This is a genomic window from Martinezella sp. CNPSo 3732, from assembly GCF_057784515.1.
In genome coordinates, this window is sequence record NZ_JBXSOO010000006.1 from 114,107 (window position 1) to 169,707 (window position 55,601).

The 55,601-nt window shown below is 59.4% G+C and carries 57 protein-coding genes and 1 tRNA gene (2 of these 58 running past the window's edge); 24 read left to right on the top strand and 34 right to left on the bottom strand.

Features of this window, described 5'->3' with window-relative positions; genetic code table 11:
* A protein-coding gene (gene uvrA, locus AC13RM_RS14095; protein ID WP_488555202.1) for an excinuclease ABC subunit UvrA crosses the window boundary here: on the bottom strand, positions 1-2,887 show its 5' portion. Its footprint begins 35 nt before the window's first position; the window shows 2,887 of its 2,922 coding nt (coding positions 1-2,887); its start codon is at positions 2,885-2,887; its stop codon lies beyond the left edge, outside the window.
* 271 nt (positions 2,888-3,158) lie between these two features.
* Between uvrA and AC13RM_RS14100 the strand changes: the two genes are divergently transcribed.
* Entirely contained in the window at positions 3,159-3,728 is a 570-nt protein-coding gene (locus tag AC13RM_RS14100; RefSeq protein ID WP_113229926.1) for a single-stranded DNA-binding protein, read from the top strand.
* A gap of 51 nt (positions 3,729-3,779) precedes the next feature.
* Here the strand turns inward: AC13RM_RS14100 and AC13RM_RS14105 are convergent, their stop codons facing one another.
* Entirely contained in the window at positions 3,780-4,412 is a 633-nt protein-coding gene (locus tag AC13RM_RS14105; RefSeq protein WP_113229925.1) for a MarC family protein, read from the bottom strand.
* 224 nt (positions 4,413-4,636) lie between these two features.
* On the opposite strand from AC13RM_RS14105, the gene gyrA reads away from it, so the two are divergent.
* Entirely contained in the window at positions 4,637-7,432 is a 2,796-nt protein-coding gene (gene gyrA / locus AC13RM_RS14110; RefSeq protein WP_374822142.1) for a DNA gyrase subunit A, read from the top strand.
* 154 nt (positions 7,433-7,586) lie between these two features.
* Here gyrA and AC13RM_RS14115 read toward each other — a convergent pair whose 3' ends face one another.
* The 4 genes from AC13RM_RS14115 to AC13RM_RS14130 all read right to left on the bottom strand — a co-directional run bounded on the left by AC13RM_RS14115 (position 7,587) and on the right by AC13RM_RS14130 (position 9,338).
* Positions 7,587-8,477: an NAD-dependent epimerase/dehydratase family protein gene (locus AC13RM_RS14115; protein WP_488555203.1), complete on the bottom strand. Its 891-nt coding sequence runs from the start codon at positions 8,475-8,477 to the stop codon at positions 7,587-7,589.
* A gap of 212 nt (positions 8,478-8,689) precedes the next feature.
* A complete protein-coding gene (locus AC13RM_RS14120) occupies positions 8,690-8,824 on the bottom strand; it encodes a hypothetical protein (protein WP_257713997.1) in 135 nt (44 codons plus the stop codon).
* A gap of 39 nt (positions 8,825-8,863) precedes the next feature.
* Positions 8,864-9,022, bottom strand: a complete 159-nt coding sequence (locus AC13RM_RS14125) for a hypothetical protein (RefSeq protein WP_167078361.1) — start codon at positions 9,020-9,022, stop codon at positions 8,864-8,866.
* 91 nt (positions 9,023-9,113) lie between these two features.
* Positions 9,114-9,338 (bottom strand): hypothetical protein, encoded by a 225-nt coding sequence (locus tag AC13RM_RS14130; protein ID WP_285172684.1) that lies wholly within the window; start codon positions 9,336-9,338, stop codon positions 9,114-9,116.
* Between the two features lie 201 nt (positions 9,339-9,539).
* On the opposite strand from AC13RM_RS14130, the gene coaD reads away from it, so the two are divergent.
* From coaD to AC13RM_RS14165, 7 genes are all read left to right on the top strand, one after another.
* A complete protein-coding gene (gene coaD, locus AC13RM_RS14135; protein WP_374822135.1) occupies positions 9,540-10,052 on the top strand; it encodes a pantetheine-phosphate adenylyltransferase in 513 nt (170 codons plus the stop codon).
* A 29-nt stretch (positions 10,053-10,081) separates the two neighbouring features.
* Positions 10,082-10,654, top strand: a complete 573-nt coding sequence (locus tag AC13RM_RS14140) for a peptidylprolyl isomerase (protein ID WP_374822132.1) — start codon at positions 10,082-10,084, stop codon at positions 10,652-10,654.
* A gap of 115 nt (positions 10,655-10,769) precedes the next feature.
* Positions 10,770-11,279 carry a peptidylprolyl isomerase gene (locus tag AC13RM_RS14145; protein ID WP_092715425.1) on the top strand — a complete coding sequence of 170 codons (510 nt, stop codon included), beginning with the start codon at positions 10,770-10,772 and terminating at the stop codon, positions 11,277-11,279.
* 88 nt (positions 11,280-11,367) lie between these two features.
* Complete coding sequence (gene queA / locus AC13RM_RS14150) at positions 11,368-12,453, top strand: tRNA preQ1(34) S-adenosylmethionine ribosyltransferase-isomerase QueA (RefSeq protein WP_488555204.1); 1,086 nt, start codon at positions 11,368-11,370, stop codon at positions 12,451-12,453.
* Positions 12,454-12,459: 6 nt separating this feature from the next.
* The gene (gene tgt, locus AC13RM_RS14155) at positions 12,460-13,590 is read left to right on the top strand and encodes a tRNA guanosine(34) transglycosylase Tgt (protein ID WP_488555205.1); all 1,131 of its coding nucleotides are present in this window, start codon (positions 12,460-12,462) and stop codon (positions 13,588-13,590) included.
* 245 nt (positions 13,591-13,835) lie between these two features.
* Entirely contained in the window at positions 13,836-14,261 is a 426-nt protein-coding gene (locus tag AC13RM_RS14160) for a VOC family protein (RefSeq protein WP_488555220.1), read from the top strand.
* A gap of 253 nt (positions 14,262-14,514) precedes the next feature.
* Positions 14,515-15,405 (top strand): cell wall hydrolase, encoded by an 891-nt coding sequence (locus AC13RM_RS14165; protein ID WP_285172680.1) that lies wholly within the window; start codon positions 14,515-14,517, stop codon positions 15,403-15,405.
* A 78-nt stretch (positions 15,406-15,483) separates the two neighbouring features.
* Here the strand turns inward: AC13RM_RS14165 and AC13RM_RS14170 are convergent, their stop codons facing one another.
* From AC13RM_RS14170 to AC13RM_RS14195, 6 genes are all read right to left on the bottom strand, one after another.
* A complete protein-coding gene (locus AC13RM_RS14170; RefSeq protein WP_488555206.1) occupies positions 15,484-15,906 on the bottom strand; it encodes a DUF4864 domain-containing protein in 423 nt (140 codons plus the stop codon).
* 57 nt (positions 15,907-15,963) lie between these two features.
* Positions 15,964-17,229, bottom strand: coding sequence for a beta-ketoacyl-ACP synthase II (fabF, locus tag AC13RM_RS14175; RefSeq protein WP_440480005.1), 1,266 nt, complete (start codon positions 17,227-17,229; stop codon positions 15,964-15,966).
* Positions 17,230-17,246: 17 nt separating this feature from the next.
* The gene (locus AC13RM_RS14180; RefSeq protein WP_488555221.1) at positions 17,247-17,753 is read right to left on the bottom strand and encodes a winged helix-turn-helix transcriptional regulator; all 507 of its coding nucleotides are present in this window, start codon (positions 17,751-17,753) and stop codon (positions 17,247-17,249) included.
* 146 nt (positions 17,754-17,899) lie between these two features.
* A complete protein-coding gene (locus AC13RM_RS14185; RefSeq protein WP_488555207.1) occupies positions 17,900-18,490 on the bottom strand; it encodes an NADPH-dependent FMN reductase in 591 nt (196 codons plus the stop codon).
* A 35-nt stretch (positions 18,491-18,525) separates the two neighbouring features.
* The gene (locus AC13RM_RS14190; protein WP_113229885.1) at positions 18,526-20,427 is read right to left on the bottom strand and encodes an ABC transporter ATP-binding protein; all 1,902 of its coding nucleotides are present in this window, start codon (positions 20,425-20,427) and stop codon (positions 18,526-18,528) included.
* A gap of 2 nt (positions 20,428-20,429) precedes the next feature.
* Positions 20,430-22,319, bottom strand: a complete 1,890-nt coding sequence (locus tag AC13RM_RS14195; RefSeq protein ID WP_488555208.1) for an ABC transporter ATP-binding protein — start codon at positions 22,317-22,319, stop codon at positions 20,430-20,432.
* A 227-nt stretch (positions 22,320-22,546) separates the two neighbouring features.
* On the opposite strand from AC13RM_RS14195, the gene AC13RM_RS14200 reads away from it, so the two are divergent.
* Positions 22,547-23,203: a dihydrofolate reductase family protein gene (locus AC13RM_RS14200; RefSeq protein WP_374822112.1), complete on the top strand. Its 657-nt coding sequence runs from the start codon at positions 22,547-22,549 to the stop codon at positions 23,201-23,203.
* 153 nt (positions 23,204-23,356) lie between these two features.
* Here the strand turns inward: AC13RM_RS14200 and AC13RM_RS14205 are convergent, their stop codons facing one another.
* Entirely contained in the window at positions 23,357-23,566 is a 210-nt protein-coding gene (locus AC13RM_RS14205) for a hypothetical protein (RefSeq protein WP_113229883.1), read from the bottom strand.
* The gene (gene rpsU / locus AC13RM_RS14210) at positions 23,563-23,853 is read right to left on the bottom strand and encodes a 30S ribosomal protein S21 (RefSeq protein WP_113229882.1); all 291 of its coding nucleotides are present in this window, start codon (positions 23,851-23,853) and stop codon (positions 23,563-23,565) included. The genes AC13RM_RS14205 and rpsU overlap by 4 nt, the downstream gene beginning before the upstream one ends.
* Positions 23,854-23,888: 35 nt before the next feature.
* Between rpsU and AC13RM_RS14215 the strand changes: the two genes are divergently transcribed.
* The gene (locus tag AC13RM_RS14215; RefSeq protein WP_488555209.1) at positions 23,889-24,062 is read left to right on the top strand and encodes a hypothetical protein; all 174 of its coding nucleotides are present in this window, start codon (positions 23,889-23,891) and stop codon (positions 24,060-24,062) included.
* Between the two features lie 211 nt (positions 24,063-24,273).
* Here the strand turns inward: AC13RM_RS14215 and AC13RM_RS14220 are convergent, their stop codons facing one another.
* Together AC13RM_RS14220 and AC13RM_RS14225 are read right to left on the bottom strand one after the other, a co-directional pair.
* Positions 24,274-24,483: a cold-shock protein gene (locus tag AC13RM_RS14220; RefSeq protein WP_075852595.1), complete on the bottom strand. Its 210-nt coding sequence runs from the start codon at positions 24,481-24,483 to the stop codon at positions 24,274-24,276.
* Between the two features lie 365 nt (positions 24,484-24,848).
* Complete coding sequence (locus AC13RM_RS14225) at positions 24,849-25,739, bottom strand: LysR family transcriptional regulator (protein WP_374822106.1); 891 nt, start codon at positions 25,737-25,739, stop codon at positions 24,849-24,851.
* Positions 25,740-25,842: 103 nt separating this feature from the next.
* On the opposite strand from AC13RM_RS14225, the gene AC13RM_RS14230 reads away from it, so the two are divergent.
* The 3 genes from AC13RM_RS14230 (at position 25,843) to AC13RM_RS14240 (ending at position 28,536) form a co-directional block, all read left to right on the top strand.
* A complete protein-coding gene (locus AC13RM_RS14230; protein ID WP_374822103.1) occupies positions 25,843-26,067 on the top strand; it encodes a DUF1127 domain-containing protein in 225 nt (74 codons plus the stop codon).
* Between the two features lie 434 nt (positions 26,068-26,501).
* Complete coding sequence (locus tag AC13RM_RS14235; protein ID WP_374822100.1) at positions 26,502-27,356, top strand: D-alanyl-D-alanine carboxypeptidase family protein; 855 nt, start codon at positions 26,502-26,504, stop codon at positions 27,354-27,356.
* Between the two features lie 439 nt (positions 27,357-27,795).
* A complete protein-coding gene (locus AC13RM_RS14240) occupies positions 27,796-28,536 on the top strand; it encodes a class I SAM-dependent methyltransferase (RefSeq protein WP_374822097.1) in 741 nt (246 codons plus the stop codon).
* 290 nt (positions 28,537-28,826) lie between these two features.
* Here AC13RM_RS14240 and AC13RM_RS14245 read toward each other — a convergent pair whose 3' ends face one another.
* The 5 genes from AC13RM_RS14245 to metG all read right to left on the bottom strand — a co-directional run bounded on the left by AC13RM_RS14245 (position 28,827) and on the right by metG (position 33,038).
* Positions 28,827-29,306 (bottom strand): SRPBCC family protein, encoded by a 480-nt coding sequence (locus AC13RM_RS14245; protein WP_285172669.1) that lies wholly within the window; start codon positions 29,304-29,306, stop codon positions 28,827-28,829.
* Between the two features lie 61 nt (positions 29,307-29,367).
* Entirely contained in the window at positions 29,368-29,865 is a 498-nt protein-coding gene (locus AC13RM_RS14250; protein ID WP_285172668.1) for a YbaK/EbsC family protein, read from the bottom strand.
* The gene (locus tag AC13RM_RS14255) at positions 29,862-30,689 is read right to left on the bottom strand and encodes an MBL fold metallo-hydrolase (protein ID WP_374822093.1); all 828 of its coding nucleotides are present in this window, start codon (positions 30,687-30,689) and stop codon (positions 29,862-29,864) included. The genes AC13RM_RS14250 and AC13RM_RS14255 overlap by 4 nt, the downstream gene beginning before the upstream one ends.
* Positions 30,690-30,693: 4 nt before the next feature.
* Entirely contained in the window at positions 30,694-31,476 is a 783-nt protein-coding gene (locus AC13RM_RS14260; RefSeq protein ID WP_374822090.1) for a TatD family hydrolase, read from the bottom strand.
* An 8-nt stretch (positions 31,477-31,484) separates the two neighbouring features.
* On the bottom strand, positions 31,485-33,038 hold the full coding sequence (gene metG / locus AC13RM_RS14265; protein ID WP_113229871.1) for a methionine--tRNA ligase: 1,554 nt from the start codon (positions 33,036-33,038) through the stop codon (positions 31,485-31,487).
* Positions 33,039-33,345: 307 nt separating this feature from the next.
* On the opposite strand from metG, the gene AC13RM_RS14270 reads away from it, so the two are divergent.
* Positions 33,346-34,089, top strand: coding sequence for a sulfite exporter TauE/SafE family protein (locus tag AC13RM_RS14270; RefSeq protein WP_374822157.1), 744 nt, complete (start codon positions 33,346-33,348; stop codon positions 34,087-34,089).
* A gap of 51 nt (positions 34,090-34,140) precedes the next feature.
* Here AC13RM_RS14270 and AC13RM_RS14275 read toward each other — a convergent pair whose 3' ends face one another.
* The 7 genes from AC13RM_RS14275 to AC13RM_RS14305 all read right to left on the bottom strand — a co-directional run bounded on the left by AC13RM_RS14275 (position 34,141) and on the right by AC13RM_RS14305 (position 40,517).
* Positions 34,141-35,172, bottom strand: coding sequence for a DNA polymerase III subunit delta' (locus AC13RM_RS14275; protein WP_374822087.1), 1,032 nt, complete (start codon positions 35,170-35,172; stop codon positions 34,141-34,143).
* Entirely contained in the window at positions 35,169-35,846 is a 678-nt protein-coding gene (gene tmk / locus AC13RM_RS14280) for a dTMP kinase (RefSeq protein ID WP_374822084.1), read from the bottom strand. The genes AC13RM_RS14275 and tmk overlap by 4 nt, the downstream gene beginning before the upstream one ends.
* Before the next feature lie 152 nt (positions 35,847-35,998).
* Positions 35,999-37,210: a D-alanyl-D-alanine carboxypeptidase family protein gene (locus tag AC13RM_RS14285; protein WP_374822082.1), complete on the bottom strand. Its 1,212-nt coding sequence runs from the start codon at positions 37,208-37,210 to the stop codon at positions 35,999-36,001.
* 70 nt (positions 37,211-37,280) lie between these two features.
* A complete protein-coding gene (locus AC13RM_RS14290; RefSeq protein WP_374822079.1) occupies positions 37,281-38,453 on the bottom strand; it encodes a septal ring lytic transglycosylase RlpA family protein in 1,173 nt (390 codons plus the stop codon).
* A 344-nt stretch (positions 38,454-38,797) separates the two neighbouring features.
* Positions 38,798-39,706 carry a sigma-70 family RNA polymerase sigma factor gene (locus AC13RM_RS14295; protein ID WP_374822076.1) on the bottom strand — a complete coding sequence of 303 codons (909 nt, stop codon included), beginning with the start codon at positions 39,704-39,706 and terminating at the stop codon, positions 38,798-38,800.
* Complete coding sequence (locus tag AC13RM_RS14300; RefSeq protein ID WP_162738105.1) at positions 39,699-40,322, bottom strand: flavodoxin family protein; 624 nt, start codon at positions 40,320-40,322, stop codon at positions 39,699-39,701. Before AC13RM_RS14300 ends, AC13RM_RS14295 begins: the two co-directional genes overlap by 8 nt.
* A gap of 105 nt (positions 40,323-40,427) precedes the next feature.
* A tRNA-Ser gene (locus tag AC13RM_RS14305) sits at positions 40,428-40,517 on the bottom strand.
* A gap of 417 nt (positions 40,518-40,934) precedes the next feature.
* Here AC13RM_RS14305 and AC13RM_RS14310 point away from each other — a divergent pair.
* Positions 40,935-41,531, top strand: coding sequence for a DNA-3-methyladenine glycosylase (locus tag AC13RM_RS14310; protein ID WP_488555210.1), 597 nt, complete (start codon positions 40,935-40,937; stop codon positions 41,529-41,531).
* A 79-nt stretch (positions 41,532-41,610) separates the two neighbouring features.
* On the opposite strand, the gene AC13RM_RS14315 is transcribed toward AC13RM_RS14310, so the two are convergent.
* The 4 genes from AC13RM_RS14315 to AC13RM_RS14330 all read right to left on the bottom strand — a co-directional run bounded on the left by AC13RM_RS14315 (position 41,611) and on the right by AC13RM_RS14330 (position 45,417).
* The gene (locus AC13RM_RS14315; protein ID WP_374822072.1) at positions 41,611-43,155 is read right to left on the bottom strand and encodes a DHA2 family efflux MFS transporter permease subunit; all 1,545 of its coding nucleotides are present in this window, start codon (positions 43,153-43,155) and stop codon (positions 41,611-41,613) included.
* Positions 43,148-44,374, bottom strand: a complete 1,227-nt coding sequence (locus AC13RM_RS14320; protein WP_374822069.1) for an HlyD family secretion protein — start codon at positions 44,372-44,374, stop codon at positions 43,148-43,150. Before AC13RM_RS14320 ends, AC13RM_RS14315 begins: the two co-directional genes overlap by 8 nt.
* The gene (locus tag AC13RM_RS14325; RefSeq protein WP_095434908.1) at positions 44,367-44,831 is read right to left on the bottom strand and encodes a MarR family winged helix-turn-helix transcriptional regulator; all 465 of its coding nucleotides are present in this window, start codon (positions 44,829-44,831) and stop codon (positions 44,367-44,369) included. Before AC13RM_RS14325 ends, AC13RM_RS14320 begins: the two co-directional genes overlap by 8 nt.
* A 304-nt stretch (positions 44,832-45,135) precedes the next feature.
* Positions 45,136-45,417, bottom strand: coding sequence for a hypothetical protein (locus tag AC13RM_RS14330; protein ID WP_095434909.1), 282 nt, complete (start codon positions 45,415-45,417; stop codon positions 45,136-45,138).
* Positions 45,418-45,597: 180 nt separating this feature from the next.
* Here AC13RM_RS14330 and AC13RM_RS14335 point away from each other — a divergent pair, with 180 nt between their 5' ends.
* Genes AC13RM_RS14335 through AC13RM_RS14355 form a run of 5 tightly spaced genes read left to right on the top strand, consistent with a single transcriptional unit; the run spans position 45,598 to position 51,086 of the window.
* Positions 45,598-47,490 carry a peptidylprolyl isomerase gene (locus AC13RM_RS14335; RefSeq protein ID WP_374822065.1) on the top strand — a complete coding sequence of 631 codons (1,893 nt, stop codon included), beginning with the start codon at positions 45,598-45,600 and terminating at the stop codon, positions 47,488-47,490.
* Positions 47,491-47,515: 25 nt separating this feature from the next.
* On the top strand, positions 47,516-48,538 hold the full coding sequence (trpD, locus tag AC13RM_RS14340; protein WP_374822062.1) for an anthranilate phosphoribosyltransferase: 1,023 nt from the start codon (positions 47,516-47,518) through the stop codon (positions 48,536-48,538).
* Positions 48,539-48,544: 6 nt separating this feature from the next.
* Positions 48,545-49,360 (top strand): indole-3-glycerol phosphate synthase TrpC, encoded by an 816-nt coding sequence (gene trpC, locus AC13RM_RS14345; RefSeq protein ID WP_374822059.1) that lies wholly within the window; start codon positions 48,545-48,547, stop codon positions 49,358-49,360.
* 1 nt (position 49,361) lies between these two features.
* A complete protein-coding gene (moaC, locus tag AC13RM_RS14350; RefSeq protein WP_374822056.1) occupies positions 49,362-49,856 on the top strand; it encodes a cyclic pyranopterin monophosphate synthase MoaC in 495 nt (164 codons plus the stop codon).
* A gap of 3 nt (positions 49,857-49,859) precedes the next feature.
* Complete coding sequence (locus AC13RM_RS14355; protein WP_374822053.1) at positions 49,860-51,086, top strand: molybdopterin molybdotransferase MoeA; 1,227 nt, start codon at positions 49,860-49,862, stop codon at positions 51,084-51,086.
* 128 nt (positions 51,087-51,214) lie between these two features.
* On the opposite strand, the gene gnd is transcribed toward AC13RM_RS14355, so the two are convergent.
* A complete protein-coding gene (gene gnd, locus AC13RM_RS14360) occupies positions 51,215-52,240 on the bottom strand; it encodes a phosphogluconate dehydrogenase (NAD(+)-dependent, decarboxylating) (RefSeq protein WP_015339934.1) in 1,026 nt (341 codons plus the stop codon).
* A gap of 304 nt (positions 52,241-52,544) precedes the next feature.
* Between gnd and tehA the strand changes: the two genes are divergently transcribed.
* Complete coding sequence (gene tehA / locus AC13RM_RS14365) at positions 52,545-53,546, top strand: dicarboxylate transporter/tellurite-resistance protein TehA (RefSeq protein WP_374822048.1); 1,002 nt, start codon at positions 52,545-52,547, stop codon at positions 53,544-53,546.
* A gap of 30 nt (positions 53,547-53,576) precedes the next feature.
* Positions 53,577-53,948, top strand: a complete 372-nt coding sequence (locus AC13RM_RS14370; RefSeq protein WP_285177147.1) for a VOC family protein — start codon at positions 53,577-53,579, stop codon at positions 53,946-53,948.
* Positions 53,949-53,980: 32 nt separating this feature from the next.
* Here AC13RM_RS14370 and AC13RM_RS14375 read toward each other — a convergent pair whose 3' ends face one another.
* Positions 53,981-55,114, bottom strand: coding sequence for a citrate synthase (locus AC13RM_RS14375; RefSeq protein WP_374822043.1), 1,134 nt, complete (start codon positions 55,112-55,114; stop codon positions 53,981-53,983).
* Between the two features lie 84 nt (positions 55,115-55,198).
* On the opposite strand from AC13RM_RS14375, the gene AC13RM_RS14380 reads away from it, so the two are divergent.
* On the top strand, positions 55,199-55,601 hold the beginning of the coding sequence (locus AC13RM_RS14380; protein WP_374822040.1) for a citrate synthase/methylcitrate synthase. 686 nt of this gene lie beyond the right edge of the window; 403 of the gene's 1,089 nt are visible here — the first part of the coding sequence; it begins with the start codon at positions 55,199-55,201; its stop codon lies off the right edge, out of view.

The following is a 55,601-nucleotide window of genomic DNA, read 5'->3' on the forward strand; positions in this document are numbered from 1 at the left end:
GCTCCAGCAATTCTTTCAGGAATTGCCCCGTATAGGAGCGCTTCTCCTTCACGATCGCCTCCGGCGTGCCGACAGCCACGATCTCGCCACCGCCATCGCCGCCCTCCGGACCGAAATCGAGGATCCAGTCGGCAGTCTTGATGACTTCGAGATTGTGCTCGATGACCACGACGGAATTGCCTTGATTGACCAGCTCATGCAGCATTTCCAGAAGTTTGGCGACATCGTGGAAGTGCAGCCCGGTTGTGGGTTCGTCGAGGATGTAGAGCGTGCGGCCCGTCGATCGCTTCGACAGTTCCTTGGCTAGCTTGACGCGCTGCGCCTCGCCACCCGAAAGCGTGTTTGCCTGTTGTCCCACCTTGATATAGCCGAGGCCGACATCCTTCAGGCTCTGCAGCTTGTCGCGCACGGCGGGAACGGCCGCAAAGAAATCGACGCCTTCCTCGACCGTCATGTCGAGCACGTCGGCGATCGACTTGGTCTTGAAGGTGACGTCGAGGGTTTCGCGGTTATAGCGCTTGCCGTGACAGACGTCGCAGGTAACGTAGACATCGGGCAGGAAGTGCATCTCGATCTTGATGACACCATCGCCCTGGCAGGCCTCGCAGCGGCCGCCCTTGACGTTGAAGGAGAAGCGGCCCGGCTGATAGCCGCGTGCCTTGGCTTCCGGCAGGCCGGCAAACCAGTCGCGGATCGGCGTGAATGCGCCGGTATAGGTCGCCGGATTTGAGCGCGGCGTGCGGCCGATCGGCGACTGATCGATGTCGATCACCTTGTCGATATGTTCGAAACCGTCGATGCGGTCATGATCGGCCGGGATTTCGCGGGCGCCCATGACGCGCCGCGCAGCCGACTTGTAAAGCGTCTCGATCAGGAATGTCGACTTGCCGCCGCCGGAAACGCCCGTAACGGCCGTGAAAACGCCGAGCGGGATGGACGCCGTAACGTTCTTGAGGTTATTGCCCCGTGCGCCGACGACCTTGATTTCCTTGCCCTTCTTGGGCTTGCGGCGTTCGTTCGGAACCGGCACGCCAAGCTCGCCGGAGAGATATTTACCGGTCAGTGACTTCGGGTTCGCCATAATGTCCTGCGGCGTCCCATGCGCCACCACCTGGCCGCCATGGACGCCGGCCGCTGGGCCGATATCGACGACATCATCGGCCGTCAGGATCGCATCCTCGTCATGCTCGACGACGATGACGGTGTTGCCGATATCCCGCAGGTGCTTCAACGTCTCCAGCAGGCGGGCATTGTCGCGCTGATGCAGGCCGATCGACGGCTCGTCGAGCACATAAAGAACGCCGGTAAGGCCCGAGCCGATCTGTGACGCCAGCCGAATGCGCTGGCTCTCGCCGCCGGACAGCGTGCCGGAATTGCGCGACAGGCTCAGATATTCGAGGCCGACATCGTTGAGGAAGCGCAGGCGATCGCGGATTTCCTTGAGAATGCGGACCGCAATCTCGTTCTGCTTGTCAGTGAAAGTACCCGGCAATGCATCGAACCAGTCACGAGCAACGCGGATCGACATCTCCGATACCTGGCTGATGTGCAGCTTGTCGATCTTGACCGCCAGGGCTTCCGGCTTCAGGCGATAGCCGTTGCAGGCCGGGCAGGGTGCTGCCGACATGAAGCGTTCGATCTCCTCGCGCGCCCAGGCTGAATCTGTTTCCTTCCAGCGGCGTTCGAGGTTCGGCACGATGCCTTCGAAATTCTTGTGCGTCGTGTAGGAGCGGGCACCGTCGGCATAATGGAATTCAATCTTGTCTTCCGTGCCGTTGAGGATGACATCCTTGGCCTTGTCGGACAGCTCATTCCAGCGGTTGCCGAGCTTGAAGCCATAATGCTTGCCGAGCGCCTCCAGCGTCTGATTGTAATAGGGCGAGGTCGACTTGGCCCAAGGCGCGATCGCGCCATCGCGTAATGTTCGTTCCGGCTCCGGCACGATCAGTTCCGGATCGATCTTCTGCTGCGAACCCAGGCCGTCACAGGACGGGCAGGCGCCGAAGGGGTTGTTGAAGGAGAATAGGCGGGGTTCGATCTCCGGAATGGTGAAGCCCGAAACGGGGCAGGCGAATTTCTCCGAGAACAGCACGCGCTCATGCGTTTCATTCAGCGACTTGTTGGCGGAACCACCGGCAGCGGTCTCCTCCGGCGGCAGCGGTTTGTCGGCGAATTCCGCGACCGCAAGACCGTCGGCAAGGCGCAATGACGTCTCGAAGCTGTCGGCAAGACGCGCCGCCATGTCGGGACGCACGACGATGCGGTCGACCACGACATCGATGTCGTGCTTGTACTTCTTGTCGAGCGCCGGCACATCGGCGATCTCGTAGAACTGGCCGTCGACCTTGACGCGCTGGAAGCCCTTTTTCATGAGCTCCGCCAGTTCCTTCTTGTATTCACCCTTACGCCCGCGCACGAGCGGCGCGAGAATATAAAGCCTTGTGCCTTCCTCGTAGGCGAGAACGCGGTCGACCATCTGGCTAACCGTCTGGCTCTCGATCGGCAGGCCGGTGACCGGCGAATAAGGCACGCCGACGCGGGCAAACAGCAGACGCATATAGTCGTAGATTTCGGTGACCGTGCCGACCGTCGAGCGCGGATTGCGCGAGGTCGTCTTCTGCTCGATCGAAATCGCCGGTGACAGACCGTCGATCTGGTCGACATCAGGCTTCTGCATCATTTCGAGGAACTGGCGCGCATAGGCCGAAAGGCTTTCGACATAGCGGCGCTGTCCCTCGGCGTAGATCGTGTCGAAAGCAAGAGACGACTTGCCGGAGCCCGAAAGGCCGGTCATGACGATCAGCTTGTTGCGTGGCAGGTCAAGATCGATGCCCTTGAGATTGTGCTCGCGCGCACCACGTATGGAAATAGTCTTCAATTCGCTCATCGTCGTATGCAGGTCCTTTGGGGTCTGCCTTTATTTAGTGATGTCAGCCCGCGAGTCGAGGCTGAAATGAAGGGTGAAGCCGGGTTTTCGATTCCGTTGACATCATCATAGGGATAAATTAGAACAAATAAAGAACAAAATTATCGCGGCGATTTCTTTGTGGATGAACGGAACTGGGAAGGCCGCATAAATAGCACCTGACGCCCGCAATGGGTTAAGGTGCTCGGATAGAATTTCAAAGCCGTCGATGGGCGGCAAGCAGGGTGGTATCATGGCCGGTAGTGTGAACAAGGTAATTCTGATTGGAAATCTCGGGGCGGACCCCGAAATCCGCCGCACGCAGGACGGCCGCCCGATCGCCAACCTCAATATTGCCACCTCGGAAACCTGGCGCGATCGTAATTCCGGCGAGCGCAAGGAAAAGACCGAATGGCACCGCGTCGTCATCTTCAATGAGGGCCTCTGCAAGGTCGCCGAGCAATATTTGAAGAAGGGCGCCAAGGTCTATATCGAAGGCGCGCTGCAGACGCGCAAATGGCAGGACCAGAACGGTCAGGATAAGTATTCGACCGAAATCGTGCTGCAAGGCTTTAATTCGACGCTGACCATGCTCGATGGCCGTGGCGAAGGCGGCGGTGCCGTCGAAGGCGGAAGCCGTGGGGGCCGCGGCGGCGGTGACTTCGGTGGTGGCTACGGCGGCGGTGGCGATTACGGTGGCGACGATTACGGCCAGTCCTCGTCGCAGAGCTCGTCCCGCAGCGGTGGTGGCAATCGTGGCGGTGGCAGCCAGGGCGGCGGCGGTAACTTCTCGCGCGATCTGGATGATGACATTCCGTTTTGAGATCGGCGCAGCTGCTTGATCTTTAAAAGCCCGCCGACTTGGCGGGTTTTTTCATGAAAGGGCGAGCGCCGCTTTTGCCCCATCCACGACGAACTGCGCGGCAAGCGCCGCAAGGATGACCCCGAGCAGCCGGGTGAGAATGGCGCGGCCGGTGGCGCCGAGCATTCGGTCGAGCCTGTCTGAAATGGCAAGGGCCGCAAAGACCAGGGCCAGATTGACAGCGATGACGCCGATCAGCTGCGCGCGGTCGAGCGTCGTCTGTAGCGAGCCGGCCAACAGAATGGTGGCCGAAATGGCGCCGGGACCGGCGATCAATGGCAAGGCGAGGGGAAAGACTGCGATATTGCGGATGTGATCCTTGGTAATGGCGACTTCCGTCGTCTTCTCTTTTCTGTCCTGCCGCCGCTCGAACACCATTTCGAAGGCGATCCAGAACAGCAGCAAGCCGCCGGCAATGCGGAACGCACCGATGGAGATGCCGAGCACACCAAGCACGCTCGCGCCGAACAAGGCGAAGGCCGCAAGGATGAAGAAGGCGATCAGCGATCCGCGTAGCGCCACCTGCTTGCGTTCCGCCCGGTTCATGCCGGCCGTAAGTCCGATGAAAAGCGGCGCGAGCCCCGGCGGATCGACAGTTACGAGCAGAGTCGTGAAGGCATTGATCAGCGTATCTGCGCTCGCCATATAGTCCCCGAAGCTTGTTTCATCGCTGTTATCAAGCATTGTTATGCGAGGAACGGGCTTTCGCAAAGGGTCATGAATCGGCGTCGATGGATTTCGCCATGGAAATGTTCGATTCCATGGCTTAAAGGGGCAAAACCTGTTCAAAAACACCGGCCCAAATTGGCGCTCGCCAGGCCTTTCGGCTATAAATTTCGCAGTGATTCTAAAAGAGATCGTGATCTGTTTTGACTGAGCAAACACCACCCGGCGGCGGGAAGCTCCCGCCAGGCATCGAGCCGATTTCCATCATGGAGGAAATGCAGCGGTCGTATCTCGATTACGCCATGAGCGTGATCGTCAGCCGCGCGCTTCCCGACGTTCGTGATGGTCTGAAGCCCGTTCATCGGCGCATACTCTATGCGGCGCATCAGAGCGGCTATCACTGGAACCGTAAATATGTGAAGTCGGCCCGTCCCGTCGCCGACGTCATGGGTAGCTACCACCCGCATGGCGACGCTTCGATCTATGACGCCTTGGTACGCATGGCGCAGGATTGGTCGATGCGCGTGCCGCTTATCGACGGGCAGGGCAATTTCGGCTCGATCGACGGTGATCCGCCAGCGGCGATGCGTTATACGGAATCGCGCCTGACGAAGGTTGCCCACGAGCTTCTCGAGGACATCGACAAGGAAACCGTCGATTTCCAGGAAAACTATGATGCGACGACGGAAGAACCAAAGGTTCTGCCGGCGCGCTTCCCGAACCTACTCGTCAACGGCTCCGGCGGCATCGCTGTAGGCATGGCGACCAACATTCCGCCGCATAACCTCTCCGAAGTCATCAACGGCTGTATTGCGCTGATCGATAATCCGGCGATCGAGCTGCCTGAGATGATGGAGATCATCCCTGGTCCGGATTTCCCGACCGGTGCGAAGATCCTCGGCCGCGCCGGCATCCGTTCCGCTTATGAGACGGGCCGCGGCTCCGTCGTCATGCGCGGTGTCGCGACGATCGAGCCGATGCGCGGTGATCGCGAGCAGATCATCATCACCGAGGTTCCCTATCAGGTGAACAAGGCGTCGATGATCGAGAAGATGGCCGAACTCGTACGCGAGAAGCGCATCGAGGGCATCTCGGACCTGCGCGACGAGTCCGACCGCCAGGGCTATCGCGTCGTCGTCGAACTCAAGCGCGATGCCAATGCCGACGTCATCCTGAACCAGCTTTATCGCTATACGCCGCTGCAGACCTCCTTCGGCTGCAACATGGTGGCGCTGAACGGCGGCAAGCCCGAGCTAATGAACCTGATGGACATGCTGCGCGCTTTCGTGGCATTCCGCGAGGAAGTCATCAGCCGCCGCACCAAGTATCTGCTGCGCAAGGCGCGCGATCGTGCCCACGTCTTGGTCGGTCTGGCGATTGCTGTCGCCAATATCGACGAAGTCATCCGCGTCATTCGCCAGGCGCCGGATCCGCAATCAGCCCGCGAAGAGCTGATGACGCGCCGCTGGAATGCTGCAGATGTCGAATCGCTTATCCGGCTAATCGACGATCCCAGGCATCGTATCAACGAAGACGGAACCTACAACCTCTCGGAAGAGCAGGCGCGCGCCATTCTCGAATTGCGTCTGGCACGCCTGACGGCTCTCGGCCGTGATGAAATCGACGAGGAGCTCAACCAGATCGGCGCGGAAATCAAGGACTACCTTGATATTCTCTCGTCGCGTGCCCGCATCCAAACCATTGTAAAAGAAGAGCTTGCCGCGGTTCGCGACGAGTTCGGAACGCCGCGCCGCACCGAGATTGTCGATGGCGGTCTCGAGATGGACGACGAGGATCTGATTGCCCGCGAGGACATGGTCGTCACGGTTTCCCATCTTGGCTATATCAAGCGTGTGCCGCTGACCACTTATCGTGCGCAGCGCCGCGGCGGTAAGGGCCGCTCGGGAATGACCACCCGCGACGAGGATTTTGTTACCCGGCTATTCGTTCTCAATACGCATACGCCGGTTCTGTTCTTCTCGTCCCGCGGTATCGTCTACAAGGAAAAGGTCTGGCGGCTGCCGATCGGCACACCGACATCGCGCGGCAAGGCGCTGATCAACATGCTGCCGCTGGAGCCTGGCGAGCGCATCACTACGATCATGCCTCTGCCGGAAGACGAAAGCACCTGGGATAATCTCGACGTGATGTTCACGACGACGCGCGGCACCGTGCGCCGCAACAAGCTGTCGGATTTCGTCCAGGTCAATCGCAACGGCAAGATCGCCATGAAGCTCGAGGAGGAGGGTGATGAAATCCTCTCCGTCGAGACCTGTACGGAACATGACGACGTACTGATGACGACGGCGCTCGGCCAGTGCATCCGCTTCTCGGTATCGGATGTGCGTGTCTTTGCTGGCCGCAATTCGATCGGCGTGCGCGGCATCACACTTGCACCGGGCGATCGCATCATCTCGATGACCATCGTCCGGCATGTGGATGCCGAGCCATGGGAGCGTGCCGCCTATCTCAAGCGCTCCGTCAGCGAACGTCGCTCCGCCACGGGCGACGACGAGGAAATCGCACTGGTTGGCGAAGAAGTCACTGAAGAGGGACAGCTCGGTGACGAGCGCTACGAAGAACTCAAGGCGCTCGAGCAGTTCATCCTGACGGTTTCGGAAAAGGGCTTCGGCAAGCGGTCGTCTTCTTACGATTTCCGCATCTCCGGCCGCGGCGGCAAGGGCATCCGCGCCACCGACACGTCGAAGACGGGCGAGATCGGCGAACTCGTCGCCGCCTTCCCGGTCGAAGACGGTGATCAGATCATGCTCGTCTCGGATGGCGGGCAGCTGATCCGTGTCCCCGTCGGCGGCATCCGCGTCGCCAGCCGCGCCACCAAGGGCGTCACCATCTTCTCCACTGCGAAGGATGAAAAGGTTGTGTCCGTCGAGCGCATCAGCGAACCGGAAGGCGACGAGGATGATGCCTCGGCAGCCGAGGACGATGCTGTCGCCGGTGACGCGGGAGAGGCTGGTGAAGAGGGCGGCAGCGAAGAGTAAAATTCGCTGAACCGAGCCGCACAAACCGCCAGCTGATCAGCTGACCCACGAAACTGAAGGATTTCAATCGCATGAGCTTGATAACAGGCTCATGCGATTGCTTTTGGGAACGTTGCTCGATCTTGAGTTCATCGCCGATTATCCGGCCGTTCTATTATTCCGCTTGTCCGTTGTCCTGCGAAAAGGGCGGCAAAACCTCCAGGCTCTCCCGATCCAGCTGCGCAAAAACCTCGTCGTACCCGAAGCGGAAATGCCAGCCGAGGACCGTGCCCGCGGATTTCGATGCGTAGACGCGATCGATACTTTGAGGCAGCGGCCAATTTTGCTGGGCGAATTTCGCGGCAAGGCCCGGCGCGCGCAACTGGATGACGGAGGCGGCGTCGACCGCGAGTGCCTCGCAATCTTCCGGTTTGAACAGCGTGCTGGCGGAAACGATATGTCGTTGAAAATCTTTACCGCCGTTCGTCAGTGCCGCGACATGGGCATCCGCGACGTCGCGGATATCGACGCCGCGATGCAGGCGATGAACAGCCATCACATTGGCTGGTTCTGGAAAACTTCGAGACATGCGTAAAACGCGGACCTGCAAATCCGGGCCAGCCATACCCTTAAGGATCTGCTCGGCTTCCAGTTTCGTGCGATGATAGATGCTTTTCGGTTGCGGCACGGTGTCTTCATCGACCCATGTGCAATGACCGGAAACGACCGCGCGACCATAAAGTGCCGTCGTACTGGTAAACACCAGTCGCTTAACACCGGCAGCCAGCGCCGCCTCCGCCAGCCGCCGTGTTCCGCCCACATTGATGCGGCGAAATTCTTCGTCGGAAACCGTCCCGACATGAGGGGCATGCAGGGCCGCGCCGTGGATGATCGCATCCGTACCCGTCAACGCCTGGCGCAGCAACGCCGCATTGGTAAAATCTCCGAGGAGATGCGTCGTCGAAAACGGCGAACGATCGATGCCTATCACCCTGTGGCTTGGTGCCAGCGCATTAGAGATCGCCCGGCCAAGTCGCCCGGAGCTGCCTGTCAGGACAATGCGCATCTTGATCCCTCGATGAACCGCGATCACCATAGCATGGTTGAAGCGTCTGGCGCGCTTCCTCCTGCAAAATCATGCTTTTGCGTAGAGACGACAAGGTTTGGGGGAGAGAATTTATTTGTAACGGCAATAAAAAACCGGACGCTGGCGGGGAAAGCGTCCGGTTCAGGGTCCATCCGAGCATATGGCGGGGAGAGATGCTCGGTACGCGGAGATCAGAGCGTCTTGTGACGCTTATGCAGCCTCTTGCTTTCTTCGCTTTCGCGATGAAGCGCCGAAATGGTGGATGCGACTGACACGACAAACATGATGCTGATGAAAAGTGTAAGCAGCGTCAAAATTGTGAACATGATCGCTCCCTCCTTTGGTGGGACTAGCGTTCAGATCCCTTAGTACTGGCTAGAGGCAACGAAGGGACGAGCCGAAGCGAAGGGACCGTAGATCTTCGACTGGTCGGGTTTCTGATCATAAAGCGCAACGGTTGCTGCAAGCATTCCCGAAATCATGGCCATCCAAACAAAGTTAATAAGGGTGATCTTGTCGGGCATACTCTTCTTCCTTCTTGCCGCAATGTGCAATTTGAGTTTCGGACTGTTAACGCGGCGTTTCCCAAATGGTTCCGCCGATATTGAGAGCTATCTAGCAATGCGCATCTGAAGCGACCTTGAATGCCTTGTTCATCTGGCGTTCAGATTCGCGATGCGTTTTACGCATGGCAGTGGCGATTTCTTGGGCAAAATCGATACCTTTGCCGTTTTCCGAGGCGGAATCCCATTCGATCTCGTAATTGTCGGCGAAAAGATGAACGAGGTATTCGACGAAAAATGAGCCGATGATGGCGCCTGCGATGATGAAGACGAGCATGGCATGATGTCCCTGAAACCGAGATCGGCGAGCCGTTGAAGCAGGCCCGTTTCGATGTTGATGTCAGTAGAGCATTGTCGAGCTGAAACGGCCTTGAACGGCGTGTTCATCTGCAGTTCAGAGGCGGCCGCCGGGTTGTAAATCACTTGCGATGCGGCCTCATCCGTGACAAAAGGCGTCGAAACAACGAGCCGGCTTGGTATGACGACAGCCTTCTATCCTGGGTCCTTCGACCCGATGACCAACGGACATCTGGATGTCCTCGTGCAGGCGTTGAATGTCGCCGCCAAGGTGATCGTTGCGATCGGCATTCACCCTGGCAAGAAGCCGCTTTTCTCCTTCGAAGAGCGGGCGGAACTCATCCGAAGATCGCTCGGTGAGGCTTTGCCACAAAAGGCGGGCGATATTTCCGTCGTCGCTTTCGACAATCTGGTCGTCGATGCCGCCCGCGCCCACGGCGCGACCTTGCTGGTACGCGGCCTGCGTGATGGCACTGATCTTGACTATGAAATGCAGATGGCCGGCATGAACAGGCAGATGGCGCCGGATATTCAGACGCTGTTTCTGCCCGCCGGCACGGCCTCGCGGCCCATAACCGCCACATTGGTGCGGCAGATCGCATCCATGGGCGGCGATGTCAGCGCCTTCGTGCCGTCGGTGGTTCTGGAAGCGCTGAACGGCAAACTCAAAAATAAGGCCAGCGGCAACAGCTGAGCCCAAATCCAATCCCGAACGGAGCATCCATGAAACTCTTTCATATTGCATTGGCAGGATTCCTGAGCCTTGCCGCCTTCGCAGGCAGCGCGTTCTCGGCCGCAGCCGCAGATCTTTTGACCATCCAGCTCAAGGACGGCCCGGTGGTCATCCAGTTGATGCCGGAGGTTGCTCCGAAGCACGTCGCCCAGATCGAAGCGTTGGCGAAGAAGGGTGCTTACGACAACGTCGTCTTCCATCGCGTCATCGATGGCTTTATGGCCCAGACGGGTGACGTCCAGTATGGCAATGCCTCCAAGGGGTATGATCCGAACAAGGCCGGCACCGGCGGCTCCGATCTGCCGAACCTTCCGGCCGAATTCTCCAAGGTTCCGTTCCAGCGCGGCACCGTCGGCATGGCGCGCGCCCAGGATCCGAACTCCGCCAACTCGCAATTCTTCATCATGTTCGCCAATGGCGATTTCCTGAACGGCCAGTACACGGTCGTCGGCAAGGTCGTCTCGGGCATGGAGCTCGTCGACAAGATCAAGCGAGGCGAAGGCCAGAACGGTGAAGTGAGCAACCCAGACAAGATGCTCAAGGTCACTGTCACCAAGAAGTGATTTCACGGGCATGATCCCGAAAGGCGCGGCGCGGCTTTTGGATGAGATCACGCCAAGGCAAGCTGCATGATCCAGGTCAGGATCATGCACAAACAGAGAGAACAAGGAAACGAACATGGCTGAGATCAAGGATCCAGAAAACACCCTCATCCTGGAAACCACCAAGGGCCAGGTTGTCATTCAGCTTCTGCCGCAGGTCGCTCCCGAGCATGTCGCCCGCATCAAGGAGCTTGCGCGCGAAAAAGCCTATGACGGCGTCGTCTTCCATCGCGTCATCGACGGCTTCATGGCCCAGACGGGCGACGTGCAATTCGGCAAGCAGGGTAGCGAAACCTTCAACCCAGGCCGCGCGGGCATGGGCGGCTCTTCCAAGCCGGATTTGAAGGCCGAGTTCTCCGCGACGTCGCATATTCGCGGCACCTGCTCGATGGCCCGTTCGCAGAACCCGAACTCGGCCAACTCGCAGTTCTTCATCTGCTTTGCCGACGCTCCGTGGCTGAACAAGCAATACTCCGTTTGGGGTCAGGTCATCTCCGGCATGGAATTCGTCGACCAGATCAAGCGCGGCGAGCCGGTAAAGGATCCGGATTCGATCGTATCCGCGCGGGTTGCCGCCGACGTCTGATCGTGATTATTCCTGAAACCCGCCTCTTGCGCCGCTGGTGTGAGGGGCGGGTTTCGCTTTGCCTGAATGAACTGCCTGGACCAATTGAATGCGTGTTGACCTTTTCGATTTCGATCTGCCGGAGGAGCGTATAGCGCTCAGGCCCGCCGAGCCGCGCGACAGTGCGCGCCTGCTCGTCGTCGATCCGAACGATGGCGCAAACACGCTGAGCGACCATCAGGTGCGGGATCTGCCATCTTTCCTGCGCCCCGGCGATGCTATGGTTTTTAACGATACCAAGGTGATACCGGCGCAGCTGGAAGGTATTCGCCATCGGGAGGGCGCGCCCGGTCAGCAGGTCTCGGCGACGCTGCATATGCGTGCCGCGCCGGATCGCTGGAAGGCCTTTGCCAAGCCCGGAAAGCGCATCAAGATTGGCGATCGCATCCAGTTCGGTCACGGCGAAAATGTCTGCGCGCTTGGTTCGCTCGACGCCACTGTCGAGGAAAAGGGTGAGGGCGGTGAGATTACCCTGCGGTTCGATCTGTCCGGTCCCTCTCTCGATGAGGCGATTGCCAGCGTTGGACATATTCCGCTGCCACCCTATATCGCGGCGAAGCGCCCGGAAGACGAGCGCGATCGCGCCGATTACCAGACGATCTACGCGCGTGAAGAAGGCGCCGTCGCGGCACCCACCGCCGGCCTGCATTTCACGCCATCACTGTTTGCCGCGCTTGATGTCCTCGGCGTCGAGCGGCATTTCGTGACGCTGCACGTCGGCGCCGGCACCTTTCTGCCGGTCAAAGCCGACGATACCGATGACCACAAGATGCATTTCGAGATCGGCTATGTCGATGCAGCGACGGCCGCAAAGCTCAATGCCGTCAAGGCGAGGGGTGGCCGCATCGTCTGTGTTGGCACCACGTCGCTGCGATTGATCGAAAGCGCCGCCGCTGATGACGGCACCATCCAGCCTTGGCAGGGTGCAACGGGCATTTTCATCACGCCCGGCTACCGTTTCAAGGCCGTCGACATGCTGATGACCAATTTCCACCTGCCGCGCTCGACCCTGTTCATGCTCGTATCGGCCTTTGCGGGCCTCGATACGATGCGCGCGGCCTATACCCATGCTATCGAGACGGGCTATCGCTTTTATTCCTACGGCGATGGCAGCCTGCTCCACCGGAAAGACTAGGACGAAATGAGCGAGAGCTTTCAGTTTCAATTGAAGAAGACCGATGGCGGCGCGCGCCTCGGCGAAGTTTCCATGCCGCGCGGGACCATCCGCACGCCGGCCTTCATGCCTGTCGGTACCGTCGGCACCGTCAAGGCGATGTATCTTGACCAGGTGCGCGAGACTGGCGCCGATATCATTCTCGGCAATACCTATCACTTGATGCTGCGTCCGACAGCCGAGCGTGTCGCCCGCCTCGGCGGGTTGCATCAGCTGATCCGTTGGCCGCATCCGATCCTGACCGATTCCGGCGGCTTCCAGGTGATGTCGCTGTCCGGTCTGCGTAAACTCGATGAGCAGGGCGTCACCTTCAAATCGCACGTCGACGGCAGCCTGCATCACATGTCGCCGGAGCGATCGATCGAGATCCAGGGATTGCTCGGCTCCGATATCCAGATGCAGCTCGACGAATGCGTCGCTCTGCCGGCAACGCCGAAAGAAATCGAGCGCGCCATGGAAATGTCGCTGCGTTGGGCGGAGCGTTGCAAGGTTGCCTTCGGCAACCAGCCCGGCAAGGCAATGTTCGGCATCGTGCAGGGTGGCGACGTGCCGGAGCTTCGCGTCCGCTCGGCACAGGCGCTGAGCGGCATGGACCTGAAGGGCTATGCGGTCGGCGGCCTTGCCGTCGGCGAACCGCAGGAAGTCATGCTGCGCATGCTCGAGATCACCTTGCCGGAACTGCCGATGGAGAAGCCGCGCTATCTGATGGGCGTCGGCACGCCGGACGACATCCTGAAGTCCGTCGCGCGCGGCATCGACATGTTCGATTGCGTAATGCCGACCCGCTCCGGTCGCCACGGGCTGGCTTTTACCCGCCGCGGCAAGGTGAATATCCGCAATGCCCGCCACGCCGAAGATATGCGTCCGCTGGACGAACAGTCCAATTGCCCGGCTTCGCGCGATTATTCCCGCGCCTATCTGCATCACCTCGTCCGTGCCAACGAAGCGCTCGGCGGTATGCTGCTCTCCTGGCACAATCTTGCCTACTATCAGGAACTGATGCAGGGCATTCGCCAGGCGATCGCCGAAGGCCGCTTCGCCGATTTCATGGCCGAAACAATGGAGAATTGGGCGAGGGGCGATCTCGAGCCAGTTTGATCCTGCTAAGATGAGGATGCGCCACGCGATCTTGCTGCTATGGCGATTTCGCGCTAACAGAAGCGTGTCGAAAAAGGCAGGGTTGGTTTCGGTAGGCCCAACCCCTTCCAGTCTGGAAGCACTGCTCCTTGCCATTGGTGATGAGAGCCCGCGACGCGGAACTTGACCATTGTGGTCGAGTGTCTCGCGTTGGCGTGGGCCGGATCGACCGACATGTCTCCGCGGGAAAGCCTTTTGGAGCTGTCATGAGACTAAACCACCTGGATCTGCATGTTCCCGATGTCGCCGCGACGCGGGATTTTTTTGTTTCCGTATTCGGCCTGACGGAAGTGGAAACGCGAAGCGAGAATGGTCTCGCCATCCTTCGCGACGATGCCGGGCTTGAACTTGTCATCAGCCGGCCGGTCGGGAAATTCGGCGGCGCCGATAGCGTCTCCATCGGTCGCAATACCTATCATATCGGCTTCATGCAGCCGTCCCGGGAGGCGGTCGATCTGCTGTTCGAGCGAGCGAAATCGAGCGGCTGCGAAATCTTGAAACCACCTTCGGCCATACGTGGCAATTGGTCGTTTTACTGTTTTGCACCGGGGCGAATCCTCGTCGAAGTCGGCTGGCGCATGGACCTCGCTCTGTTGGTAAATCATTTATTATCGATTGATTGCTATCCTTAACAAACATCATTTTGAGCCGGCTGGAACGGGCTTGCCTTGGGCAATTTCCGTTTCCGGTCGTGTTTCAAAATGAGCTTGGCGACAATAAAGCATTGGGAAAAATAGCGAATCGGAATAAACGGTCCATCCGCCTTTGAAAAATGTCATTGGCAGATTTGATTGCGTGGCCGCTTGGAATTTTGAAAAAATCCGGCTAAAACGCATTCTCTTAATCGATAAGGGCTGTACTACCGAAAATAGGAGGCACTTGCCGTTGAGGGCGCAACGCAAATTCGGGGCATGTCTTTCGGGGCTATTGGTTGTCGGTCTGGCCGCTACCAGCTGTACGACAACACAGAAGACAACCCCCACCCCCAGCAATACCACCAAGCCCATTCGTGGCGCAAAAGTGACGTATAATTACACGATGAAGGACAAGGATTGTCTCGAACGTGCAATGTATTTCGAGTCGGAACGCTCCGATCCCAGCGGTTACATGGCCGTTGGCACGGTCGTGATGAATAGACTGACCTCCGGTGCCTATCCGCCCACGATCTGTGGCGTCGTTGCTCAGGAAAAGCAGTTCGCGCCAGGCGTAATGAGCAGGGAAGTCAAGGATCAGGCAAAGCCGGATCTCGAAGTTGCTGCCTCGAAGATCCTGCGCGGCGAACGGCACCCCCAGGTGAAGGACGCGATGTTCTTTCATACCGAAGGCCTGAGATTCCCGTACGATAATATGCACTACGTCGCTTATGCCGGCGGCAACGCGTTCTATGAGAAGCGTGGTCGCGATGGCGAATTGCAGACGCCCGCGCCGCTTCCGGCCTATGAGGTTGCGATGAATTACGTGCCCACGCAGGGCGCGCCGCAATCTCCCTTCGTCCTGCCGGAAACGCAGCCGGCGCCGACGACTTCGGCCGTCGCGGCCTTTACGCCTGTCTCCAACCCGGTGGTGACGATGCCGCAGAGCGCCGTTCTGATACCGGCCGCGGTACCGATCCCGACGCCAGCACCCACAGACATGGCAATTTCGGGACCGCTTTCGAGCGGCGAGACCACATATACGAATACGCCTATGCCGGCTTCGACGGTCGTCATTCCTCAGCCGCGACCGGGCTTCGAAGGCGATAGCGCTGTCGGAAGTGCAGCTAGAATTCGCGGTTAGAAACAGCTGGTCGCAGTTCACACAGCGCGTTTTTCCTAGGAAAGACGCGCTGTTTTGCTGTTTGGGCTTAGCCGCAGTTCAAATGCCCTCGCTTGCCGTTTTGGCAAGAATCTGCACGCCATTGATCTTGTAACTGCCGTCCGGCTGACGAATTATCTGGTAGATCGCCGTCCAGTCCCTATCATCGGTCCCTGTGATCAGCACCTCCTGATAGACGATTGCGCCGTTGTCGATCGCGCGGCTTTTGCCGAAGGCATAGTTGCCGGGATGATAGACCGGCTGGTAGCTCTTCTTCACCATGGCGAAGAAGCTGTCCTTATCCGGGAAGAGCGCCTTGATGCCGGGTGCGGCGAAGGAATAGGCGGTCGCCGCATCATCGTGCAGAAAGGCCTCGATTTGTTGCTCAATGAGGCTCTGTGCCGTCTGCACCGGATCTTTCGCGTAAGCGACCGGCACAACGGCAAAGCAGCAGAGAAAAACGGCGAAAGAAAAAGCGCGCATGTCTGTCCCCAGCCATATGGAGAAAGCTTAGCGCGCTTTGATCGCAAGCAGAAGCGATTACTGCCAGCGGCGGAAGAGGGCGCTGGCGTTGACGCCGCCGAAACCAAAACCATTGGAGATCGCATACTCCATGGCCATTGGCCGCGCGGTGCTGCCGACGATGTCGATACCTTCCGCTGCGGGATCCGGATCCTGCAGATTGCGCGTCGGCGGGGCGACCTGATCACGCAGAGCCATAATCGTGAAGATCGCTTCCATGCCGCCGGCAGCACCCAGAAGATGGCCGGTCGCGGCTTTCGTGCCACTGATGGCGATCGCGCCGTCGCGACCGAAGACAGTCTTGATCGCCTCCATCTCGCCTCGGTCGCCGACCTGGGTCGATGTCGCGTGCGCATTCAGGTGTTTGACCTCGGACGGGGAAATGCGAGCCTGGGCGAGGGCGGCAAGCATGGCCCGGCGTGCACCATCGCCGTCTTCCGGCCCTGCCGTCATGTGATAGGCATCGGCGGCGGTGCCATAACCGACAAGTTCGGCAAGCGGCGTTGCGCCGCGGGCGAGCGCATGCTCGAGGCTTTCGATGACAAGCATGCCGGCGCCTTCACCCATGACGAAGCCGTCACGGCCGCTGTCGAAGGGACGGGAGGCTTCCTCGGGGCGATTGCTGAAACCTGTCGAAAGCGCACGCGCCGCAGCAAAGCCGCCAAGGCTGACCTTGTCGATGCAGGCTTCCGCTCCGCCGCAGATGGCAACATCGGCCTCTCCGGACCGGATCAGCCGCGCCGCATCGCCGATTGCCTGCACGCTGGCCGCACAGGCGGTGACCGGCGCACCGAGCGGTCCCTTGAAGCCATAGCGGATACTCACTTGGCCGGCGGCAAGATTGACGAGGAAGGAGGGGATCGTGAAGGGCGAAAGGCGGCGCACTCCTTTCGTTTCGGCTGTGCGCACGGCATCGGCGATGGCGGGAAAACCACCGACGCCCGATGCAATGATCGTGGCCGTCCGTTCCAGAGCGCCGACGTCAGTCGGTTGCCAGCCTGACTGCAGGATCGCTTCCTCGGCGGCAGCCATGGCGAAGAGGATGAAGCGATCCATCTTCTTCTGGTCTTTGACGGGCACATAACGATCGGCATCGAAGCCGGCCTCGGGATCTTGAGCGATATCGGGGACGACGCCGCCGATCTTCGCCCCGAGATCGCCTACCATCTCCTCGGGCAGCAGCCTGAGACCGGAGCGGCCCTCAACCAGCCTCTTCCAGCTTGCATTGACACCTACGCCCAGGGGCGAAACCAGCCCCATGCCGGTGACGACGATACGATCCATGTCTTGCTCCTACTATGTCAGGCGTCGAAGCCCAGAAACCATGCTTTCATCTGGGCGATGCGTTCATGAACGGTGTCATCGGCCGCAGGCCCGGGCACGAGTATCGTGTCTTCGGGCTGAAAGACGCGGCCGGTGACGCGATCGATGAGAAGCGGGTCGCGATCCTCACCGGTATTGGCGTCGACGAGGCGCATTGCGACTTCTTCGGCAGGCAAGTGCCGATTGCCCCAGGTGAAGAGCGCCATTAGCACAGGGAAGAAATCCCGGCCCTTTTCGGTCAGCACATATTCGTAGCGCGGCGGCCGCTCATGATAGAGTCGTCGCTCGAACAGGCCTTCGTCTGTGAGATGCTTGAGCCGCCGCGTCAGGATGTTCGGCGCAACGCCGAGATTTTTCTGGAATTCGTCGAACCGGCTCAATCCCTGCAGCGCATCACGTAGGATCAGGATGCTCCACCAGTCGCCCACGCTTTCGAGCGCACGGGCGGCGGGGCATTTGAAATTGCTGAAGCTGGTTCTCTGCATGGGCGAGGCAGATAGCATAAGTAACTATCATGATGCAAGTTACCATCGCGAAGCTAGACCTCCGTGAAGCAGGTATTCAATCTGCTGGCGCGCGAGGCTAGATGGAATGAGCGGAATGCGTCTGGCTGTGGCCAGGCCGCGGGTTTTCAGTACGGAGGAGCCTTACGGGCTCGCTGCTGTTTTGCTGCCTCGGTCCACCAGGCGAGGTCCTCGGCAAAACGGGGGAAAGCTCTTGCCAGCGCATCGCCTCCGCTCCCTGTCGGCTTGCCATCAACGTCCAATGCCGCCGAAATATTGGCGACGGCAAGCGTGCTCGAGATAACCACCATTCCCATCTCGGAAAGAGTGCCATGCCAGGAGACCGCCGCGTGGGCGCCGGAAAGGCGGCCGGCGGAGTAACTTGCAATAGCCGCCGGGCGCCAAAACCACTCCTCAAGGTAATGATCGGTCAGATTTTTCAGGCCGGGTTGCATGCCCCAATTATATTCGCCCGTGACGAAAACGAAGGCATCGGCAGTTCGAATTTTCTCGGCAAGCTGCTCCATTGCTGAGGGCGCGGAACCTTTGGGATATTCCTTGTACATCCGATCCAGCATCGGCAGGCCAACCGCCTTTGCGTCGACGAGTTCCACATCGTTTCCGCGCTGACCTAGGCTGGTTACGAGATAATTCGCAAGACGAATGCCGGCACGATCCGATCGGTAGGACCCGTAGAGAACCAGAATACTGTCGGTCATTGTTGATTATGCCCCCACAGTTTGTGCGAAATACTCTACGTCCGCGACTCCACCGGCACCGAAGCGGAGACCTCTTCCTCCGGAATATCGTCGAAAGACGCATAATTGAGGTTATAGAGCTTCGAGTAAAGCTTGCCGTTTGCCATCAGCTGATTGTGGTTGCCGCTTTCAAGCAACTGGCCGTTCTGCAGCACGATAATGCGGTCGGCCTCACGGATGGTGGCCAGACGATGGGCGATCACGAGACCGGTGCGGCCTTCGAGCAGCTTCACCAACGCTTTCTGGATCAGCATTTCGGTGTAGCTGTCGATATTCGCAGTGGCTTCGTCGAGCACGAGGATCTTGGCATCCGCGACAAGGGCGCGGGCGAAGCTGACGAGCTGGCGCTGGCCGAGCGAAAGGCCGCCGCCGCGCTCGCCGAGAACGGAATCGTAGCCATCCGGAAGGCGCATGATGAACTCATGCGCGCCGACCGCTTTGGCGGCCTCGATGACCTCTTCGCGCGTCGCCTCCGTCTTGTTGTAGCGGATGTTCTCCAGCACCGTGCCGGTGAAGAGGAACGGCTCCTGCAGCACCATGGCAATCTGGCGTCCGAGCGAATCCTGGGTAAGGGAGCGTACGTCATGACCGCCGACCAATACCTGGCCATGCTGCACATCATAAAAGCGATGGATGAGGGCCATTGAGCTCGACTTGCCCGAGCCCGTTGGCCCGATCAACGCCACCGTTTCTCCGGGATTGACCCTGAAGCTGACATTCTTCAGCACGGGATGCTTGGGATTATAGCCGAAGATCACATCGCGGAACTCGACCGAGCCATCCATATCCGGCGACAGTTCGATCGCATCGGGCGCATCCTTGATGTCGACCGGAACGTCGAGCACCTCGGTCAGCCGCTGGCCGGACGCCATGGCGCGCTGCATGACCGAATATTGCATGGTCAGCGAACGGATCGGGTCGAAGAAGCGCTGAATGTAGAACAGGAAGGCGACCATGATGCCGACATCGAGCCTGTGGTTCAGAACCATCGAACCGCCGACGATGATGACGATCGCCATGGCCATGCCGGTCAGCGTGTCGACGATCGGCACCATGACCTGCGCATAGCGCGCCGCCGTCAGATGCGTCTGGAGGTTCGCGTGGGCTTTTTCGTCGAAAAGCGAGAAGTTCACGCTCTGCCGATGCATGCCCTGGACGGCACGCACTCCGTGGATCGCTTCCGCCAGTGCGCCGCTGGTGACGGAGTTGGTCTCATGTGCGTTCATGAAGGCGACCCGCGCCTTCGGCAGCCAGAACAGCCGTACGATGAAAAGGATCGGCATGACGGAAAGCGTCAGCAGGCCGAGCCGGAAATCCAGCGACAGCATGACGATGACGATGCCGAAGAGCAGGGCTATGTCGCCGACGGAAAGCACTGAAGTTTCAAGGAATTCTTGCATGGAGTTAACGTCGCCCTGCAGGCGCGACATCAGGCGACCGACCTCCGTTTTGTCCATGAAGGATAGCGAAACGCGCTGCAGATGCGCAAACATAGCCCGGCGAATGTCGAACAGCACTTCCTCGGCGACCTGGCCGACATAGGTTTCCTGCACATAGCTCGCCCCGTAATTGACGAGGATGGCCGCCGTGAAAACTCCCAGAGACAACCAGAGTGCAAAATAATCTATGGCTCCGCGCGCCATCGCGCTGTCGATCGCATGGCGGATGACGAGCGGTATGACGATCTGCGATGCGGTGAAGAGCAGAACGGCCGCAACGGAGATGTAGATCTGCCGCCGATAGGGGCTGACGAAGGCCCAGATACGGCGGATGATCTTGGTGTCGAAGACCTTGCCAAAGATCTCCTCTTCGACGCGATGCGAGCCGACCACGGCACGGGGAGGGCGACGACCATCCTCGCGCACATCGTTGCGCTCGGTTTCGATGGTTTCCGACATTGTCATACCTCCCTTTTCGCTCTTTCGAGCGTGCCGCCCGACATCTTGACGACATCATCCTCCGGGCGAACCTGCAGATCGTAGAGCGCCTTGTATCGCCCACCTGCGGCCAAGAGCTGCTCATGCGTGCCGCGCTCGACGATTTCGCCATCCTCGATGAAGAGGATCTGGTCGGCATGCATCAGCGAACTCAGCCTGTGGGCGACGATCAGCGTCACGCGGTCCCGGGCGAAACGCTTCATGGCGCTGCGGATGCGCTGCTCCGTCGCGGCGTCGATCGCGGCGGTGGAATCGTCGAATACCATCACGGCGGGCTTCAGCATCAATGTCCGGGCAATTGTCAGGCGCTGGCGCTGCCCGCCGGAGAGCGACACGCCGCGCTCGCCGACGATTGTCGTATAGCCGGCCGGCAGGCCGAGAATGTAATTGTGCAGCTGCGCCGACTCTGCGGCGCGCTCTATGCGGGTTTCCTTCGCCCAGGGGTCGCCATAGGCGATGTTGTTCTCGATACTCGTCGTGAACAGGAAGGAATCCTGCTGCACTACAGCAACGTTCTGCCGCAGCGATTGCAGCGTCGCCTTGCGGATATCCTGGCCGTCAAGCGTGATCCGCCCGGCCGTGACGTCGTAAAAGCGCGGAATGAGATGGGCAATGGTGGACTTGCCGCTGCCGGGCGGACCGACAATGCCGATCGTCTCGCCGCGCTTTGCCTCGAAACAGATATTCTTCAACACCGGCCGCATTTCCGAGCCCGGATAGCTGAAGTCGACATTCTCGAAACGCAGCGTGCCTTCGGTCACGACGAGCGGCCTGGCGTCCGGCGCATCCTTGATGGGAATGTCGAGATCGAGGAGCTCAAACACGCGCGAACCGCAGGTCGAGGCGCGTGCGAAAGCATTGACCATCAGGCCGAGCTGGCGCACCGGCATCTGCAGAATGGTCATGAATGTCAGAAACGAGGCCAGCATGCCGACACTGATCTCGTCATTGATAACCTTCAGGCCGCCAAGCCAGAGCACGAGGCCCATGGACACGAAGAAGGAGAGGTTCATGGCGCTAGTGTTGACGACACGGATGCCGACGCGCTTGTGGGCGAGGGAAAGCGCATTGTGCGAGGCCCGGTCAAACTTCATGAGTTCGTGCGCCTGCGCGGCGAAGGCGCGCACCACGCGGATGCCACCGAGATTTTCCTCCATCACGCGCGTCAGCACCGAGAGGCGCTCCTGCAGATCTAGCCATGTCGAACGCAACCGCAACTGCGTGACGGAAGAGCGCCACGCCACGAAAGGCACGAAGCTCAGGGCCAGCAGGCCGAGCGCGACATCGGTGGACAGCAGCATATAGGCGCCGACGCCGATCAGCATGGTCAATAGCACCATGCGCACCAGCGCGGTCGAGAAGTACATGCGCACGCCTTCGAGATCGAGCAGGCCAACCGTGATGAGATCGCCAGAATGGGCCTTGTCGTGGAAGCTGAAAGAGAGTTGCTGGATCTTTTCATAGCAGGCGAGCCGAAGCTCATAGCCCATATGATGGCCGACGGCTTCGCTGTAGTAGTTCTGTACCATCGTGAACAGGCCGCGCAAAATGCTGACGACAAGCAGCAGCAGAGCGGTTGTCATTAAGGCATTTTCGGCGATCTGGCCGGCTGCACCGCCGGCGACCGCCGTCTGTGTCTGGTCGACGGCACGGCCCAAGAGGCGCGGGATCGTCAGCTGCAACGTGGCAGCCACGAAAGTTGCTCCAATGGCAAAGCTGGTCTGCCAGGGATGACGCAGCGTCATATGGGTGATCCGGACGATCGTCGACAGGCCTTGGCCCCAACCGACCGCATTGACATGCGCACGCGAAGCCAGTGGCTTCGCGGCGCTTCTTGATGAATCGCTGCTCACGCTTTTATCCAGGCATAATTAAACGAGGCGGGCCCGCAGACGGGTTCGTATCTCAAGGAAAATATTGATAGGATGAATTTTGCCGATTCCGTGGCGGCGTTCAAGAGTCAATCGGTCACAAGTCCAACGCGAGCGTTAGATTGCGTGTTTAAAAATTAATCGATGACATGTCGGGATCGAAACCGACGAGACGTCCTCTGGGCACCATGCCCGAAAAGGAGGACATCATGCGTAAAGTCATAGCGGCAACATTCATCAGTCTCGATGGCGTCATGCAGGCACCCGGCGGTCCGGACGAGGACCCGACCGGCGGTTTTGAGTATGGTGGCTGGGTATTCCCTCATGCCGATGAAGAAAGTGGCAAGGCGCTCTTCGAACTGTTCGAAAAGCCGTTCGATCTGCTGCTCGGACGCAAGACCTACGATATTTTCGCAGCCTTTTGGCCCTATGTCGGCGACGATGATCCAATCGGCCAGCGATTCAACAGCGTTGTCAAATACGTCGCAACGCGTGGCGATGTCGAGCTGAAATGGAACAAAAGCCAGTCGCTCGGCAAAGATATCGTGGCGGCGATCAAGAAGTTGAAAACAGGCGAGGGGCCGGATCTTCTCATTCAGGGCAGTGGCGACCTTATTCAGACCCTATTGCGTCACGAGCTGATCGACGAATTCAAGCTGGTGATCTTTCCGGTCGTGCTGGGCAGCGGCAAGAAGTTGTTCGCCGGCGGGGCGGTTCCTGCCGCAATGAAACTGCTGCGCACCCAGTCGTCCTCTAACGGCGTCATCTTTGCGACCTATCAGCCGGATGGCCCGGTGAAGACCGGCTCCTTCGTCGGGCCGAGCCCGTCCGAAGAAGAAATCGAGCGCCGCAAGCGGCTTAGATAGACAGTCGGATCGGCGCCATCGCCGCCTGTGCATAGGAGAACGAATATATCTCTTGCGGCCGTCCTCTACAGCAAGCCTACAGTGGCGCTGTCGATCCGCAAGGGGTACGGCCGCAAGTCAATCGAAGGGAACGGAGGCGCGCTCGGGCGGTCGCTATTCCTTCTTGCTTTTCTTTTTTGCTTTCGGCGCTGGTGCTAGCTCCGCCTCTTGCGCCAACCGAAGCGCGCGAAGCCTGTCCGTCTTTTTCTGCCGAGCAGATGCTTCATCGGCCACGATACCCTTGGCAATCGACGTCGTCTGCTCAGCCTTGGCCTGTGCAGAGGGCTTTTCGGGCTTGAAGAGATTGTCTTTCGACTTTGTCATGCTTCCCCGTTATCAGCGGGCGTTTTTGTAAGAGATGGTGGACGTCCACGGCCTGACGTCATGACTTTCCTCTTTGGCGCCGGCAACAGGCCTTCACGTTGAGCCTGCTTACGGGCAAGCTTACGGGCACGGCGGACCGCCTCGCCCTTTTCGCGGGCACGCTTTTCGGATGGCTTTTCATAGGCGCTGCGGGCTTTCATTTCCCGGAAAACGCCTTCGCGCTGCAACTTCTTCTTCAGGACGCGGAGCGCCTGTTCAACATTGTTGTCTCTGACCAGAACCTGCAAAGTGTCTCCTTCTCAGCTCGCGCTGTATTTATTTCTTGGTACGGATCGAATTCGAGTTGATCCAGCTTGATTTCGATATTTGCGGTATCTCGGCTTGCGTGGGCGACAGCGACGAGGGGGGAGGCCTCAACGTCGATATCGTCCTGACGGATGCTGCGCTCGAAATTCTCGTTCTGGAAGCGGATGCGGTAGTGAACAACGCCCTGTGAGAGCGGCATGACAGATACCACGCTGCCGGCGGGTTGGATGCTTCCGAAAATTCCAGGCTTCAGGACGACACTGTCGCCCGGCCGGTAACGACCATGGGCCATGTCGTTCTCCGTTTGAATGAAAAACAAAAGGCCGGGACGTATCCCGACCTTCCTCGGTCATAGTTTCCGCGTGCCAGTACATCCGTGGTCGCGCAGAGCCGTGACAAATTTATGCGGCCCGAAGATTGTCAGCCGAGCTCTTGCCAGATCTACGATCCTGCACGATGTCGTAAGTGATCTTCTGGCCATCGTTGAGCGAACGCATGCCAGCACGCTCTACTGCTGAAATATGGACAAAGACGTCCGTGCTGCCATCATCAGGCTGAATGAAGCCGAAGCCCTTGGTGGAGTTAAACCACTTTACAGTACCAGTGTTCATAACGATTTCCTTTCGTAGTAACCGTTGTTGCTCCCGCGATACCTTGCGGAATTAGATCGATTATTTGAGAGGAAATCCGGCGAGAGTCAGATGGCTCTTCGGCGATGTCACAAGCAATGGTCGATAGGCTCTATATAGGTTCAATTCACGTTTTGGCAACAGAGGCGCTCGGAATGACAGTTTTCGAGCCTGTGGTGTGGCTTTTTGCGGCGAACTTCGGCCTGCTCAGGTACGAGACCCATCTCTCCAATATACCGAGACCGAATCATCGTCTATCCTGCCCGAGATCGATGACCTGTTCTTGGAGCAAGCAGCTACGGACACTGCTCTTTGGTCCGTAAGCGAAAGGCCGCCGACCACTTACCCTATACCGTGTGATCCGACGCTTGAAATTCGCGAAGGGATTTCATGATTTCGCGAAGACCCTTCGTGAGATGCTTGTCCCGGCGCAGGACTATCCCGAGCTGCCGAACCAGTCTCGGTCTGAGCGGTGACGTCACCAGAAGATCGGACTTGTCGCGTCTCAGCGCCATGTCCGGGAGGATGGACCATCCGAGACCCGCGGCGACCAGTTCCTTGATAGCCTCGACGCTACCGAATTCCATGGCCGGTTCTGGGCGGACGCCTCCTGCCTCGAACCATTCGTTCGTCGCGCGGCGTGTGTTGCCGCCTTCATAGAGCAACAGCGTCTTGTCTTTCATGAATTCCACATCAGGCCCGCCATCCGGCATTACGCTTCCTTTGGGGGCGACGGCCAAAAGCTCGTCCTCATGGAATGCTTCGACCTCGAGCGAGCGGCCGGCGGCGGGCAGGGCCACTACTGCGAGATCCAGCGCATTGGTTTCGAGATCCCGCAGAATCTCGTCGATATTGCCAATGCGCACAATGATCTCGATATCAGGCATGCGTTTCTTTGCCATGGCGATGGCGCGCGGCAAGAGATGGATCGAGGCCGTGCCGCCGCTGCCGATCCGCACACGGCCGACGGATCCCTCGCGAAAAGGCGTCATCGCATCCTCCGCCAAAGAACAGCATTCGATGATGTGCCGCGCATGCTGCAGCAGATCAAGTCCGGCTGGTGAGGGCTGTGCCCGTCGCCCGACGCGCTCGATCAGTTTCACGCCGAGGCGCTGCTCCAGCAGCTTCACCTGCAGGCTGACGGCAGGCTGCGTCAGTCCGACCTTATCGGCAGCAGCCGTAAAGCTGCCTAGATCGACGACGCTAACAAAGGCGGCCAGCTGATCCAGATTGAGCAACAGAAGAATTCCTTATGGATTGTATAAATACCATAAGCTTCATTCATTGCTTAAGCCAGTGCATCCTGAGGCCATGTTGATATGAGCCCCAAGGAGCAGGAAAATGACCACCGATATCGATAGGCCGATGCCGGCAGCGACAGGCGCAGGTCGTAGTCCGCGAAGGCGTGGAATTTTGCGAAGGGCGCTGGCGAAGTTTCTGGCTTATCTCGAAAAGCGTGAAACGAGGTGGGACCTGCGCGACCTTACTGACGATCAGCTTCGCGATATCGGCATGACGCGCACTGAAGCGTACACCGAAGTCAACAAGTCCTGGTTTTGGAGATAAGGCATGTCGCTCAAAAGCACGCGAGCCGTCGGGCCGAACGCCTTAAATAGCGGTGTTCCTGATGCGACCGCCAGCAGTATTTGAGCGAGGTGGTAACGTTGCGGCCCTGTCCCCGATAGCAGAAACCGCTTTCGCACATTGCGTCGCGATGGTTTGCGATATTTCGCACGTTCACCGCCGCAATCAGGCCTGCATAATCCTTGTTCGCGGCGCCGAAAGCGTAACTCATTCCCGCGTCATTAACCGATTGCGATCCGGCCCAGCCAATATTGAAAAGAGCAGGGGACTATTACCGCATAGCCCTTTTTTCATGGCGCCATTCTTTTTTCCGCCATAGATTTGCCCGATCCATCGCCTTCGAAAAGGGCGAATATTCCCTTTCGATCGCCCGGCGCCCCGTCACAGATCTCGATCACAGGAAACGCAGACAAACCATGCTCAAGAAGACCTCCATGCTGCTCGCCGCGGCAATCTCGACCGCGTCGTTCCTTGGCGCAGCTTCGTTGGCGCAGGCCGGGCAGGCGAGCTATGTGGTGGATGCTCATAGCGGCCAGGTGCTGGAGGCATCGAACGAGAACGAGCTGAATTTCCCGGCATCGCTCACCAAGATGATGACGCTCTATCTCGCTTTTGAAGCGCTGCATGCCGGTCATCTGAAATGGGATCAGAAATTGACCATGTCGGAGAACGCCGAGAGCAAGGAGCCCTTCAAATTCGCCATCGGCGCGGGCCGCAAGGTCACTGTGCGCGAAGCTGTCGAGGGCATCATCGTTCTGTCCGCCAACGATGCGGCGGTTGCGATCGGCGAGCAGCTTGGCGGTTCCGAGGATAACTTCGGCAAGATGATGACCGCAAAGGCGCATCAGCTCGGCATGAGCAATACGGTGTTCAAGAATCCCTCTGGCCTGCCGGATCCGGAGCAGGTCACGACAGCCCGTGACATGGCAACCCTCGGCGTTGCGCTGATGCGTGACTTCCCGGAGGAGTTCAAGCTCTTCTCGATGCGCGGCATCAAGTTCCGCGGCATGAAGCTGCGCGGCCACAACAATCTCATGTATCGCTACGCTGGAGCCGACGGCATCAAGACCGGCTACACCGATGCTTCCGGCTATAATCTTGTGACCTCGGCGACGAAGAACGGACGCCGTGTTGTCGGCGTGGTCATGGGTGAGAAGACCGCTGAAATTCGCGACAACAAGATGGCAAGCCTTCTGGATACGTATCTGTCCCCGGTGGCCACAACAGCCACGGTATCGACCGGAGCTCCCAAGCAAAGCTCGGCCAACTAAGCTCGGCCTGATTTCAGCATCCAGCCAGCCATTCATTTTTGATGCAGCCGACAAGAGGCTGGCTCCGCTGAGAAGCCGATCCCACTACATCGTGCCTGTCTTAGAGGGTAGGGGATCGGGTTTCTACGTGCAAACGTGTGATGAAAATCCCGACTGCCTCTCGCTGAGAGAGCTCTCGCGCGGCGAATAATCAAGTAGTGATTGCCGAACTGGCGGACTGCCCTATGTCTACAGCGGAAGTTGCTCGTTCGCTGCGCTTGTCATGTTCTGGTAGGAATCGGCGCCGAACCGCGAATTCGCATAGACGGAGATATCTGGTTTCAGTTTGTTATTCTCCGAAAATGAAGGATCCATCATTTGACCGCCACCGGTCTGATGATCCTTGCAATATAGATTTCGCAAACATTTCAACGCATTAGGTCAAGTTGGGAGGACCGGGATGACGTATGATGCACGTTTGGCGCGTGAGCGCGACTTTCATAATGAACGCTTCGGTGCGGTGGAGGAGCGTAAGGAGGACTCGTTCTATTTCGCGGTAAAGCCCGCCGTGGATGCCTATTGGCGGCTGGTGAGGGCAGCCTGTCCCGATAGGGACGTGCTCGAATACGGGTGCTCAAATGGCATGAGCAGTATTGGTCTCGCACACTCCGCCAAGCAGATAACCGGTATCGACATTTCGGACGTCGCCATTCAACAGGCCACGAACATGGCGGCTCTCCGCGGAATCGAGAACGTGACGTTCCAAGTCGATAATGCGGAGGATATGAATCTGCCGTCAGCGAGCTTTGATGTCGTTTTCGGCAGCGGCATCCTGCATCATCTTGTCCTGGATAAATCGCTGAGCGAGATCCGGCGTGTGTTGCGACCCGGCGGGAAAGCCTTCTTCTTCGAGCCGCTCGGCCACAATCCCGTGATCAATCTCTATCGCAACCGGACGCCAGAGGCCCGTACTGTCGATGAGCATCCGCTTTTGAAATCGGACTTCGAGATCGTGCGCAAATATTTCTCGAAGTGCGATCTGGAATTCTTCGGGCTCGCTGCGCTCGCGTCCATTCCGTTTCGCAAGAGCCCGTTCGGTGCTGCGGTCCGGGGCACCGGCAAGCAGATCGATAATCTGCTGCTGAAAATCCCGGGTGTCAGATGGCAAGCCTGGATCGTCGTCATGGCTTTGGAGGCATGATGGGACTGACCGACGATCGAAGTTCGGTCAGCCATCTTGGTTTGCACGAACGGCGAGACGTTACCCAAATGCGTCGGACCGACGCTAGGGGATAAGCGCGCTGTTATCCAGATCGATATGGGAGTAGGTGCGTTTCATTGCGTGCTCCTTGCGAGTGACAACCCATTTGGTATCATTCGCAAGTCGCACTTGGAAATAGAATGTACCTCGCCACATAAAAACATCAGATAAGATAGATTATGGAACTAAAATGGATATCGATATAGCGATGAGGCAGACGCTTTTGGTTTTTATTCCAGATGGTTGGCCAGATTTCCGAGGGTCGATTTCAGTCCCTCGTCATGATCTTCTCTGCTGATGCCGCAAGGAACGTTCTGACAAATTACGGTGACCCTTGTGCCGGTCGGAACCTCTTCCAAGGACCAGGTTATGGTCATCGTTCCCCCGAATGCGGCGTCATCGGATTCGAAATCCACCGCCTGAACGATGCGTTCATCCGCCACGATCTCGATGAACCGCCCGGAGACAATGTCGGCATGCTCCGAGGATTTTCCAGGCGTCGAATGATCCGGCGCGTCATAGGACAGCGCCATTCGATAGCTGCCGCCTTTATGCGGTTCGAAAACGTGGATGCGGCATGTCATGCCTTTCGGCGGAAGCCATGAGGCCAATGCTTCGGGATCGAGGAATGCTTTGAAGACCGCGTGTGGCGTCGAGCGAATTATCCGGGAAGCAGTATCGGTCCTTTTGCCGTCCGAAGCTTCGCTCATCGCATCCTCCCTGTAGCACCGCGGGGATTCCATGCAATCTCTGCCGGCGCCGGCTGATTCGTTATTCTTTGCTCGTCTTGATGCGGATCACCTTGGCCGTAATCTTCTCGGCCAGTGTCGTTGGATTGCAGGAGAAAATGCTGTCCGGCCGTCCGGCTGCGCACCAGACCTCATCGTAAGTCAACAGGCTTTCGTCGATGAAAACAGGCAGATCGACCAGATGGCCGATGGGCGCGACGCCGCCGATGGCGAAACCGGTCTCGTCGCGCACGCGATCGATGTCGGCCCGCTTCAGTCGAACGCCATAAGTTGTGGCAATATAAGCCGTATCGGCATTATGGGCGCCCGAAACCAGAAGCAGCGTCAGCGCCTGCGTATCGGCATTGACAAAGACCAGAGATTTCACGATCTGACCGACGGCGCATCCTACGGCCTTGGCAGCCTCTTCTGCCGTCCGCGTCGATTGCTCCATGCGCTTGATCGAGATGTCGAGCCCCAGCGTGCGCGCCGCAAGTTCGACGCGCTCCAGGCTGGAAAGCTTCTTGATATCTTCGCTCATAGATCGTCGTCCTCCACGTCGAGTTCGATCTGCATCTGATCATAGGCCGGCTCGACATGATCGGGCGTTTCAGCCAGTACGGTTTCATAATCGAGCGGCGTATGCATGTGGGTCAAGATGGCATGTTTCGGCGCCAGGCGTTCGATCCACTCGAGCGACTGCTCCAACGACAGATGGCTTGGATGCGGCCGATACTGCAGAGCGTCGATGATCAGAATGTCGAGGTTTTGAACTCTTTCTATCGATTCCGGTGGGAAGTCACTGATATCGCTGCAATAAGCGAGTTTGCCGATACGGAAACCCAGCGAATGGATATCGCCGTGTACCTGCTTGTGCGGCCAGAAGCGGATCGGACCGCCTGCCCCGTCGATCACGAAACTTTTCTCGAGATTTTCGATCAGCACCGGCCGTACGATCGGCGGATAGCTGCTGCCGGTAGGCGTTTCCAGGCAGTAGCGGAAGCCTTCGCGAATGCGGTCCATCGTCGGCGGATCGGCATAGATCGGGATGCGCTCGTTTGAAATATGGAAATAGCCGCGCAGATCATCGATGCCATGAATATGGTCGGCATGGGCGTGGGTATAGAGAACGGCGTCGATAAAGCTGACGCCGGCATGGATCATCTGTTCGCGGAAATCCGGACCGGTATCGATGACGACGGTGGTAATGCCACCGTTCGGCGCGATCTGTTCTATCAGGAAGGCCGCACGCGTCCGTCGATTTTTTGCGTTTTTCGGATCGCAGGCGCCCCAGTCGCCGGTGATGCGGGGAACGCCCGGCGACGATGAACAGCCCAAAATGGTGAAGCGCCGCCGGTATGTCACGACGTCAGACCCTCGTCATTTTCGAGAAGCAGCGGAAGGCGTTCGCCGTGGTGATTTCGGCTATATCAGCCATGCTGACGCCGATCGCATCGGCCAGCACCTCGGCCGTGTTGACGACATAGGACGGCTCGTTGCGTTTTCCCCGCCAGCGCTTCGGCGCGAGATAAGGCGCATCGGTTTCGACCAGCAGACGATCGTGTGGGATCGTCTTGGCGATCTCGCGCAGCTCTTCCGATTTCGGAAAGGTCAGGATGCCGGAAAAGGAAATATAGCCGCCGAGCTCGACACCGGTCTGGGCAAGGGCAGGGCCGGCGGAGAAGCAATGGAGGATAAAGGGAAAAGCCCCCTTCCCTGTTTCCTCCGTCAGGATCGCGGCCATATCCTCATCGGCACTGCGGCTGTGTATGACGAGCGGCAGCTGTGTTTCGCGCGCGGCTGCGATATGGCGCAGGAAACCGGTCTTCTGATCTTCAGGCTTGACGGTATCGTAGAAGTAGTCGAGACCAGCCTCGCCGATCGCGACGATCTTCTCATGCTGGTTTGCCAACCGCACGAGATCTTCGGTCTGGATGTCCAGCTCCTGATCGGCGCTGTTCGGATGCGTGCCGACCGAGCAGAAAACCGACGGATAGCGCTCGGTGAGCGCAAGCAATCCGTCGAGCTTCCTGACCTTAGTCGAGATGGTGACCATCTGCTTGACGCCCACCTCGTGAGCGCGGGCGACGATCGCGTCGCGCTCCTCTTCGAAATCGGCAAAATCCAGATGGCAATGCGTATCGATCAGCATGGAAAACCTTATTCGACGGTCGGCGCGACATAGCGCGGGAAGACCGGCTTCGGGGCTTCCAGCGGCGTTCCGGCAACGAGGCGGCCAGCCTCGCCGAGCGCCGCGAAATCGCGCTTGTCGGCTGGGATGGCGATGAGATCCAAGAGCTTGCCCGAGGATTCCGGCATGAACGGCTGCAGCAGAATGCTGATCTGGCGCACAACATCGGCCGTGACGTAGAGCACGGTTGCCATGCGGGCCGGGTCGGTCTTCTTCAGTGCCCAGGGCTCCTGGCTCGCGAAATAACGGTCGGTTTCGGAAACCACCGCGATGATGGAAGCAAGGGCACGATGAATGAGCTGCTTGCCCATGTCTTCGCGCGTCGAAGCGTGCAAGGCGTCGGCCTGCGCGAGAAGTGCCTTGTCTTCATCCGTCAATGGGCCGCATTCCGGGATCTTGCCGTCACAGTTCTTGACGATCATCGACAGAGAACGGCTGGCAAGATTGCCAATGCCGTTGGCGAGATCGGAATTGATGCGCGTGCCGATCGCTTCTTCGCTATAGCTGCCGTCCTGGCCGAAGGAAACTTCGCGCAGGAAGAAGTAGCGCACCTGGTCGAGGCCGAAATGGTTCACGAGATTGACCGGATCGACGACGTTGCCGAGCGACTTCGACATCTTCTCGCCCTTGTTGAGCAGGAAGCCGTGGGCATAAACGCGCTTCGGCAGCGGCAGCTTCGCCGACATCAAGAAAGCCGGCCAATAGACGGCGTGGAAACGGATAATGTCCTTGCCGATGACATGGAGGTCGGCAGGCCAGTATTTCGCCCTCGGATTATTGCGATCCTCTATGTAGCCGGTCGCCGTGATGTAGTTGGTCAGAGCGTCGACCCACACATACATGACGTGCGACGGGTCGTTCGGTACCTTGATGCCCCAGTCGAAGGTCGTACGCGAAATCGACAGATCCTTCAGGCCGGATTTGACGAAGGAAATGACCTCGTTGCGGCGCTCGGCCGGACCGATGAAATCGGGATTTTCCTCATAGTGCTTCAGCAGCCGGTCCTGGTATTCGGAGAGCTTGAAGAAGTAGCTTGCCTCCTCCACCCATTCGACCGGCGTGCCTTGCGGCCCGTAGCGCACGCCGTCGGCGCGCAGCTCCGTTTCGTTTTCCTGGTAATAGGCTTCATCACGCACCGAATACCAGCCGGCATAGGAATCCTTGTAGATGTCGCCGGCATCGGCCATCAGGTTCCAGATGTTCTGGGAGGTCTCGTGGTGGCGCGGCTGCGTCGTGCGGATGAAATCGTCATTCGACGCATTCAGCAGCTTGCCCATCGCCTGGAATTCGTCGGAATTGCGATTGGCGAGCTGTTGCGGTTCCATGCCTTCGGCTCGCGCCGTCTGCTGCATCTTCTGGCCATGCTCGTCCGTACCCGTCAGAAAGAAGACATCGCGGCCATCGAGGCGCTGATAACGCGCCATCGCATCGGTGGCGATCAGCTCATAGGCATGGCCGATATGCGGCTTGCCGTTGGGATAGGCGATCGCGGTGGTGATGTAGAACGGAGTTTTTTCGGTCATGTGAGGCAGTGGCCCGCTTTTACTGTTACGTCGCTGTTATTCTTGCTCCGCTCGCTTTAGCGCATGTTTGCCATGAGCGAAACATCAAGTTTCGCGCGCGCAGCATTCGGAACTTCAGGATGGCGCTTTGCTTGACTCGACTCCGCCTCGCCTTTACCCACTTCCAAAGACTGGAACGCAGGACAGAAGTGGCCGTGAATTTCATCGTTTTATGTATTGGCCTACCTAACGGCTTCAAGAGGCCGTGAATTTGAGTTTGATCAATTCCTTTCAGCCGCTTTATTCCTTTTCCGGCTTTTTCGTCGGCATGCTTGTGGGCATTACGGGGGTCGGCGGCGGTTCGCTGATGACCCCCCTGCTCGTGCTTCTCTTCGGCGTCCATCCGGCAACGGCCGTTGGCACGGATCTGCTCTATGCCGCAATCACCAAGACGGCTGGAACGGCCGTGCACGGCATGCACGGACGGATCAATTGGAGGGTTGTCAGTCTTCTCGCTTCCGGCAGCGTTCCGGCGGCACTCGCCATGCTCTGGATCATGGCCGGCGTCAATCGCGAGAGCCCCGCCGTTGCCCATGCCATCACCCTGTCATTGGGCTGTCTTTTACTTTTGACGGCATTGATGCTGATTTTCCGAGGCCAGATTCTCGAGGCCATTCGCAAATGGCGCGGCGAACGCGGCACGATATCGCCGCGCAACATTGCTCTGTTGACGGTCATCCTCGGCCTTATGCTCGGCATTCTCGTGACGATGACATCCGTCGGCGCGGGCGCGCTCGGTGTCACCGTCCTGCTGGTGCTTTATCCGCAGACGGATGTCCGCGAAATTGTCGGTTCCGATATCGTCCATGCCGTGCCGCTGACCCTGATCGGCGGTATGGGCTACTGGTTTATCGGCGAGATCAACTGGACGATGCTCTTCGCCTTGCTGGTAGGATCCATTCCCGGCATCGTCGCAGGCAGCCTGCTGGCACCGCGCCTGCATGAGCGCTCCGTGCGCATCATCCTTGCCGTTACGCTGGCCATCGTCGCCTGGAAGCTGATCTTTCCCTGATGCGATTCAGAGGAAGCGCCGTTATGGCTTTCGTCGGGCATGGTGATCTGTCTATGCCGAAAGCTGCTGCTTGAGCTCGCCAAGGATAGTGATGAGCGTCTGCTTGCGGTCAAGATTGTACGCCTGGGACACGTTCAATCGCTCAGTGGTCTCCGAATGCAGCCGGGCCAGCCTCTCGGCCGTGGAAATGGAGCCGCCAAGCGCGGCGGCGCGAGCCCGGTCGATGATGTCATCGCCGATATGCGACAGGAAGAAACCAAAGATCGTGTCGCTATCTTTGCCGGAAAGCGCGTCGGCGAGGCGGTGCATCGCCTTCCGAGCAGCAGGTCCATCAGCAGAAAGCACCTGCCGATAGGCCTCGATGATTTCACCGCCGCCGTAATTCAGGAGCTTGAGCGCCTCGCTGACGCTGCCCTTGGCCGCCGAAAGGACCTCGTTCCCCTGTCCCGGCGATACACCAAGATTTTCGAGCGCCCAGCGTAAAGCTTCGTTTTCGAGCGGCGCGAGCTTCAGAGGCAGACAGCGCGAGCGGATCGTCGGCAGAAGCCGGCCCGGCGCATGCGACAGCACGAGGAACAAAGCGCGCTTCGGCGGTTCCTCAAGGATTTTCAGGATGGCGTTGGCAGCGCTTCGGTTGAGATCGTCAGCGGGATCGATGATGACGATGCGCCAGTTGCCGGTGCCCGAAGTTTGCGAAAAGAATTTTCCGGCGCGACGCACTTCGTCGACGGTGATCGCGGATTTCACCTTGCCGGTCTTGTCGTCGATCGGCCGGCTCAAATGCAGCAGATTATGCGATGCTCCGCCGGAAATCTGCCGGCTGACGACCGATGCTGGATCGGGATCGCCGATCCTCTCCGGCGCGGATGCCGGATCGGGATGGGAGAGGACGTGATTGGCGAAACGAAAGGCGAGCGTCGCCTTGCCGATGCCCTCAGGCCCCTCGATCAGCATGGCGTGGTGGCCTTTGCCGGAGCGATAGGATTGTGCAAGGAAGGCCTCCGCCTGCTCATGGCCAAAGAGTTTCACATTATCCTGCGGAGGAATGGCGCCGTCGAGGACACCCGGCCGTTCATCGCTCATTGCGCCGCTTCCGATCCTGCGGCGATATTGGCTGCACCGAGCCGCTTGTCGACAATTTCGGCGATTTCAGCGGCGATCTCATCTTCCGACTTCTGAGCATCGATGATGTGACAACGCTCGGGCTCGCGGGCAGCGATATCGAGGAACGCTTCGCGACGCTTCTCGTGGGTCTGCATCTCTTCCTTCTCGAAGCGATCGGGTGCGGTTACGGCGGAGGCGCGCTTGCGTGCGCGCTCCAGACCGACTTCGGCGGGAATGTCGAGAATCAGGGTGCAATGCGGAATGACGCCGTTGACGGCAACCCTCTGCAGAGCCTCGATATAGTCAGGCTCGAGATTGCCCGTCACACCCTGATAGACGCGCGAGGAATCCATGAACCGATCGCAAAGGACGATGGTGCCGCGCGAAAGTGCCGGACGAATGATGTCCTCGACATGATCGTTGCGAGCAGCAGCAAAGAGGATGGCCTCCATGCGCGTGCCGAACATTTCCGCGGCACCCGAAAGCAGGACGTGCCGCACCGCCTCTGCGCCCGGCGATCCACCGGGCTCGCGTGTGACAAGAACCTCGTGGCCACGCTCGCGCAACCGTTCAGCCAGCCGGCGAATCTGAGTGGATTTGCCAGCCCCCTCGCCGCCTTCGAAGCTTACGAATAATCCGTTTGCATCAGCCAATGATCATGTCCTGCACTTTTCGCGTGCCATTCGTGCGGCGTGCGATACGCATCCTGTTTAACCCAAGACATGGCCAGGTGGAACCGTGCATGTCCCGGTCTCCGCCACTCTATATGGGGTGTGAACAGAGATTCGCGAGCCTTACGGCCTACTCACGTCGGCAAAGGCTTGTCCCACAGCCAGGAGAACAGCAGCGATTCCGTCAGTTCCATGAAGGCATCGAAAGCGCGGCGACCCAATGTGCCCCGCTCGACCGATTCCTTCGTATAGAGTGGCAGCTCCCGCACCAAACGCGCGCCCAGGAACACGCGAAGGGTGCCGGCTTCGTAATCCGCGGCCACCGGCGCCGTCAGCGGCCAGCGATAGACGATGCGCGCCGAAAGCCGATCCGGCGTCTCGATCGGAACATAGACATCGACGGGTATTTTCGCCTGCAGGCCGACGGTGGAAGCAGCGCCGCCATAGACGCTGGCGTCGCCGATCACTTCGCCGACGGCGAAGATACGCTGGCTCTTGAAATTGCTGAGACCCCATTCGAGGACGCGTCGCGTCTCCTCGATGCGTTCCTTGTCGCTCTTCAGACCCCCCAGCGCCAGGAACAGCCGGCGGCCGTCGCGCTGAATGGAGGCGACGATCGAAAAGCCTTCGCTTTCGGCAAAGCCGAGTCCCAGACCATCCACGCCGATATTGAGTAGAAGCACCGGGTTCTTGTTGCGCTGATAGATCTTGTTCCAGGTGAAGTCGGCCTGCCCGAAATATTTGTAGAGATCCGCGTGCTTCTCCTGCAGGTCCTGTGCCAGCATGACCATCTCCCGCGCGGAGACCTTGCCGCCGCCATTGGGATCGTTGGCATCGGGCAGCCCGGTTGAATTGGTGAAGGTCGACCGCGACATCCCGATCTCGCGGGCGCGCGCCGTCATGCGCCGCGCGAATTCGCGTTCGCTGACAGACATGCCTTCCGCCAGAACGATGCAGGCGTCGTTCGCCTGCTGCACGGCTATACCCTGGATAAGATCGCCGACGCGGATACGAGATTTCAGAGCTGCGAACATCGTTGACGCACGCGAGGGAGCGCCGCCCGTCCGCCAGGCATTTTCCGAGACGGGATATTCGGTGTCGAGATTGATCTCCCCTCGCCCGATCGCATCGAAAACGACATCCAGCGTCATCAGCTTCGCAAGCGACGCAGGCGAAATCAGCTGATCCTCGTTTTTGGCAAGCAGGATCGTACCGGTCGACGCCTCGATCATGAATGCCTGCGCGGCTTTCGTGTCGAAAGCGCCTGGTGCAGCCGGCTGCGCAAAGGCCGTGACATTTGCGAATCCGAGGAGAAAAAGGAACAAAAGAATCAAGCGCTTTGGCATATCGTCCCCTTCATCCGAGCACCGGCACGATTATTTTAGTGACGGGTTAAGATTCAGGCAATGACGCCGATCAATCGACCTGCGTCGTAGTCTGGTGCTGGCGGCGATAGGACGAGAGAATCGATTCCTGCGTGAGGCCGTCGTTGCGAACCATGACGGCATCGAAAGCGAGATCGACATAAACTGTTTTGACCGGCGCACTCTGATAGGCGGCGACAGCCGAACCCATCGATTGATCGTCGAGGCTTGCCAGCCGGGGCGTGAAATCCGGTCGCTCACGGGGAATCGGCCCGATTTGCGGCAGAACGATCATGACCGGCTCGGCGCCCTCGGCGGCAGGCATTGCGCCTCCGTTCCAGGTCATCGGCGGCGGATTGTTGCGCTTGTCGCCATTGTAGGCAGGCTTCGGCGCATCGGCGAAGGCCGTTGCCGAATAGGGCGACTGGCGTGGGACGGGCGCCATCGCCGGCGCGGCATCAAAGCTGCGCACCTGGCGGCTGGGGCGCGTCGGTGTTGGGGTATACGAATCCGGCAGCTGATCGGCAGTCATCCGGCCGGCAGAGGCCACCATCACGCCAGTTGCGATCTGGCCCCCCGGGTTGATGCCGGGCAGACGCGACCCCTTCGGGATGTAGGAAGCCATCAGATAGGGTTCGTCATGACCGTCCATGCGGGCGCGGCCGACATATTGCACGCGTACGTCGCCGGTGCCGCTGTGCTGAAGGTCGAGCAACTGTGCCGTCTTGTTCGAAAGGTCGATGATGCGGCCGGGATGGTATGGGCCGCGATCATTGACGCGAACGATGATGGAGGAGCCGGTCTCGACGTTGGTGACGCGGGCATAGCTCGGCAGCGGGAAAGTCGGATGGGCGGCGGTCAGCGACTGCTGGTCGTAAACTTCGCCGTTGGCGGTCAGACGGCCGTGAAAGGCCGAGCCATACCAAGAAGCGACGCCCACCTTGTTATAGCCGAAATCTTCCTTGGGATAATACCACTTGCCCTTCACCTGATAGGGATTCCCGACCATGAAGCGGCCGCCACCCTTCGGCACCGGGCCGTTATTGACGACGCGAGGACTCGCCTTCACGCCATATTCCTTCTCGGAGAAATATTCCTTGCCGTGCTTGCGTGTCGAGGCAACCTTCTGAGACGTCCCGCAAGCCGTGATGGTTGCACACATCAGTGAGAGAGCAAACCAACGCATGGCCGTTGTGTATGTCACCGCACGATTTTCGAATGTCATCTGTCCCAAGCCGCTACTCATTACTTTGACGGAGGTCTGCCACCGGTAGTCCCTCGTTCCGGTATCCTGCTACGCTCCAATCACCTAACGGTGCTTTAATCATGATTGCAGTTTGTCCATTTTGCGATGCAAATTGAGCGCACCGAAGAATTTCCGAAGATCATGGTTAATGCCCAGTAAAGCACTGCCGGCTGCAAGTAGTGTCGGTCACGACCGTCCCGCTCCGGTAATGACCTGTTCTACGGTCGCCATCAACCGTTCCGGATTGCCACAGATGCACTCGGTTTGTGATTGTGCTGGGATTTTGATGGACAGATTTGGAGCAGTTCTTTCAAGTGCTTGTATCAGGGCGCATCAGTAGAGTTCGTCCTGATAGACGTCGCCGACTCTGCCGCCCCGATAATGTGCTTCAGCTTGTCCGGGTTGCGCGTGCAATAGATGGCGACAACTTTTTCCCGTTCGATCTGCAGCGCGGTGGTCTGCACGATGTTGTCGCCCTCTATCGTTACGAAGCCCGGCAAGCCATCGATGATCGCATAGTGGATCAGTTGCGAGGGATGCTCGCGGAAAATTCTCGCCAGCTGCTCATGAAGCCGCATCGTGGCGGAAAGCCCGATATGTGGTCGCCGCGATGTCGGCACCTTGCCGCCGCCGTCGGCATAGACAACGACATCTTCTGAAAGCAGGGCCTGAAGAGAGGCCATGTCTCCCGTTCTCGATGCTACAAAGAAGGCTGCGGCAAGCTTGAGGCCTTCTTCCTTGCCGACGGCGAAGCGCGGCCTTGCCTCGGTGACATGCGCCCTCGCCCGGCTGGCAAGCTTGCGACAGGCGACCGCCTCGCGACCGATCGCCAGGGAGACGTCGTCGAAATCCATGCCGAATACGTCATGCAGGAGAAAGGCGGCCCGCTCCAAAGGCGAAAGACGCTCCAGCGCCAGCATCAGCGGCATGGTTATATCGTCAGCGGCATCGCCGTCCTCCGGATCGAAGATCGGCTCGGGCAGCCAGGAACCCACATAGGATTCCCGGCGACGGCGCGCCGATTTCAGCTCGTTCAGACAAAGCCGGGTGACGATAGTCCGCAGGAATGCCGCCGGTTCGCGAACGGAAGCGCGATCGGTTGCCAGCCAGCGCAGCCAGCTATCCTGCACGATATCCTCGGCATCCGCGACTGATCCAAGCATTCTATAGGCAAGCCGGACAAGGCGCGGACGCAGCTCGGAGAAGATCGGGTCGGACAGCGCCTCACTCATGGGCTGCAAACTCGCGCGCAAATGGATTGGCGTCGCGGCCACGGGCGAACTGCAGCGCCGTCAGTGCCACCCGCCGGCCAAGATGGCGGGCTGTGGCGAGATCGGATGCGGGCGGCGCAGTCTCCGGGCCTTCGTCCGTATTCGCCTGCGCTGCGGCGCCAAGCCAGAAGCCGAGGCGGTTCATGTCTTCTTCCGAGCCCGTCGAGGAGCAATTGGCCGGCGGCAGATCGAGACCGACCCAATGCATTCCATGCTGGGCTGCGAAGATCACCATCTGCATCAGCGTCGAAAGCTTGTCACCGGATCGTGACCCCGAAGTGGTGAAGCCGGCCGCAATCTTGTTCTTCCACAGATAGCCCCTGGCGAGAACGGCATTCGATGTTGCCTCCTGAAATGCTTTGAACGATGCGGAGACCGAGCCCATATAGGTCGGCGAGCCGAAGATGATCGCCTGCGCCGCATTGAGATCATCCCAATGGTGCTCCACCTCGTCCACGGTCAACAGTATCGCCTCCGCGCCATCAACCTCTTCGACCCCTGCCCTGACGGCCTCGGCCTGCCGGCCGGTATGTCCATAGCCGCTATGATACACGATTGCGATGCCCTGCCGGATCATTGTCATCTCCTTCGAATTTGGTTTTGCGAAGGACATGACAAGGCATGGGCGCGGTTTGTGACGTGCTGGGATTTTTACGGGAAGGAAAAAATTGGGAAAGCCTATTGGCGGAAGAGGTGGGATTCGAACCCACGGTACGGTTTCCCGCACGCCGGTTTTCAAGACCGGTTCCTTAAACCACTCGGACACTCTTCCCAAGCAACTGAAAGGGCCTGAAAAATCCATGCAGTGCTGATTTTTCGAAACCGGGTGTGGTCACCGGTTTTTCTACCCAATCACTCGACGGCTGGCTTTTTAGCAGCTTTAGTCGCCGCGTCAACTTGTTCCGTCCAGCTCCCTCGCATTCGCGATATCGGCAGGAATGGCGATTGAGGAATATCGGTCGGGTCGGGTGGCGCTGTGGGAAATTGATGTCGTCAGCGTGCTAGAAAATAAGGTGGCCCAGCCGCTGGAAAGGCTCGGGCCACCTTCGCCAGGTCAGGGGTCAAATCTGACTGAAGCAGGCTATTAATAAGTAATACTTAGTTTTTGTCAATTGTCACCGCGTCCGACCAAGCACTCGATGTTCGGCGCCGTGTTGATGGCTTCGGCTATCCGGGATAGTTTCCTCCCATGACTTCTGACGATCATTCCCAGTCTCTTGGTATCGAACCCTTCGCCGGCCCTGCCCTCACCGCCTTTTTCAGCCGAGATGCCGTCGTGGTCGCGTCCGACCTGGTCGGGATGCGCTTCACGGTTGGGGAGGTGGGCGGTCGAATCGTCGAGACGGAGGCCTATAGGCCCGATGACGAGGCCTCTCATGCATATCGCGGCCCGACGCCGCGCAATGCGGCCATGTTCCGCCCGGCCGGCCATGTCTATGTCTACCGCTCCTACGGCATTCATTGGTGTCTGAATTTCGTTTGCACCAAAGGGAGCGCCGTGCTCATCCGGGCGATCGAGCCGGAAAACGGCATCGAAGACATGATCCGGCGGCGGGGACTGGCCGACATCGTCTCGCTGTGCAACGGGCCGGGCAAGCTTTCGCAGGCGCTTGCTATCGATATAAGCCTCGACGGCCGCTCGCTGGATGCGGCTCCATTTTCGTTGTCTCGGGCCGAACCGGTGCCGGTCGTTTCCGGCAAGCGCATCGGCATCACGAAGAATATCGATCCACTATGGCGCTTCGGTGCTGCCGGCTCGCGCTTCGTCAGCCGCCGTTTCCCATGAAAGAGCAAAAAGCAAAGCGGCCGCCGGGGTGGCGCCCGGCGGCCATGAGCCGCGCAGTGAAACTGGAAAGGCTGCGCGACTATTCCATCGCGACGCTATGGTCGACCGCCGGCGGCGCCTTCGGTTTGCGCAAGAGCACCAGCAGCGGCATGGCGAAGATCGACATCAGCATCAGCAGCTTGAAGTCGTCGATATAGGCGATGATGGTCGCCTGCGTCGTGATCATGCCGTCAAGCGTGGCCCTGCCGACCGCCGTGAACGGGCTCACGCCCTGCGCGGCCGTGAGGTCGAAATAGCGGTTGAATGGCGTGACATAGGCGGCGATATTGGCATGGTTGACCTGCGTGTTCTCGGTAATCAGCATGGACACGACGGAAATGCCGACGCTGGAGCCGATGTTGCGCGAGAGGTTGTAGAGACCCGTCCCCTCGCCGCGCATCTGCGCCGGCAGCGTCGCAAAAGCGATCGTGGTTAGCGGCACGAAGAGGAAGCCCAATCCCGCCCCCTGGACAAAGCCGACCGATATCAGCGTCCATTGCGACACATCCGGCGTCCAGCCCGTCATGTCGTACATAGCCCAGGCCGTCAGTGCGAGGCCGATGAACAATAGCCAGCGCGTGTCGACCTTGCCGATCAGGCGCCCCACAAGGAACATGCAGAACATGGTGCCGAGCCCGCGCGGTCCCATGACGATGCCGGCAGTCACGACCGGGTAGCCCATCAGCGTCTGCAGATAGGGCGTCATCAGCGCCAGCGAGGCCAAATAGGTCACGCCGACGATGAAGATGAACAGGATGCTGACGGCGAAGTTTTGGTCCATGAACAGGCGCGGATTGACGAAACTTCGCTCGGCCGTGAACATGTGCACGAGGAAGAGGTAAAAGGCGCTGACGCAGACGAGCGCCTCGATGATGATTTCGCTCGAATAGAACCAGTCGAGCTGCTCGCCGCGGTCGAGGAATAGCTGCAAGCCGGCAATCGCAATGGAGAGCATGCCGAAGCCGAACCAATCGAGCTTGGCGAGCGCATCGAGCTTCGTTTCCGTCACGTAGACGACCATACCGAAGAATGCAAGCGCGCCGATCGGCACGTTGATGTAGAACACCCAGCGCCAACTGATATTGTCGGTCAGCCAGCCGCCGATGACGGGACCCAGCACCGGTCCGACCATGACCGAGACGCCGAACAGCGCCATGGCGCGGCCACGCTCCTCGACACTGTAGATATCGAGCAGAATGCCTTGCGATAGCGGTACGAGCGCGGCGCCAAAGAGGCCCTGCAGCAGGCGGAAGCCGACGATCTGTATCAGCGATTCCGACAGGCCGCAGAGCACCGACGCGGCGACGAAGCCGGCGATTGCTACCAGCAGCACCCGCTTGCGGCCGAACTTTGCCGAAAGGAACCCGGAAGGCGGCGTCATGATCGCCGCTGCGACGATGTAGGATGTCAGAACCCAGTTGATCTGGTCGGCGCTTGCGGAAACGTCGCCCTGGATATGCGGCAGGGCAACGTTGGCGATGGTGGTGTCCAGCGCCTGCATGATGACCGACAGGATAACGCAGGCGGTGATCGCGCCGCGATTGGCAACGGGCGCCGTGGGAGAGGCTGTGGCGGAGTTACTCATGATCCTGACCGCGGGCATGGCCCAGCAGGTTGGTAATGAAATCTGGCAGGCCGCGGGCATGGCCGGTATCGACATCGGCGACGACGCTCATTCCGACGCGCAGCGGAGGCTTGCCCGCCGTGTCGTCGATATTGACGATCATCGGTATGCGCTGGACCACCTTGACCCAGTTGCCGGTCGTGTTCTGTGCCGGCAGAAGCGAGAAGCTGGAGCCGGATGCCGGCGCGATGCTGGCGACCGTGCCCTTCCAGGTCACGCCCGGATAGGCGTCGACAGAGATATCGACCTTCTGGCCGGGTCGGACATAGGTGAGTTCTGTTTCCTTCGGGCTGGCGTTGATCCATAGATGTGTGGTGGAAACCAGCGAGAATCCCGGCTGGGAGGCCGTCAGATAGGCGCCGACCTGCAGCGAGGGTACGTTTGCGGTCACGCCGTCGAAGGGGGCTTTGACGACGGTGTCGTCAAGTTCCCGCTGCGCATTATCAACCGCAGCCTTTGCCTGCAGATAAAGCGGGTTCTGCTCCGGAGGCAGATCGGCAGTGCCTTCGCCGCCCAACTGGGCGAGAGTCGCGGCGGCTGTGGCCTTTGCGACCAATACCTTCTGCTGCGCGGCTTCGAGATTGTGTCTGGCCTGGTCGAGAGCCGCCTTGGAAGCGACCGAATTGGTGATCAGGTTTTGCTGGCGGTCGAATTCCGTCTGATAGTACGGGATGTCGGCCTGCGCCTGCGCAATTTCCGACAGGGATTGCTTATAGCTTGCCTGCAGGTTCAGGATCTGGTTCCTGGCATTGCCGAGCTGCGCTTTCGCACCTTCGAGTGCGATCCGGAACGAATCGGGCTTCAGGCGAAAAAGCACCTGCCCTTTCTTCACCACCTCGTTTTCATGCACGTCGACAGAAATCACCGTGCCGGAAACATCGGTGGAAACGCCGACCATATCGGCCTGGATGTAGGCATTGTCCGTAGACATGATCTGGCCACCGGTGACGTAGTAATAGCCGCCGATGACGAGCGCGACCGGAAGCAACGCAAACAGGACTGGTCGCGTCATGCTACGGCGCTTGCGCGGCCTCTCCGGGGGCGCCGCCGGTGCGGCCGGTGCGGCCGTCGAAGGCTGTGGCGCCGGGTTGGAGGATGGAGCCTCGGCGACGGAAGCTTGATTTTGTTCGGAGGAGTTTGCATTCGCAGGTACGCGAAGTGGGGAGGATGCTTCAGCCATGTTGTAACTCTTTGTCGACTGCCTTTGAACGGCAGGCGCTAACCAGGTTCGATTTCATAAGGGTAAGCAATTCATAGAGGCGCTCTTGATCTTCCTGAGAGGCGCCTTCCAGCGCTTCCCTGCGCGACTGTTCGCCGATGCTGCGCATGGCGTCCATCAAGGGCCGAGCCTCTTCGCGCATGTAGAGGAGCCAGCTGCGCCGATCATTCGGATGCTGCCGGCGCTCCACCAGCCCGCGTTCGCTGAGCTTGTCCAGGATACGCACTAGCGTGATCGGCTCGATTTCCAGAATTTCGGCCAGTCCGGCCTGATGGATACCTTCATTGTTTGCAAGGTAGGCTAGGGTCTGCCACTGCGAGCGCGTCAGACCCAAATCCTTCGCACGCTGCTCGAATCTCTTCCGAAGCAGTCGCGCAACATCGTGGAGGAGAAAACCAACGGTGGGGGTCGAAATCATTGTATTGGGAGCCTGCTATTCATAAGCAACCTTATAATTGTTGTTACGTATAGTAAGCGCCCATGTGATACAAGGGGGTGGACGTTCAACAAATGGCGATAGTCAACATGTCGCAGGGAGTGTCGCAAAGATGTCGCAGCAGGATTCGGTTGTAGTGCAGCGCACCTATCCTGCAATTCCTGGGCGCAGGCGCTCGCAGTCGTTACCAATTGAAAAGGCGCGAACGAATCGTCCGCGCCTTTTCGGCAGTTTCGCAGCTGCAGTGGCTCGTGGGGCTCGCCCGCCGATCGAGAGTTCGTCCTGCCTAGCGTCGGCTCAGAAGGCCGATCAGATAGCCGATGCCGGCTGCGGCAGCGACCATGAAAATCGGCTCTTCACGAACCCTCTCGCGCAACTGCTCTGTGATCTCCTGGGCTTCTTCTGCGACGACAGATTTCGCTCCCTGCCCCACAGCCGCCACGCTTTGTGACAGCTTTGCCAGATCGTCGCGCAACGCCGCGACCTGGGCGGCAAGATCCTCCATTGCCGTTTCCGTCTGTGCTCGCGCCGAAGACGACTGAGTAGAGGCTGATTTGGTCTCTGCCATCGTGTGCTCCTTATGTTTCCGCATTGCTAGAACGCTGCCGCTTCTCAAAGGTTCCGGCATGGCTGCAGCTCGTCAGGCGATTTCCCCACTGGCTCTTCAATTCCGGTTCGGATTGTTCTAAGGAACTCCGATTGTTTCGCCTGCGGGCGAAGACTTGATGATGACGAGGTTTGCTTTCCGATGTTCGACGTGCTGAGAAAAATCGCCCAGACCTGGGTTGCCAAGGGTTTGTTGCTTCTTCTTGCGGCAGCCTTCGGCGTGTGGGGCGTCGAGCGGTCCCTCATCACGGGCGGCGGCAGCAATACCGTTGTCACGGTCGGGGATCAGCACATTGATACAAACGAGTTCCGCCTCGCCTATCGCCGCCAGATCCAGGCGATCAGTCAGCAACTGCGCATGCAAATCACGCCCGAGCAGGCTCGCGCCTTCGGTATCGGACAGCAGACGGTGGCGCAGCTTGTCGCCGGCGCTTCGCTCGATCAGCTTGCCGCCGACATGAACCTCGGCCTCTCGCAAGACCGCCTAGCCAAGCTCATCGGCGACGATCCGGCCTTCAAGGCTGCGAACGGCGCCTTTGACCGTCAAAAATTCGATACGCTTCTGCGCAACAGCAACATATCGCCCGATGATTATATCAAGGAGCGCAGCAAGGTCGCGATCCGTGGCCAGATCGTTGAGGCTGTCTCGAACGGCTTTGTCGCCCCGGCGGTTCTTGCCGATGCGGTCAAGCAATATCACAACGAGACCCGCAGCATCGATTATCTGCTGTTGACCAACGCCAATATCGATCCCGTCAAGGCACCGGCCGACGACGTACTGCAGAAGTGGTTCGACGGTGTGAAGTCGAAATATCGCGCGCCTGAATACCGCAAGTTCGCTTTTGTGAAGTTGCAGGCCGAGGATATCGCCGATACTGCCAGTGTTACGGATGACGAAGTGCACGCGCAGTTTGACAAGCGCAAGGACAGCTTCACCACGCCGGCAACGCGCACCATCGAGCAGCTGACCTTCGCCAACAAGGATCTCGCCAATGCGGCCGCCGATGCGCTGAAGACGGGAACCACCTTCGATCAGCTCGTCTCCGACCAGGGCAAAAAGCCGTCCGACGTGCTGCTTGGCACCTTCAACAAGGATCAGGTTCCGGACAAGTCCGTTGCCGAGGCAGCCTTCGCCGTCTCCAAGGAAGGCGGCATCACGCCCGTCGTGGACGGTTCGTTCGGTCCGGTCATCCTGCGTGTGACGAATGTGAAGAACGAAACAGCCAAGAATTTCGACGAGGTCAAGGAAGATATTCGCAAGCAGATCGCGCTCGGCAATGCTGCCAATGAAATCATCAGTGTCCACGACAAGTTCGAAGACTTGCGCGGCTCCGGCGCATCGCTGCAAGAGGCGGCTTCGCAGCTCAAGCTGAAGCTTGTCACCATAGATGCGATCGATCAGACCGGCCTCGATCAGAACGGCAATGAGATCAAGGATCTGCCGGCTCGCCAGCAGCTGATCTCGGAAGTCTTCAAGGCCGATCAGGGCGGTAATCCGGCTCCGCTGACGGTCGGCAATGATGGTTATATCTGGTACGACGTGACGAACATCACGCCCGATCACGATCGCCCGCTTGCGGAGGTGCGGGAAAAGGCCGTCGCCGATTGGACCGCCGAACAGCAGAAGATTGCACTGGCCGCCAAGGCAGCCGAGCTGAAGCAGGCGGCGCAGAAGGGCAAGTCGCTTGCCGATATCGCAGCGCCGCTTGGCATCGCCGTTGAAAGCAAGACCGGCATCACGCGTTCGACGGATGATCCGGTTCTGGGCCGCGGCGGCATCGCTGCCGCCTTCTCCGGTCCCGTCGATACGGCCGCAAACGCCGTCGGCGCCGATGACACGACGCAGATCCTGCTCAAGGTCACCGATGTCAACGACAATCCGACAACGGATGCTCTCAGCAACGACGATCAGCAGGTGGCCCAGATCGCCAACGCCGCGGGCGATGACATCCTCGACCAGATGGTCAGCCAGCTGCAGTCCAAATATGCCGTCACGGTCAACCAGAGCCTCGCCGAACAGGCGATGTCCCGCTAGACCCATACGGGAGGATGGATCGTCAATGACAGAATTGAAGCCTTTCCTCGCCAAGGTTGCCAATCGCGAGGCGCTGACGCGGGACGAAGCCCGGCAGGCTTTCGAAATCCTGATGTCGGGCGAGGCCACGCCGTCGCAGATCGGTGCATTTCTCATGGCGTTGCGCGTGCGCGGCGAGACGGTGGATGAAATCGTCGGCGCCGTGACGACCATGCGCGCCAAGATGCTGCCGGTGGAAGCGCCTGCCGATGCGATCGATATCGTCGGCACCGGCGGCGATGGCTTTGGCACATACAATATCTCGACGCTGGCAGCGTTTATCGTTGCCGGCGCGGGCGTGCCCGTCGCCAAGCACGGCAATCGTGCCCAAAGTTCCAAGGCCGGCACCGCCGACACGCAGTCCGTGTTGGGCATCAAGCTCGATATCGGTCCGGAGACGATTGCTCGCTGCATTCGGGAAGCCGGTATCGGCTTCATGTTCGCGCAGCTGCATCATTCCTCCATGCGCCACGTTGGCCCTTCGCGTGTCGAGCTCGGCACACGGACGATCTTCAACCTTCTTGGCCCGCTTTCGAATCCTGCCGGCGCCCGTCGCCAGCTGCTGGGCGTCTTCGCGCCGCAATGGGTATTGCCGCTGGCTGAGGTGCTGAAGGATCTCAACGCGGAGAGTGTCTGGGTTGTGCACGGGGATGGTCTCGACGAGATCACGACGACCGGCAAGACCTCCGTCGCGGCCCTGGAAAACGGCAACATCCGCAGCTTCGAGCTGACACCATCAGATTTCGGCCTGCAACATGCCGACCTTGCCGATCTCAAGGGTGGGGATGGCGTAGCCAACGCTGCAGCTCTTCGTGCTGTGCTCGCCGGCGAAAAGAATGCCTATCGCGATATCGCCCTTGCCAATGCGGCCGCCTCTCTGGTCATTGCCGGCAAGGCTGAAACGCTTCATGATGGCATGAAGCTCGCGGCCCATTCGCTCGATAGCGGCGCCACCGCCGTTGCGTTGGAAAAGCTTATCGCCGTTTCCAACGAGGAAGAACAGGACTAGGACGTTATGACCGATATCCTTAGAAAGATCGAAGCCTACAAGCGCGAAGAGATCGCCGCTGCCAAGGCCAGGCTTTCCCTTGCCGATCTCCAAGCGATGCAGGCTGAACAGTCCGTGCCGCGCGGTTTTCACAAGGCGTTGCTCGCCAAACAGGATTCTGGCGCGTTCGGCCTGATTGCCGAAATCAAGAAGGCAAGCCCATCCAAAGGCTTGATCCGTCCGGATTTCGACCCGCCTGCCCTCGCCAAGGCCTATGAGGCCGGTGGTGCAGCCTGCCTTTCGGTGCTGACGGATACGCCGAGCTTCCAGGGCGCCCCCGAGTTTCTCACGGCTGCCCGCGCGGCCTGCGCGCTGCCGGCACTGCGCAAGGACTTCATGTTCGATACCTATCAGGTGCAGGAAGCGCGCGCCTGGGGTGCCGATTGCATCCTCCTCATCATGGCCTCGCTTTCGGACGACGATGCCGAGCGTCTCCAGGATGAAGCGTTCAGCCTCGGCATGGACGTGCTAGTAGAGGTGCACGATGCTGAAGAGATGGATCGTGCGCTAAAACTCTCCTCTCCGCTGATCGGCATCAACAACCGCAATCTGCGCACGTTCGAAGTCAGTTTGACGGTTAGCGAGAACCTGGCATCCATGGTGCCGGATGATCGGCTGTTGGTCGGCGAAAGCGGCGTCTTTACCCATGCCGACTGCAAGCGCCTCGAGGCCGTCGGCATCAGCACCTTCCTTGTCGGCGAAAGCCTCATGCGCAAGGACGATGTGACGGCGGCAACGAAACTGCTGCTGAACGGCGAAACCGGCATTCTGGCGGCCGAGTGAAATGAGCACCGAGAAGGCCGGTCTTACGCATATCGACGCGTCGGGCGAAGCTCATATGGTCGATGTTGGCGACAAGGCCGAGACGGCCCGCAGCGCCACGGCTACCGGCTACGTCAGGATGAAGCCGGAGACCCTGGCGCTGATCCGCGACGGCAACGCCAAGAAGGGCGATGTCATCGGCACGGCGCGGCTTGCCGGCATCATGGCGGCGAAGCAGACCAGCAATCTCATCCCGCTTTGCCATCCGCTTATGCTGACGAAGGTCGCCGTCGATATCGAAGAGGATGCCGCCCTGCCCGGGCTCCGTGTCACTGCAACGGCAAAGCTCACCGGCCGCACGGGAATCGAGATGGAAGCGCTGACGGCGGTTTCCGTCGCTTGTCTGACGATCTATGACATGGCCAAGGCCGCCGACCGTGGTATGGAAATCGGCGGTATCACTCTATTGGAGAAGTCCGGCGGCAAGTCGGGGGATTTCCGCCATTCGGGGGCCTGATCTATGAGCCTGTTACCCGTTGCCGACGCACAGGCACGCCTATTGGACAGTGCGGCGCCGATTCATCGTATTGAAAGCGTTCCGCTCGACATGGCCGAAGGCCGGGTTCTGGCCAAAGATCTGACGGCCCGCCTGACACAGCCGCCTTTCGACGCATCGGCGATGGATGGTTACGCGCTGCGCTTCGAGGATGCGGCGGGGCCTGGTTCGGAACTGCGGGTCATCGGCGCCTCCGCCGCGGGCCATGCCTTCGATGGTAGCGTCGGCAAGCGCGAAGCGGTTCGCATCTTCACCGGTGCGCCGGTTCCGACAGGTGCTGATTCGGTTCTCCTGCAGGAGGATGCGGAGCGCTTGGAGGGTGATCGCATCCGCACGACCTATCCCTTGCGCAGGGGCCAGCATATTCGTCCGCGCGGACAGGATTTCCTGGAAGGCGAATCGGTGCTTCCCGCCGGCACCGTCATGGATTTTTCCCGCCTTACGGTCGCCGCGGCCATGAACCATCCGGCATTGGATGTCTACCGGCGGCCGCTGGTCGCCATTCTGGCGACCGGCGACGAACTCGTGGCACCCGGCAATGAACCGGGGCCATCGAAAATCATCGCGTCCAACACGTTCGGCATCGCTGCACTGGCCCGCAATGCAGGCGCGCATGTGCTTGATCTCGGCATCGTCGCCGACGACAGCGACGAGATTACTGCGGCCATCGGCCGTGCGCAGGTGGCCAAGGCCGACATCATCGTCACGCTCGGCGGCGCCTCTGTTGGTGATCACGATCTGGTGCAGGCGACAATGGTCGCTGCAGGCATGAAGCTGGATTTCTGGCGCATTGCCATGCGCCCCGGCAAGCCGCTGATGGTCGGTAGCCTCGGCGACATGCATGTCCTGGGCCTTCCCGGCAATCCCGTTTCCAGCCTCGTCTGTGGCCTGCTCTTTCTCGAGCCATTGATAAGAAAGCTCGCATCCTTACCCCCGGTAAAGCGCGAAGGCATCGCGCGCGCCGCCGTGCCCTTCGCCGCCAACGATCAGCGACAGGATTATGTGCGCGCAACACTGACGAAAGCTGCCGATGGCGGCTGGCTCGCCGAGCCCTTCTCGAAGCAGGATTCGTCGATGATGAAGGTCTTTTCGCGCGCGGACTGCCTGGTCGTGCGCCCGCCGCATGCGCCGCAGCTTGATATAGGCTCGCCCACTCCGGTCATAGTCCTGCGACCCGATCTGCTGGACTGAAGTTACCCCCGGAAAAGTGCTTAGCGCGGTTTTCCTGCTGGAGGCAGCAAGACAATAAAAGCGGGCAAGCAAAAGCCAGGAAGTTTGAACCACCCGGCTCGCAATCATCAGATCGATAGGCCAATCAATTACTTTACCGGCTTCTCATGGTGGCCGCCGAAGCCGGCGCGCATGGCGGAGAGAACCTTGTTGGCGTAATCGTCATTGCCACGCGAAGCGAAGCGGCCGTAAAGCGCAGCGCTCAACACCGGCGTCGGAACGCCTTCGTCAATCGCGGCCGAGATCGTCCAGCGGCCTTCGCCGGAGTCGGACACGCGTCCGGCATATTGCGAAAGGGCTGCGTCGCCATGCAGGGCGTCGGCCGTCAGATCGAGCAGCCAGGAGGTGATCACGCTGCCGCGGCGCCAGACTTCGGAGATTTCGGCGATATCGAGATCATACTGATAATACTGCGGGTGCGAGAGCGGCGCGGTTTCTGCGTCCTTCTCCGCGTCCTGCTTGCCGATATTGGCATGGCGCAGCACGTTCAGGCCTTCGGCATAGGCGGCCATCAGGCCGTATTCAATGCCGTTGTGGACCATCTTGACGAAATGGCCGGCGCCGGACGGGCCGCAATGCAGGTAGCCCTGCTCTGCCGTGCTGTTCTTGGCAGCCTCTTCGGAGCGCATTGCCGACGGAGCGACATCACCGACGCCGGGAGCGAGCGTTGCGAAGATCGGCGAGAGATGCTGGACAGTTTCCTTTTCGCCGCCGATCATCAGGCAATAGCCGCGCTCAAGGCCGAAAACACCGCCACTGGTGCCGACGTCGACATAATGGATGCCCTTCGGCTTCAGCTCTTCGGCGCGGCGAATATCGTCGTGATAATAGGAGTTGCCGCCATCGATGACGATGTCGCCCTCTTCCAGCAACGGGACGATCGCGGCCAGTTCCTGATCGACGATTGCAGCCGGCAACATAAGCCAGACGACGCGTGGCTTTGCAAGTTTCGATACGAAATCCGCGAGAGACTTGCTGCCGGTGGCGCCGAGCTGCTCAAGCCCCGCGATGCTTTCCGGACGCGCATCGAAAACAACCGCGCTGTGACCGCCTCTCATCAGGCGCTGCACCATGTTGTTGCCCATACGGCCAAGGCCAATCATTCCGATTTGCATATGTCAGTCTCCTAGGACGGTTTTAATCGTTTGAATGTTCAATAGAGACATTTCGCAGTATTTTCCAATGAACAAATGACGGGCGAGCTATGCACAGGCCGGACAGCGAAGAAAAATTCGCCCGTTCACGCATCTGTGATATCGCTTGGTCAAACCTCCGGCTTTTCACCATGATCGCGCTTTGCCGGCTTCGAGGAAAGCTGTATTTTGCTCTCCCATTCGCATCAATGATTTAGCATCGGTCTCGGGTTCTTTGCATTATTCTCTTTGGGGCGGCGCTCATACAGGGCGTCAAAGGGGGCATATGGCTGCGTCTTTGAAATTACCGCTGGTTCCAGCTTCTTTTTTCGGTGTGGTTCTGGGGCTTTCCGGTCTCGCCAATGCCTGGCGCGTGGGCGCACGCATCTGGCACCTGCCGGCACTTGTCGGGGAAGTTCTCACCTTCATTACGCTGGCCGTCTGGCTGGTGCTGATCGTGCTCTATGCTTTGAAATGGATGGTGGCGCGCGAGGAGGCATTCAAGGAAGTGGCGCACCCTGTCCAATGCTGCTTCATCGGCCTTGTCGGGGTCGCGACTATGCTGGTGGCCGGGGGCCTCCTGCCTTATTCGCGTATCGGCGCCGAAACCATATTCCTGATCGGCGCCGTCTACACACTGGCCTTCTCCGTCTGGCGTACCGGAGGGCTCTGGCAGGGCGAGCGCGATATCGCCACGACGACAGCGGTGCTCTATCTGCCAAGCGTCGCCGGCAGCTTCGTGACCGCCATCGTCGGCGCCGCATTGGGCTTCCCGCAATGGGCGCAGCTTTTCTTCGGCGCCGGCTTCTTCGCCTGGCTTGCCATCGAATCCGCTCTGCTACATCGCCTGCTGACGGGACCGGCGCTGGCACCGCCACTAAGGCCGACCCTCGGAATTCAGCTGGCTCCGCCGGCCGTCGGTGCGCTAGCCTATATCAGCGTCACGCAAGGCCCTCCCGATATGCTCGTCCATGCAATGATCGGCTATGGCTTGCTGCAGGCTCTGATCATGTTGCGCCTTCTGCCCTGGATCATGAAGGAGGGCTTCAGCCCCGCCTATTGGGCCTTCACCTTCGGCGCAACGGCACTGGCGACTGCCCCGATGCGCCTTGTCGAACGTGGCGATGTCGGCCCTGTCACGCAACTTGCCCCCATTCTCTTCGCCGCCGCCAATATCGTCGTGGGTTTGATCGCGCTGGCGACAATCTGGCTGATTGCCAACCGCAAACTCGTCATCGGCTGGGTCGCGCTTGCCGACCGCGACGCAGGCGCCGTTGGTCAGCGGTAGTAGAGCTCAATCTCACTTTTGGAGGGTGATGTGCTTGATCATGTGACGATCGGGGTTCGCGATCTCGAGCGATCGAAGATCTTTTATGACACGATACTGCGCTCTATCGGCATAGAGCGTCTTTATGCCGAAGGCGAAAGATTTGCGGGTTATGGTATCGGCCAGAAGGCTTTCTTCTGGATTGGTCAGCGCGGTGCTCTGCAAACAGGCGCCCATATCGCCTTTGCCGCCCCAAACAGAGGGCTCGTCGATGAGTTCCATCGGGTCGGGATCATCGCCGGCGGCATCGATAACGGTGCTCCGGGTCTGCGACCCCATTATCATCCGAACTATTATGGCGCTTTCATTCTTGATCCCGATGGCCACAATGTCGAAGCCGTTTATCACCTGCCGGTGAGTTGAGCAGAAAGCGCCTGCGCTCGGTAAGAATGAGATCATGGTACCGGCGGACCGACATAACGCGCACGCGGCCGAATGAGCCTGCCGCTGGTGGCCTGCTCCATGGCATGCGCAAGCCAGCCGACCGAGCGGGCGAGTGCGAAAATGATCAGCGGCGCATCCTCCGGAAGATGATAGGCGTGGATCATCGCCGTCAAAGCGAAGTCAACATTGACCCGCTCACCGATCAGCTGCTCGCCGACATCGCGAACCTTGGCGAAAAGCGGTGGCAGCGTGAAGCAGCCAAGCAAAGCCTCTCCGCGGATATCGACATCGGGATAAAGCTGATGGCCGAAAGCCGGCAATGGCCGCCCTTCCGCCAGATAGCTGCGGACCGCTTCATCCACGCCTGTCGTGGCTGCCCGCGCGATTAGCGTGCGCACGCTCTGCCATGCACCGCCATGCAGCGGACCCGTCAGCGTGGAGAGGCCGGATAGCGTGGCGGCGGACAGCGTGGCGCCTGCAGACGCCGTGATCCGCGCAGTGAAAGTCGAAGCGTTCAGCTCGTGATCTGCAAGCAAGACGAAGCTACGGCGGATCAAATCCTCGGCATCGGGGCGATTCCAGGCAGCGGCAAGGCGTCGATGCAGCGGTTGATTGCACGCACCGGGAGCCAAGGCTTCAGCCACCGTGCCCAATACGCTTTCGGCCTCGTTCTGAAGGGCCGGAAGCGAGCGTCCGAGTGACGGCAGATCGCCCGTTATGCGCTCGGCAAGCATGGAGAAAGCGCTATTCAGGGAAGGCGGCCTCCGCCACGCCTCGCTTTGCTCGAATCGCAACGGCCGCTTCATGTCCCACAGCAGCCGTGCGATATCTTCGAGGCTTGCGCTTTCAGCAAGCATCGCCGCGTCCTTGCCGCGATAGAAAAGCCTGCCGTTCGAAACTGTCGACAGCGCCGATGGCAATACCGGATCGCCCCATTGAATAGCCTCGGCGGCCACCGTCTCGGTCTTGCGCCGTCCGGCATGACGGGTGGCCAGTCGCTTGACGTCATCGGCGAAATAGAGGCTGCGCCGCGTATCTGCGGGATCGGCTTTCGCGCGAATGCGCCCGCGGCTGACATTGGCGTAGAGCGTCTGTGATTTCGTTCCCAGCAGGTTCAACGCCTGCTCTGCCGTCAGCCAGCTCATCGGCCCTCATATTGATCAATTGCATCAAGATTGACGTCAATAGGAATAGATCCGATCTAATCGGATAGTCAAAGGAGAACCGTAATGAAAAGTGGTCTTGAAGATGTCATTGCCGCAGAAACCAAGCTGTCCGACGTCGACGGCGCTGCCGGTCGCCTGATCATCCGCGGCGTGTCGCTCGATGATCTGGTGGCGACCAGCCGCTTTGAGGATGTTGCGGCGCTGCTGCTGGATGGCCTGTTTGACGAACATATCGACGCAGCTTCTATCCGAACCCAGCTCGGCGCGGCTCGTGCTGCGCTTTTTGCGCATGTGGAGGCTGCCGATGCTGCTGTCCTCACGCTGCCGCCGGTGGATGCCGTGCGAGCCTTGCTGGCGCGCGTTGCTGACGGTGAGGATTTCGCCACCGCGATCCGCCTCATGGCGGCACCGGCCGTTTTCCTGCCGGCCGTCTTGCGATTGCAGAAGGGCGATGCGCCGATCGCGC

Excerpts from the sequence above, each read along its gene's own strand:
- AC13RM_RS14100 (WP_113229926.1), top strand. The coding sequence starts at position 3,159 with ATGGCCGGTAGTGTGAACAAGGTAATTCTGATTGGAAATCTCGGGGCG.
- AC13RM_RS14105 (WP_113229925.1), bottom strand. The coding sequence starts at position 4,412 with ATGGCGAGCGCAGATACGCTGATCAATGCCTTCACGACTCTGCTCGTA.
- AC13RM_RS14115 (WP_488555203.1), bottom strand. The coding sequence starts at position 8,477 with ATGCGCATTGTCCTGACAGGCAGCTCCGGGCGACTTGGCCGGGCGATC.
- AC13RM_RS14120 (WP_257713997.1), bottom strand. The coding sequence starts at position 8,824 with ATGTTCACAATTTTGACGCTGCTTACACTTTTCATCAGCATCATGTTT.
- AC13RM_RS14125 (WP_167078361.1), bottom strand. The coding sequence starts at position 9,022 with ATGCCCGACAAGATCACCCTTATTAACTTTGTTTGGATGGCCATGATT.
- AC13RM_RS14130 (WP_285172684.1), bottom strand. The coding sequence starts at position 9,338 with ATGCTCGTCTTCATCATCGCAGGCGCCATCATCGGCTCATTTTTCGTC.
- coaD (WP_374822135.1), top strand. The coding sequence starts at position 9,540 with ATGACGACAGCCTTCTATCCTGGGTCCTTCGACCCGATGACCAACGGA.
- AC13RM_RS14140 (WP_374822132.1), top strand. The coding sequence starts at position 10,082 with ATGAAACTCTTTCATATTGCATTGGCAGGATTCCTGAGCCTTGCCGCC.
- AC13RM_RS14145 (WP_092715425.1), top strand. The coding sequence starts at position 10,770 with ATGGCTGAGATCAAGGATCCAGAAAACACCCTCATCCTGGAAACCACC.
- queA (WP_488555204.1), top strand. The coding sequence starts at position 11,368 with ATGCGTGTTGACCTTTTCGATTTCGATCTGCCGGAGGAGCGTATAGCG.
- tgt (WP_488555205.1), top strand. The coding sequence starts at position 12,460 with ATGAGCGAGAGCTTTCAGTTTCAATTGAAGAAGACCGATGGCGGCGCG.
- AC13RM_RS14160 (WP_488555220.1), top strand. The coding sequence starts at position 13,836 with ATGAGACTAAACCACCTGGATCTGCATGTTCCCGATGTCGCCGCGACG.
- AC13RM_RS14170 (WP_488555206.1), bottom strand. The coding sequence starts at position 15,906 with ATGCGCGCTTTTTCTTTCGCCGTTTTTCTCTGCTGCTTTGCCGTTGTG.
- fabF (WP_440480005.1), bottom strand. The coding sequence starts at position 17,229 with ATGGATCGTATCGTCGTCACCGGCATGGGGCTGGTTTCGCCCCTGGGC.
- AC13RM_RS14180 (WP_488555221.1), bottom strand. The coding sequence starts at position 17,753 with ATGCAGAGAACCAGCTTCAGCAATTTCAAATGCCCCGCCGCCCGTGCG.
- AC13RM_RS14185 (WP_488555207.1), bottom strand. The coding sequence starts at position 18,490 with ATGACCGACAGTATTCTGGTTCTCTACGGGTCCTACCGATCGGATCGT.
- AC13RM_RS14190 (WP_113229885.1), bottom strand. The coding sequence starts at position 20,427 with ATGTCGGAAACCATCGAAACCGAGCGCAACGATGTGCGCGAGGATGGT.
- AC13RM_RS14200 (WP_374822112.1), top strand. The coding sequence starts at position 22,547 with ATGCGTAAAGTCATAGCGGCAACATTCATCAGTCTCGATGGCGTCATG.
- AC13RM_RS14205 (WP_113229883.1), bottom strand. The coding sequence starts at position 23,566 with ATGACAAAGTCGAAAGACAATCTCTTCAAGCCCGAAAAGCCCTCTGCA.
- AC13RM_RS14220 (WP_075852595.1), bottom strand. The coding sequence starts at position 24,483 with ATGAACACTGGTACTGTAAAGTGGTTTAACTCCACCAAGGGCTTCGGC.
- AC13RM_RS14230 (WP_374822103.1), top strand. The coding sequence starts at position 25,843 with ATGACCACCGATATCGATAGGCCGATGCCGGCAGCGACAGGCGCAGGT.
- AC13RM_RS14235 (WP_374822100.1), top strand. The coding sequence starts at position 26,502 with ATGCTCAAGAAGACCTCCATGCTGCTCGCCGCGGCAATCTCGACCGCG.
- AC13RM_RS14240 (WP_374822097.1), top strand. The coding sequence starts at position 27,796 with ATGACGTATGATGCACGTTTGGCGCGTGAGCGCGACTTTCATAATGAA.
- AC13RM_RS14245 (WP_285172669.1), bottom strand. The coding sequence starts at position 29,306 with ATGAGCGAAGCTTCGGACGGCAAAAGGACCGATACTGCTTCCCGGATA.
- AC13RM_RS14250 (WP_285172668.1), bottom strand. The coding sequence starts at position 29,865 with ATGAGCGAAGATATCAAGAAGCTTTCCAGCCTGGAGCGCGTCGAACTT.
- AC13RM_RS14260 (WP_374822090.1), bottom strand. The coding sequence starts at position 31,476 with ATGCTGATCGATACGCATTGCCATCTGGATTTTGCCGATTTCGAAGAG.
- metG (WP_113229871.1), bottom strand. The coding sequence starts at position 33,038 with ATGACCGAAAAAACTCCGTTCTACATCACCACCGCGATCGCCTATCCC.
- AC13RM_RS14270 (WP_374822157.1), top strand. The coding sequence starts at position 33,346 with ATGCTTGTGGGCATTACGGGGGTCGGCGGCGGTTCGCTGATGACCCCC.
- AC13RM_RS14275 (WP_374822087.1), bottom strand. The coding sequence starts at position 35,172 with ATGAGCGATGAACGGCCGGGTGTCCTCGACGGCGCCATTCCTCCGCAG.
- AC13RM_RS14285 (WP_374822082.1), bottom strand. The coding sequence starts at position 37,210 with ATGCCAAAGCGCTTGATTCTTTTGTTCCTTTTTCTCCTCGGATTCGCA.
- AC13RM_RS14290 (WP_374822079.1), bottom strand. The coding sequence starts at position 38,453 with ATGACATTCGAAAATCGTGCGGTGACATACACAACGGCCATGCGTTGG.
- AC13RM_RS14295 (WP_374822076.1), bottom strand. The coding sequence starts at position 39,706 with ATGAGTGAGGCGCTGTCCGACCCGATCTTCTCCGAGCTGCGTCCGCGC.
- AC13RM_RS14300 (WP_162738105.1), bottom strand. The coding sequence starts at position 40,322 with ATGATCCGGCAGGGCATCGCAATCGTGTATCATAGCGGCTATGGACAT.
- AC13RM_RS14310 (WP_488555210.1), top strand. The coding sequence starts at position 40,935 with ATGACTTCTGACGATCATTCCCAGTCTCTTGGTATCGAACCCTTCGCC.
- AC13RM_RS14315 (WP_374822072.1), bottom strand. The coding sequence starts at position 43,155 with ATGAGTAACTCCGCCACAGCCTCTCCCACGGCGCCCGTTGCCAATCGC.
- AC13RM_RS14320 (WP_374822069.1), bottom strand. The coding sequence starts at position 44,374 with ATGGCTGAAGCATCCTCCCCACTTCGCGTACCTGCGAATGCAAACTCC.
- AC13RM_RS14325 (WP_095434908.1), bottom strand. The coding sequence starts at position 44,831 with ATGATTTCGACCCCCACCGTTGGTTTTCTCCTCCACGATGTTGCGCGA.
- AC13RM_RS14330 (WP_095434909.1), bottom strand. The coding sequence starts at position 45,417 with ATGGCAGAGACCAAATCAGCCTCTACTCAGTCGTCTTCGGCGCGAGCA.
- AC13RM_RS14335 (WP_374822065.1), top strand. The coding sequence starts at position 45,598 with ATGTTCGACGTGCTGAGAAAAATCGCCCAGACCTGGGTTGCCAAGGGT.
- trpD (WP_374822062.1), top strand. The coding sequence starts at position 47,516 with ATGACAGAATTGAAGCCTTTCCTCGCCAAGGTTGCCAATCGCGAGGCG.
- trpC (WP_374822059.1), top strand. The coding sequence starts at position 48,545 with ATGACCGATATCCTTAGAAAGATCGAAGCCTACAAGCGCGAAGAGATC.
- moaC (WP_374822056.1), top strand. The coding sequence starts at position 49,362 with ATGAGCACCGAGAAGGCCGGTCTTACGCATATCGACGCGTCGGGCGAA.
- AC13RM_RS14355 (WP_374822053.1), top strand. The coding sequence starts at position 49,860 with ATGAGCCTGTTACCCGTTGCCGACGCACAGGCACGCCTATTGGACAGT.
- gnd (WP_015339934.1), bottom strand. The coding sequence starts at position 52,240 with ATGCAAATCGGAATGATTGGCCTTGGCCGTATGGGCAACAACATGGTG.
- tehA (WP_374822048.1), top strand. The coding sequence starts at position 52,545 with ATGGCTGCGTCTTTGAAATTACCGCTGGTTCCAGCTTCTTTTTTCGGT.
- AC13RM_RS14375 (WP_374822043.1), bottom strand. The coding sequence starts at position 55,114 with ATGAGCTGGCTGACGGCAGAGCAGGCGTTGAACCTGCTGGGAACGAAA.